The 54,117-nt window shown below is 64.3% G+C and carries 62 protein-coding genes (2 of these 62 running past the window's edge); 43 read left to right on the top strand and 19 right to left on the bottom strand.

Annotated elements, in window-relative coordinates; translation table 11 throughout:
* Positions 1-353, top strand: the 3' portion of a protein-coding gene (locus tag CS1GBM3_RS06565; RefSeq protein ID WP_072392974.1) for an NAD+ synthase. The gene continues 1,330 nt to the left of window position 1, outside the view; 353 of the gene's 1,683 nt are visible here — the last part of the coding sequence; the start codon falls outside the window, past its left edge; its stop codon occupies positions 351-353.
* A gap of 1 nt (position 354) precedes the next feature.
* Here CS1GBM3_RS06565 and CS1GBM3_RS06560 read toward each other — a convergent pair whose 3' ends face one another.
* From CS1GBM3_RS06560 to CS1GBM3_RS06550, 3 genes are all read right to left on the bottom strand, one after another.
* Positions 355-1,083, bottom strand: coding sequence for a methyltransferase (locus tag CS1GBM3_RS06560; protein ID WP_072392971.1), 729 nt, complete (start codon positions 1,081-1,083; stop codon positions 355-357).
* On the bottom strand, positions 1,067-1,723 hold the full coding sequence (locus tag CS1GBM3_RS19760; RefSeq protein ID WP_072392968.1) for an alpha/beta fold hydrolase: 657 nt from the start codon (positions 1,721-1,723) through the stop codon (positions 1,067-1,069). The genes CS1GBM3_RS06560 and CS1GBM3_RS19760 overlap by 17 nt, the downstream gene beginning before the upstream one ends.
* Before the next feature lie 116 nt (positions 1,724-1,839).
* Positions 1,840-3,300 (bottom strand): protein kinase domain-containing protein, encoded by a 1,461-nt coding sequence (locus tag CS1GBM3_RS06550; protein WP_072392965.1) that lies wholly within the window; start codon positions 3,298-3,300, stop codon positions 1,840-1,842.
* Between the two features lie 272 nt (positions 3,301-3,572).
* Between CS1GBM3_RS06550 and CS1GBM3_RS19250 the strand changes: the two genes are divergently transcribed.
* Genes CS1GBM3_RS19250 through CS1GBM3_RS06530 form a run of 3 tightly spaced genes read left to right on the top strand, consistent with a single transcriptional unit; the run spans position 3,573 to position 6,723 of the window.
* Entirely contained in the window at positions 3,573-5,132 is a 1,560-nt protein-coding gene (locus CS1GBM3_RS19250) for an FHA domain-containing protein (protein WP_083567165.1), read from the top strand.
* A gap of 59 nt (positions 5,133-5,191) precedes the next feature.
* A complete protein-coding gene (locus CS1GBM3_RS06535) occupies positions 5,192-5,767 on the top strand; it encodes an FHA domain-containing protein (protein WP_072392962.1) in 576 nt (191 codons plus the stop codon).
* The gene (locus CS1GBM3_RS06530) at positions 5,764-6,723 is read left to right on the top strand and encodes a PP2C family protein-serine/threonine phosphatase (RefSeq protein ID WP_072392960.1); all 960 of its coding nucleotides are present in this window, start codon (positions 5,764-5,766) and stop codon (positions 6,721-6,723) included. Before CS1GBM3_RS06535 ends, CS1GBM3_RS06530 begins: the two co-directional genes overlap by 4 nt.
* A 55-nt stretch (positions 6,724-6,778) precedes the next feature.
* Here CS1GBM3_RS06530 and CS1GBM3_RS06525 read toward each other — a convergent pair whose 3' ends face one another.
* The 3 genes from CS1GBM3_RS06525 to CS1GBM3_RS06515 all read right to left on the bottom strand — a co-directional run bounded on the left by CS1GBM3_RS06525 (position 6,779) and on the right by CS1GBM3_RS06515 (position 12,451).
* Positions 6,779-10,102, bottom strand: a complete 3,324-nt coding sequence (locus CS1GBM3_RS06525) for an autotransporter outer membrane beta-barrel domain-containing protein (RefSeq protein ID WP_072392957.1) — start codon at positions 10,100-10,102, stop codon at positions 6,779-6,781.
* 202 nt (positions 10,103-10,304) lie between these two features.
* Positions 10,305-11,333: a methylmalonyl Co-A mutase-associated GTPase MeaB gene (gene meaB / locus CS1GBM3_RS06520; protein ID WP_244534563.1), complete on the bottom strand. Its 1,029-nt coding sequence runs from the start codon at positions 11,331-11,333 to the stop codon at positions 10,305-10,307.
* 95 nt (positions 11,334-11,428) lie between these two features.
* Entirely contained in the window at positions 11,429-12,451 is a 1,023-nt protein-coding gene (locus tag CS1GBM3_RS06515; protein ID WP_072392954.1) for a zinc metalloprotease HtpX, read from the bottom strand.
* A gap of 518 nt (positions 12,452-12,969) precedes the next feature.
* Between CS1GBM3_RS06515 and rpsL the strand changes: the two genes are divergently transcribed.
* The 31 genes from rpsL to rplQ all read left to right on the top strand — a co-directional run bounded on the left by rpsL (position 12,970) and on the right by rplQ (position 32,433).
* Positions 12,970-13,341, top strand: a complete 372-nt coding sequence (rpsL, locus tag CS1GBM3_RS06510) for a 30S ribosomal protein S12 (RefSeq protein WP_072392951.1) — start codon at positions 12,970-12,972, stop codon at positions 13,339-13,341.
* Between the two features lie 119 nt (positions 13,342-13,460).
* Positions 13,461-13,931: a 30S ribosomal protein S7 gene (gene rpsG, locus CS1GBM3_RS06505; RefSeq protein ID WP_072392948.1), complete on the top strand. Its 471-nt coding sequence runs from the start codon at positions 13,461-13,463 to the stop codon at positions 13,929-13,931.
* Between the two features lie 69 nt (positions 13,932-14,000).
* Positions 14,001-16,091 carry an elongation factor G gene (fusA, locus tag CS1GBM3_RS06500; RefSeq protein ID WP_072392945.1) on the top strand — a complete coding sequence of 697 codons (2,091 nt, stop codon included), beginning with the start codon at positions 14,001-14,003 and terminating at the stop codon, positions 16,089-16,091.
* A 76-nt stretch (positions 16,092-16,167) separates the two neighbouring features.
* Entirely contained in the window at positions 16,168-17,376 is a 1,209-nt protein-coding gene (tuf, locus tag CS1GBM3_RS06495; protein WP_072392942.1) for an elongation factor Tu, read from the top strand.
* Positions 17,377-17,454: 78 nt separating this feature from the next.
* Positions 17,455-17,763, top strand: a complete 309-nt coding sequence (gene rpsJ / locus CS1GBM3_RS06490) for a 30S ribosomal protein S10 (protein WP_023788138.1) — start codon at positions 17,455-17,457, stop codon at positions 17,761-17,763.
* Between the two features lie 64 nt (positions 17,764-17,827).
* Positions 17,828-18,520: a 50S ribosomal protein L3 gene (rplC, locus tag CS1GBM3_RS06485; RefSeq protein WP_072393800.1), complete on the top strand. Its 693-nt coding sequence runs from the start codon at positions 17,828-17,830 to the stop codon at positions 18,518-18,520.
* On the top strand, positions 18,520-19,170 hold the full coding sequence (gene rplD, locus CS1GBM3_RS06480; RefSeq protein WP_072392939.1) for a 50S ribosomal protein L4: 651 nt from the start codon (positions 18,520-18,522) through the stop codon (positions 19,168-19,170). The genes rplC and rplD overlap by 1 nt, the downstream gene beginning before the upstream one ends.
* Positions 19,170-19,466, top strand: a complete 297-nt coding sequence (locus CS1GBM3_RS06475; RefSeq protein WP_072392936.1) for a 50S ribosomal protein L23 — start codon at positions 19,170-19,172, stop codon at positions 19,464-19,466. Before rplD ends, CS1GBM3_RS06475 begins: the two co-directional genes overlap by 1 nt.
* A gap of 15 nt (positions 19,467-19,481) precedes the next feature.
* Positions 19,482-20,303 carry a 50S ribosomal protein L2 gene (gene rplB, locus CS1GBM3_RS06470; RefSeq protein WP_072392933.1) on the top strand — a complete coding sequence of 274 codons (822 nt, stop codon included), beginning with the start codon at positions 19,482-19,484 and terminating at the stop codon, positions 20,301-20,303.
* A gap of 35 nt (positions 20,304-20,338) precedes the next feature.
* Positions 20,339-20,620: a 30S ribosomal protein S19 gene (gene rpsS / locus CS1GBM3_RS06465; RefSeq protein ID WP_072392930.1), complete on the top strand. Its 282-nt coding sequence runs from the start codon at positions 20,339-20,341 to the stop codon at positions 20,618-20,620.
* Positions 20,620-21,117, top strand: a complete 498-nt coding sequence (gene rplV / locus CS1GBM3_RS06460; RefSeq protein ID WP_072392927.1) for a 50S ribosomal protein L22 — start codon at positions 20,620-20,622, stop codon at positions 21,115-21,117. The genes rpsS and rplV overlap by 1 nt, the downstream gene beginning before the upstream one ends.
* Positions 21,117-21,911, top strand: coding sequence for a 30S ribosomal protein S3 (gene rpsC / locus CS1GBM3_RS06455; protein WP_072392924.1), 795 nt, complete (start codon positions 21,117-21,119; stop codon positions 21,909-21,911). Before rplV ends, rpsC begins: the two co-directional genes overlap by 1 nt.
* A 22-nt stretch (positions 21,912-21,933) precedes the next feature.
* Positions 21,934-22,344: a 50S ribosomal protein L16 gene (gene rplP / locus CS1GBM3_RS06450; protein WP_072392921.1), complete on the top strand. Its 411-nt coding sequence runs from the start codon at positions 21,934-21,936 to the stop codon at positions 22,342-22,344.
* Positions 22,345-22,377: 33 nt separating this feature from the next.
* A complete protein-coding gene (gene rpmC / locus CS1GBM3_RS06445; RefSeq protein WP_072392918.1) occupies positions 22,378-22,596 on the top strand; it encodes a 50S ribosomal protein L29 in 219 nt (72 codons plus the stop codon).
* A gap of 12 nt (positions 22,597-22,608) precedes the next feature.
* Complete coding sequence (rpsQ, locus tag CS1GBM3_RS06440) at positions 22,609-22,842, top strand: 30S ribosomal protein S17 (RefSeq protein WP_072392915.1); 234 nt, start codon at positions 22,609-22,611, stop codon at positions 22,840-22,842.
* A gap of 94 nt (positions 22,843-22,936) precedes the next feature.
* A complete protein-coding gene (gene rplN, locus CS1GBM3_RS06435) occupies positions 22,937-23,305 on the top strand; it encodes a 50S ribosomal protein L14 (protein ID WP_020087359.1) in 369 nt (122 codons plus the stop codon).
* Complete coding sequence (gene rplX, locus CS1GBM3_RS06430) at positions 23,305-23,631, top strand: 50S ribosomal protein L24 (protein ID WP_072392912.1); 327 nt, start codon at positions 23,305-23,307, stop codon at positions 23,629-23,631. Before rplN ends, rplX begins: the two co-directional genes overlap by 1 nt.
* A 3-nt stretch (positions 23,632-23,634) precedes the next feature.
* Complete coding sequence (gene rplE, locus CS1GBM3_RS06425) at positions 23,635-24,321, top strand: 50S ribosomal protein L5 (protein WP_072392909.1); 687 nt, start codon at positions 23,635-23,637, stop codon at positions 24,319-24,321.
* 51 nt (positions 24,322-24,372) lie between these two features.
* Positions 24,373-24,678: a 30S ribosomal protein S14 gene (rpsN, locus tag CS1GBM3_RS06420; RefSeq protein ID WP_072392906.1), complete on the top strand. Its 306-nt coding sequence runs from the start codon at positions 24,373-24,375 to the stop codon at positions 24,676-24,678.
* A 15-nt stretch (positions 24,679-24,693) separates the two neighbouring features.
* Positions 24,694-25,092, top strand: a complete 399-nt coding sequence (gene rpsH / locus CS1GBM3_RS06415; protein ID WP_072392903.1) for a 30S ribosomal protein S8 — start codon at positions 24,694-24,696, stop codon at positions 25,090-25,092.
* A 42-nt stretch (positions 25,093-25,134) separates the two neighbouring features.
* The gene (gene rplF / locus CS1GBM3_RS06410) at positions 25,135-25,677 is read left to right on the top strand and encodes a 50S ribosomal protein L6 (protein WP_072393797.1); all 543 of its coding nucleotides are present in this window, start codon (positions 25,135-25,137) and stop codon (positions 25,675-25,677) included.
* 10 nt (positions 25,678-25,687) lie between these two features.
* Entirely contained in the window at positions 25,688-26,050 is a 363-nt protein-coding gene (rplR, locus tag CS1GBM3_RS06405; protein ID WP_072392900.1) for a 50S ribosomal protein L18, read from the top strand.
* Positions 26,051-26,066: 16 nt separating this feature from the next.
* Positions 26,067-26,645, top strand: coding sequence for a 30S ribosomal protein S5 (rpsE, locus tag CS1GBM3_RS06400; protein ID WP_072392897.1), 579 nt, complete (start codon positions 26,067-26,069; stop codon positions 26,643-26,645).
* A 41-nt stretch (positions 26,646-26,686) separates the two neighbouring features.
* The gene (gene rpmD, locus CS1GBM3_RS06395; protein WP_072392894.1) at positions 26,687-26,887 is read left to right on the top strand and encodes a 50S ribosomal protein L30; all 201 of its coding nucleotides are present in this window, start codon (positions 26,687-26,689) and stop codon (positions 26,885-26,887) included.
* 77 nt (positions 26,888-26,964) lie between these two features.
* Positions 26,965-27,513 carry a 50S ribosomal protein L15 gene (rplO, locus tag CS1GBM3_RS06390; RefSeq protein ID WP_072392891.1) on the top strand — a complete coding sequence of 183 codons (549 nt, stop codon included), beginning with the start codon at positions 26,965-26,967 and terminating at the stop codon, positions 27,511-27,513.
* Between the two features lie 137 nt (positions 27,514-27,650).
* On the top strand, positions 27,651-29,015 hold the full coding sequence (gene secY / locus CS1GBM3_RS06385) for a preprotein translocase subunit SecY (RefSeq protein WP_072392888.1): 1,365 nt from the start codon (positions 27,651-27,653) through the stop codon (positions 29,013-29,015).
* Complete coding sequence (locus CS1GBM3_RS06380; RefSeq protein WP_072392883.1) at positions 29,012-29,593, top strand: adenylate kinase; 582 nt, start codon at positions 29,012-29,014, stop codon at positions 29,591-29,593. The genes secY and CS1GBM3_RS06380 overlap by 4 nt, the downstream gene beginning before the upstream one ends.
* 234 nt (positions 29,594-29,827) lie before the next feature.
* Positions 29,828-30,199 carry a 30S ribosomal protein S13 gene (gene rpsM / locus CS1GBM3_RS06375; protein ID WP_072392880.1) on the top strand — a complete coding sequence of 124 codons (372 nt, stop codon included), beginning with the start codon at positions 29,828-29,830 and terminating at the stop codon, positions 30,197-30,199.
* A 92-nt stretch (positions 30,200-30,291) separates the two neighbouring features.
* Complete coding sequence (gene rpsK / locus CS1GBM3_RS06370; RefSeq protein ID WP_072392877.1) at positions 30,292-30,687, top strand: 30S ribosomal protein S11; 396 nt, start codon at positions 30,292-30,294, stop codon at positions 30,685-30,687.
* Between the two features lie 135 nt (positions 30,688-30,822).
* Entirely contained in the window at positions 30,823-31,848 is a 1,026-nt protein-coding gene (locus CS1GBM3_RS06365; protein ID WP_072392874.1) for a DNA-directed RNA polymerase subunit alpha, read from the top strand.
* Positions 31,849-32,007: 159 nt separating this feature from the next.
* Positions 32,008-32,433 (top strand): 50S ribosomal protein L17, encoded by a 426-nt coding sequence (gene rplQ, locus CS1GBM3_RS06360; RefSeq protein ID WP_072392871.1) that lies wholly within the window; start codon positions 32,008-32,010, stop codon positions 32,431-32,433.
* Between the two features lie 77 nt (positions 32,434-32,510).
* Here the strand turns inward: rplQ and CS1GBM3_RS06355 are convergent, their stop codons facing one another.
* Positions 32,511-32,966, bottom strand: a complete 456-nt coding sequence (locus CS1GBM3_RS06355; protein WP_072392868.1) for a cupin domain-containing protein — start codon at positions 32,964-32,966, stop codon at positions 32,511-32,513.
* A gap of 151 nt (positions 32,967-33,117) precedes the next feature.
* Here CS1GBM3_RS06355 and CS1GBM3_RS06350 point away from each other — a divergent pair, with 151 nt between their 5' ends.
* On the top strand, positions 33,118-34,128 hold the full coding sequence (locus CS1GBM3_RS06350) for an AraC family transcriptional regulator (protein ID WP_072392865.1): 1,011 nt from the start codon (positions 33,118-33,120) through the stop codon (positions 34,126-34,128).
* A gap of 255 nt (positions 34,129-34,383) precedes the next feature.
* Here the strand turns inward: CS1GBM3_RS06350 and CS1GBM3_RS06345 are convergent, their stop codons facing one another.
* The 6 genes from CS1GBM3_RS06345 to CS1GBM3_RS06320 all read right to left on the bottom strand — a co-directional run bounded on the left by CS1GBM3_RS06345 (position 34,384) and on the right by CS1GBM3_RS06320 (position 39,761).
* Positions 34,384-34,983 (bottom strand): hypothetical protein, encoded by a 600-nt coding sequence (locus tag CS1GBM3_RS06345; RefSeq protein ID WP_072392862.1) that lies wholly within the window; start codon positions 34,981-34,983, stop codon positions 34,384-34,386.
* Positions 34,984-35,038: 55 nt separating this feature from the next.
* Positions 35,039-35,539, bottom strand: coding sequence for a hypothetical protein (locus tag CS1GBM3_RS06340; RefSeq protein WP_072392859.1), 501 nt, complete (start codon positions 35,537-35,539; stop codon positions 35,039-35,041).
* Between the two features lie 57 nt (positions 35,540-35,596).
* Positions 35,597-36,505 carry an MBL fold metallo-hydrolase gene (locus CS1GBM3_RS06335; RefSeq protein ID WP_072392856.1) on the bottom strand — a complete coding sequence of 303 codons (909 nt, stop codon included), beginning with the start codon at positions 36,503-36,505 and terminating at the stop codon, positions 35,597-35,599.
* Positions 36,506-36,594: 89 nt separating this feature from the next.
* On the bottom strand, positions 36,595-37,308 hold the full coding sequence (locus tag CS1GBM3_RS06330) for a vWA domain-containing protein (protein WP_171946434.1): 714 nt from the start codon (positions 37,306-37,308) through the stop codon (positions 36,595-36,597).
* Between the two features lie 172 nt (positions 37,309-37,480).
* Positions 37,481-38,404, bottom strand: a complete 924-nt coding sequence (locus CS1GBM3_RS06325; RefSeq protein WP_072392853.1) for a lysophospholipid acyltransferase family protein — start codon at positions 38,402-38,404, stop codon at positions 37,481-37,483.
* Positions 38,405-38,486: 82 nt separating this feature from the next.
* Positions 38,487-39,761 carry a UbiH/UbiF family hydroxylase gene (locus tag CS1GBM3_RS06320; RefSeq protein ID WP_072392850.1) on the bottom strand — a complete coding sequence of 425 codons (1,275 nt, stop codon included), beginning with the start codon at positions 39,759-39,761 and terminating at the stop codon, positions 38,487-38,489.
* A 392-nt stretch (positions 39,762-40,153) separates the two neighbouring features.
* Between CS1GBM3_RS06320 and CS1GBM3_RS06315 the strand changes: the two genes are divergently transcribed.
* From CS1GBM3_RS06315 to CS1GBM3_RS06300, 4 genes are all read left to right on the top strand, one after another.
* Positions 40,154-41,509 (top strand): porin, encoded by a 1,356-nt coding sequence (locus CS1GBM3_RS06315; RefSeq protein ID WP_083567282.1) that lies wholly within the window; start codon positions 40,154-40,156, stop codon positions 41,507-41,509.
* 322 nt (positions 41,510-41,831) lie between these two features.
* Positions 41,832-42,191, top strand: a complete 360-nt coding sequence (locus CS1GBM3_RS06310; RefSeq protein ID WP_072392844.1) for a hypothetical protein — start codon at positions 41,832-41,834, stop codon at positions 42,189-42,191.
* Between the two features lie 186 nt (positions 42,192-42,377).
* The gene (locus tag CS1GBM3_RS06305; RefSeq protein WP_072392841.1) at positions 42,378-43,721 is read left to right on the top strand and encodes a UDP-glucose dehydrogenase family protein; all 1,344 of its coding nucleotides are present in this window, start codon (positions 42,378-42,380) and stop codon (positions 43,719-43,721) included.
* Between the two features lie 192 nt (positions 43,722-43,913).
* Positions 43,914-46,460 carry a bifunctional diguanylate cyclase/phosphodiesterase gene (locus tag CS1GBM3_RS06300; protein ID WP_171946433.1) on the top strand — a complete coding sequence of 849 codons (2,547 nt, stop codon included), beginning with the start codon at positions 43,914-43,916 and terminating at the stop codon, positions 46,458-46,460.
* Between the two features lie 28 nt (positions 46,461-46,488).
* Here CS1GBM3_RS06300 and CS1GBM3_RS06295 read toward each other — a convergent pair whose 3' ends face one another.
* Both CS1GBM3_RS06295 and CS1GBM3_RS06290 read right to left on the bottom strand, forming a co-directional pair.
* The gene (locus tag CS1GBM3_RS06295; protein WP_072392836.1) at positions 46,489-46,863 is read right to left on the bottom strand and encodes a YbaN family protein; all 375 of its coding nucleotides are present in this window, start codon (positions 46,861-46,863) and stop codon (positions 46,489-46,491) included.
* Positions 46,864-46,994: 131 nt separating this feature from the next.
* Entirely contained in the window at positions 46,995-47,735 is a 741-nt protein-coding gene (locus CS1GBM3_RS06290) for an FCD domain-containing protein (RefSeq protein WP_244534562.1), read from the bottom strand.
* Between the two features lie 150 nt (positions 47,736-47,885).
* Between CS1GBM3_RS06290 and CS1GBM3_RS06285 the strand changes: the two genes are divergently transcribed.
* The 3 genes from CS1GBM3_RS06285 to CS1GBM3_RS06275 all read left to right on the top strand — a co-directional run bounded on the left by CS1GBM3_RS06285 (position 47,886) and on the right by CS1GBM3_RS06275 (position 52,450).
* Entirely contained in the window at positions 47,886-49,535 is a 1,650-nt protein-coding gene (locus CS1GBM3_RS06285; RefSeq protein ID WP_072392830.1) for an L-lactate permease, read from the top strand.
* 92 nt (positions 49,536-49,627) lie between these two features.
* Complete coding sequence (locus CS1GBM3_RS06280; RefSeq protein ID WP_072392827.1) at positions 49,628-50,080, top strand: (2Fe-2S)-binding protein; 453 nt, start codon at positions 49,628-49,630, stop codon at positions 50,078-50,080.
* Between the two features lie 3 nt (positions 50,081-50,083).
* Positions 50,084-52,450, top strand: a complete 2,367-nt coding sequence (locus CS1GBM3_RS06275) for a xanthine dehydrogenase family protein molybdopterin-binding subunit (RefSeq protein ID WP_072392824.1) — start codon at positions 50,084-50,086, stop codon at positions 52,448-52,450.
* A gap of 77 nt (positions 52,451-52,527) precedes the next feature.
* Here the strand turns inward: CS1GBM3_RS06275 and mnhG are convergent, their stop codons facing one another.
* The 4 genes in view from mnhG to CS1GBM3_RS06255 are tightly spaced (each overlapping or abutting the next) and all read right to left on the bottom strand, a layout consistent with a single transcriptional unit that may run on beyond the window.
* Entirely contained in the window at positions 52,528-52,920 is a 393-nt protein-coding gene (gene mnhG / locus CS1GBM3_RS06270; protein WP_072392821.1) for a monovalent cation/H(+) antiporter subunit G, read from the bottom strand.
* Positions 52,917-53,201 (bottom strand): K+/H+ antiporter subunit F, encoded by a 285-nt coding sequence (locus CS1GBM3_RS06265; RefSeq protein ID WP_072392818.1) that lies wholly within the window; start codon positions 53,199-53,201, stop codon positions 52,917-52,919. The genes mnhG and CS1GBM3_RS06265 overlap by 4 nt, the downstream gene beginning before the upstream one ends.
* The gene (locus CS1GBM3_RS06260; RefSeq protein WP_072392815.1) at positions 53,198-53,683 is read right to left on the bottom strand and encodes a Na+/H+ antiporter subunit E; all 486 of its coding nucleotides are present in this window, start codon (positions 53,681-53,683) and stop codon (positions 53,198-53,200) included. Before CS1GBM3_RS06260 ends, CS1GBM3_RS06265 begins: the two co-directional genes overlap by 4 nt.
* On the bottom strand, positions 53,680-54,117 hold the 3' portion of the coding sequence (locus tag CS1GBM3_RS06255; RefSeq protein WP_072392812.1) for a monovalent cation/H+ antiporter subunit D. It continues 1,197 nt past the right edge of the window; only the last 438 of its 1,635 coding nucleotides appear in the window; its start codon lies off the right edge, out of view — the gene reads right to left on this strand; the stop codon is at positions 53,680-53,682. The genes CS1GBM3_RS06260 and CS1GBM3_RS06255 overlap by 4 nt, the downstream gene beginning before the upstream one ends.

Genomic DNA, 54,117 nt, shown 5'->3' with positions numbered 1-54,117 from the left:
GCTGGCGCAACGCCAACGTGCCGAAAGGCGGCCTCGGTCCAGCAGGAGAGGTGATCCCCGAGAGCATCATCACACGCCCGCCGACGGCGGAGCTGCGCGAGAACCAGACCGACCAGGACAGCCTGCCGCCCTACGAGGTGCTCGACGATATTCTTGCCTGCCTTGTCGAGCGCGAGATGCCGGTGGCGGATGTGATCCAACGCGGCCACGATCCGGATGTCGTGCGCAAGGTCGAGCGTCTGCTCTATCTGGCTGAGTACAAGCGCCGCCAGGCTGCGCCGGGCGTGAAGATCTCGAGCCGCAACTTCGGCCGCGACCGCCGCTACCCCATCACCAACCGCTTCCGCGAGTAGCTCACTCCGCCTCGAGCAGCCCGTAGACAACGTGCCAGGTGGCCCGCCCGCCGAAACGCGCGTTGTAGACCCGGCAGACTTCCTTCAGCTCGCGCGGCGTAAGCGGCGCATATCCGCTGCGGGGCTGATCCGCGCCCGTCTCCTTGAGCATCCTGAGGAAGCCCTCGGCACTCCCGTAATCGATCGCGATGCGCTCCTCGAAGGCGATGCCGGGAATGCTCTCCAGCATCGTCAATCCGGATGCAACGCCGACCTCGCGCAGCGCGCTCTGCCATTCGGAGAAGTTTTCGGGCCCGATGGTGGAGAAGGCCACGCGCCCGCCCGGCACGAGGAAGGCGTGTTGGCGCGCGAGGCTCGCGGGTGCGTCATCGAGCCAGTGCAGCACCATGCTCGACGCAATGAGATCATAGCGCGCATTGAGATCGAGAGCGTCCGCATCCACGACGGAGAAGCGAACGGTCTCTCGTGCCCCTATCTCGGTCTCGCAGGCAGCGATCGCCTCGGGCACGACATCGGTAGCGAGCAGAGCAGCCTGCGGAAAGCGCTCGGTCAGCGCGCGCGTCAGAATGCCAGGCCCGCACCCAAGCTCCAGGATCGTTCTCACGTCGGACGTCGGCACGAGCCCGGCGAGCCGTGCAGCCGCGGCCCGATGCAGCGCCGCGTTGCGCACGTAGCACGGCACGCTGCGCGTGAAGCGCCTGCGGATGACCGATTTACGAGAGATGCTCACGAACGAACCGTTGAATTTCTGAAGCGCACCAATCTGTCTGCGTGAGGGGTAGGGCATGGCCGCCGCCCTCGCTCCATCGCGTGGCTGAGGTGGGCCACGAGCTACGCGTGACGTCCGGCGGAATGACCGGATCGTCTCGGCTCGCCAAGGCCAGCACGGGGCAGTCGAGGCCAGAGAGCACGCCCCGCGCATCGCCTTCGAGCATCGCGTCGAGCCCTTCGAGAAGCAAAGGCACGTTCAAGGCTTCGCTCGGCACGGGCTCGCGAATGCCCGCAAGCCGGCGGAATGCCTTCACCTGCGCCGGCGCATTTTTTTCGAGTCCCGCGCGCAACGCACGCATGGCGTCTACGTTCGCCGCCGCATCGAGGCGCGTAAAGCCCGAGATCGAGACCAGCGCCTTGATGCGCGCCGGCGCATTGAGCAGCAGCCAAAGCGCACCGAACGAGAAGCCGATGCAGATCGCGTCATCGGGCGGTGCGGCATGCGTCGGCGGCCCGAGATCGAGAAAGCGCGGGCCGCAATGGATGACGTCGCCATCGAAGCCGAGCCGCTCGATCAGCGGCTGCCAGACAGACGCATCGACCGCCCAGCCGTGCGCCAGCACGAGGCGGCGGCGATCGGTGCTCGGTCCTTGGCTCAAGAAGCAACTCCTGCGGCAGCGATGGGCGCCTTGCGTGCGACCATGTAAGGGAGGATCGGCGCCCTGTCATGCGCGACATGTCCGCCCGGTTACGGCAGCGATCGCGTGCTTTAACGCTATTGGGCCCTGGTTCCGTCGGCGCAGAACGTCAGCGCCACCTCGCACCGGCCGTAGGCGCCCTCACAGGCCCAGCGGGCATCGCGCCGGGCGAGATCGACCGATTTGCCGGCCGCGGCGCGCCAGCGCGTCGGATCACCGGGTGTTTCTGCGAGCGCCCAGCATTCGGTCTTCGCAAGCGTTGCGATCAGCTTGCAGCCCTGGTCGAAGCGCTCCGTGCAGCGGTGCATGGCCGCCGCTTCCGCCGCTGCGCGGCTTGGCTCCTCGACGCGCGCAAAGATGTTGCCGCTTCTGTCGACCACGGCGCCCCAGCAATCGGCGCCGGAGAATAGCCCGCCGCACTCCGCGAACGGGTTCTTGTTGCCCGCAACCAAAGTCGCGCCACCGCCCAAAAGCGCGACAAGCCCCACCGCGAGCGCACCGTAGGCGACTTTGCGGCGCAGGCCCTGCCCCAGCTTGGAGACGCGCGCCGTGATCAGCCGTGTGTAGGCGAGCGGCACGCGTACGGTGGCGCGACTCTTCTGCGTGGCGACGGTGCTCTGCGGCACGGGCGGCGGCTCGGCCTCGACGACGGAGCTGCCGGCGAGCAGGCCCGGCCGCCACGTGCGCACCGACTGGGGCCGGTCGACAGGACGCAGCTTGAGGCCCGCATCAATGGCCGACAGAAAGCCCTCGCGATACTGCCCCGTGGCTGCCGTGCTCGTCGGCTGAAGCTCGTCCGCAAGCTGCCGCGACGTCGCTTCGTCGGGACGCGCGCCCGTGACCGCCCGATAGAGCGTCGCCGAGAAGGCATAGATGTCGGTCCAGGCGCCATAGCGGTCTGCGTTCGAGGTGTACTGCTCGGGCGCCGAGTAGCCGCTCTTGAACACCAGCGCCGAGACGAGCTGCGAATGCTGCTTGATCTCGAAGCGTGAGGCACCGAAGTCGAGCAGGATGGGGGTCCCATCCTCCGACCGGATCATGATGTTCTCGGGCGAGATATCGAGATGCCAGGTGCGGTTCGCGTGCACGAGCTCGAGCGCCGAGAGCAGCGGCCCGGCGACGAGGTCGAGCTCATCCTGCGTCGGTGGGCTCTCGAGGCTCCTGAGCCACCGCTCGAACGTTACGCCGCGCACGAGGTCGAGCACCATGTAGGCGGTATCGTTCGCCTCGAACACGCGCCTCACGGCAATGATGTTGGGATGGTTGAACTGCGCCAGCAGCCGCGCTTCGTCGAAGAACTTCCTGAGACCCCAGCGATAGTCCTCTTCCGCGTTGGCCCGCGAGAGGAACTTGACGCTCTTGCCGTCGCGCCGGACGAGATCCTCGGGAAAGAACTCCTTGAGCGCGAACTCCTTGTTCAGCATCTCGTCCTTGACGAGATAGGTGATGCCGAAACCGCCGCGTCCGAGAAGGCCGGTGATCACGTACTGGTCGATCCGCGTACCTTGCGGCAGCACGGCTTCGTTCTGGCCGGACATTTGAGCGAGCGCCCTCCCAGGATCGCCAGTCACTTAAGCGGATCAAGTCACTTGGACGCGTCAAGTCGCTTGAACGCGTCCATGAGTGTGCCGCCGCGGACACGGGGCCCTGCGGCCAAGAATGCCTCATTATCGTTGCGCCGGAAAGGGTTGCCAGCCCGAATGCGGGCAGGGGATCTCCTGTGGGCGCGGGGCCGCGTTGTGTTGAACGGCCTATCCCGCCCGCGTAGGATGTCCCTTCAACCGACTTGGACCGCCCTGGAGACGCGAGCATGCGGCGCCCCGCAAGGCAGCGCAAAGCGATCGTTGCGATAAGCGTGCTTCTCTCCGCCTTGGGACCGACCGGTGCCGCCGCCGAGACGAGGCTCGTGGCGCAGTGTGAAGCCTCCGAGCCGGCCGCAGAGGGCGCACCCGCGGCCGTCGCGTGCGATCTGCGTGCCAGCGGCCTGGCCGCTTTCGAAAACGTCAAAGCCGCAATAAAGGGCGAAGAGGGCACGCTGGAAGCGATCTTCTCCCCTTACGACCCCGCGACCCAGGTCACGACCACGGCTTATTTGATCCAGCTCTTGCCTAACGCGCGCCGCGTCACGCTCGCCCAGATGGGCGATGCCGTCGTGACGTTTACGGACCAGCGCCAGGGCAAACGCCGTTTTGCGGCCTACACGTTCGGGACCGATCTTTCTCTGATCGCCGATTCCGGCACCTCGAACGCCGAGTTCGTGCGCCAGATGGTGGCCATCAAGCCGGCCACCGCGTCGATTGGCCTCTACAAGGCGGCGATTGAGGCGATCGAAAAGCTGGCGAAGGAGAGCGGCGACCGCAAGGCGCTGGTGATCCTCGGCGATGGTACGTCGGACGATAAAGATCACACGCACGAGCAGGTGGTGCAGGCGGCGCGGGACGCGAACGTCGCGATCCACGTGCTCGGCTATTACGACGATCGCGCCGCACGCACGAAATTCCAGGCGCTCTCGCGCCTCGCAGAGGAAACCGGCGGCTACGCGGCAGAGGTCAAGCAGGGGGCCGGCGCGGCGCGCGATCTGACGAAGGAGATCGTTACGACGCGCTTCGTCGGCGAGCTTCTGGAGAACGGCGGCACGCTCACGACCGGTGTCAAAGGAGCGCCCGGGTCTCGCCCCCTCGCGCTGACCGCCGAGCTAGCGGACGGCAAGAGCGTTGCATCCGAAACGGAGGTTGTCGTTCCGGCCGCGCCGCTGCCGAGTTTCGAGACAACGACGCTGCAAACCCCGGATCCTGATCCCGCGCCGGAGGCGACCGGCGCGCTGGGCTGGATCGCGGATCGCGCCGGCCTGCTCCTCGTGCTGGCTGGGCTGATCGGGCTTGGCGCCTATGGCTATCGCCGGTACGGGCACGCACTCATGTCCCGTTTCCACCGCGACGCGACAGATGAACAGGATCCATCGGAGGCGGAGTCCGTCGCCGAAAAGCAGGCCGGCCCGGCCGCCGCACCGCCCGTCGTCGTAGAAAAGGTCGCCTCGCCACCGCGGAAGGCCGAAACCCGCCCTGCCATCTACGGCTGGCTGGAGGCGCTCGACGGCGACACCGGCAGCCATCCACTGCGCACAGAGAACGTGCGAGTCGGCCGGCTCAGGGACAACGACATCTGCCTGCAGAACGATTCCATTTCGCGCCGTCATGCCGTGCTGCACTACGATGCCGACAAACGTCGCGTCGTAATCACGGATCTGGGCGGCAGCAATGGCGTCCTGGTTAATCGCACGAAATACAAGTCGCGCGAGCTCAAGGACGGCGACATGGTTGAACTCGGCGAGGTCCGGCTGCGTTTCCGCGCCGAGCCGGAATACACCTGACACGGTCGAGCGAGTGTGCTGCGTCTGTCATGGGATGGGTGGATCGAGGAGATCGGACGATGAGCAGTGATCCGCGCGCCCCGCCAGATGACGGCGATCCCGAGGAGGCGAGGAGGACACGCCTCGTCATGCATGCCGAGGCGGCCTCGGCCGCCGTTCCGGTGGGCGCCGCCGTCATTGGCAGAACGAGGCTGGTCGGCAGCTTCGACATCGCCCGCGCATTGTCGCCCGCGCCGCTGGCCAGAACCTCTCTTGTGCGTGACACCGGCATCGACGCCGAGCCCGTCGCGGGCTGGATCGTCGTCGTCAAAGGGCCGGGACGCGGCGCCTATCGGCCCGTCTACGTCGGCATGAATGCGCTGGGCCGCGCCCCGAACCAGCGCATCCCCGTCGATTTCGGCGACGAAAGTATCTCGCGCGAGGAGCACGCCGTCATCACCTACGACGAGGAGACGCGCACGTTCTATCTTCAGCACGGCGGCAAAGCAAACCTCGTGCGGCTCGGCGGCAAGCCCGTTCTCGTGCCGACGGAGCTCAAGGCGGGTAATCTCTTCCGCATCGGCAACACGACGTTCCGCTTCGTCGCCTTCTGCGGACGAGACTTCGACTGGACGAGCGAGGTCGAAGACGCATGACCTTTCGCGTGGCAGGCGCTGCCCGGGCCACGATTGGCGCGCGATCAGACCAGGAGGACGCCTTCGCGATCTGGCCGCCTTCGGCTGGAGCGTCAATCGGGGAGGGCGCGCGTCTCTTAGCGGTCGTCGCCGACGGCATGGGCGGCCATGCTGGCGGCGAGGTCGCCGCGCGCGTGGCCTGTGACGCTTTCGTTGCGGCGTTCGTGGAGTGCGGTGGCACAGTCGGCGAGCGTCTCGACGCGGCGCTCGACGCTGGCAACTGGGCGATCTCGGCCCGCGCGGCAGAGGATCCCAAGCTGCGCGGCATGGGTTCGACACTGGTGGCGGCTTCGATTGATGAAACGGGGCTGCGCTGGGCGAGCGTGGGAGACTCGGCCCTGCTGCTCTTTCGCGCGCCGGACGTGCTTCGCCTCAATGCCGATCATTCGCTGGGCGCGCTCCTCGATGCCGAGGCGCGTAACAAGCGGATCTCCGCGGACGAGGCCGCGCGCAATCCGCACCGCAACGCGTTGCTCTCGGCGCTGACCGGCAAGCGGATCGAGATCCGCGACCTGCGCTCCGAGCCTTACTCTCTGAGGTCGGCGGATTGGCTGATCGTCGCGAGCGATGGCATCGCGACCCTCTCTGGCGACGAGATTGGCGATATCGTCTACGCCAATCGCGCGTCCGAGCCGGATCAGATGGCGGAGCGTCTGATCGCGGCGGTGCTCGCGAAAAAAGACCCCGTGCAGGACAACACCACAGTCATCGCGCTGAAGATCGAGGGAGACACGATTCCCGTAGCCGAGGATGAGCGGCCGACGCGCATCCTGCGTGCTACGGACGGCCCGTCGGGGGACGGCGCGGGCGGCGGGGAGGCGGCCGCCATGCTCACGGGCCGCTACGGCGTGATGCTCGCCGTCGGCATGGGCCTGATGTTCCTGATCGGCTGGCTGCTCCGCGCAGTGCTGGAATAGGACTGCGCCGGCCGTCGAGCGGCCGACGCCCCCTGAGCGGAAAGAACCTCGGGCCTCAGAATGGCACCCGGATGCCCGCTTGACCGCTATGGCTGCTCGCGTCGTCCGCGAAGTCGCCCTGGTAGCCGATCCCGAGCGTTATGCCGGAAGCGAACCTTCCCTCGAGGCCGAGGCCGAGAGTCACGCTGTCCTCTGCGATCGGCAGGCCCTCGACGGAAAATTCCGAGCCTGTGGGCAATTGCATCGCGGTCCGGATCGGATCGCCGTCGAAGGCATGGCGCCAGCCGATGTTGGCCTTCGGGATGAGCGCCGCCCCATCGTAATGCACGACACTCGCGAACCGTAGGCCGAGCGTGGAGAAGGCCAGGGTTTCGTCGTTCCCCCCAACCCACAGGCCGGTGCTGGGCGCGCCTCGCTCGGTGAAGCTGTCGGAATCGACGTTGGTCACCATGAGGCCTGCGAACGGCTCGAGCTTGAAGGCCTGCATCGCGATCGGATAGCTGGCTTCCGCGAACGCCGACGTCGTGTGCCCGTCGTAGGAGCCACGCGCCGACTCCGAGATTCCGCCGACTTGCACCCACCGGTCCGAATCGTAGCTCGTCCAGCCGGCGCTTACGCCGCCTTTGAGCACCAGATCGGCAAGCTGCGTTGCGCCATAGGCCGCGATGCGAACGGTGTCCCCTTCGATTTCGTGGAAGCGCCCGTCGGTACGCGTGCGCCCCGACGAGAAGGACGCCGCGATGCCGAGCTGTGTTGCCTCCCAGCGGGCATCAAAGCCAGCGGCCACGCCACCGCTACGCGACGTGACACCGAAGGCATTGCCGTCGCCGTCCATGTCGATGCTCTGGCCGGTCACGGTGGCCCATGCGCCGGAGGCCATCGCCGGCCCGCCGTCAGACGGAGCAGGCATCAGGCGGTACGGCGGTGCATAAGGCGATGCCTTATTGGATGCGCCGGACTTGCCTGAGAAATCCTGCAGGCGGCCAAGCAGGAGACCCGCAAAGGTCACTTCCTCTTGCGCGGTGACTGCAACTTGGCTCGCGTAGGTGTCGCCCGAAAGCTGATTGAAGGCATGCCGAGCACCAGCCTCCGTCATCCCGACGGCCTCGTCGTAGAGGGGAGAGCCCGAGCCGCTGTCGTCGAGCGCCCGCCCGACGCTCCGCTGGTTGCGCGTCCGGCCCACGCTCTCGAAGCTCGCGCCGTTGCGTGCGAGCTCGAGGAATGCATCGTTCCCGATGTAGTCGACGTTGGCATCGAGAAACGCCAGCCGGTTGTCGACATCGAAGGTGCCGGTGATGCCGTAGACGGACGACAGGATGGTGCACGGAGCAGACGGTGCGCACCCGCCCGTGCCCTGCACGATCAACGAAGCGCCATCTTCGATCGCAATCGCGCCTTCCGAATTGATGCTGCTGGCAACGCCTCGGACGTTGATCGTTAGGCTGGAAGCAGCATCGAACGACACGTCACCCACAACGTCGAGAGATCCCGGTGTGCCATCGGCCGATCCAGGTGAGATATCGGCGCCGACCGCGGTGAGCGAGCCGAGAGTGCCGGTGCCCAAAAGCATGCCGTCCACGACGTGCACGTCGGACCCGGAAAGGCCTGCGTCGTCGAGAAGCGCGGCTGCATCCTCGATACGCGTCTCGCCCGAGAAGGCGGTGGTGCCACGAAGCGTCCAGACGCCGCTGATGCCGAAAGTTTCGAAGTTGCGGTAGGTTGCGGCGTCACCGATAGCCGCAAGGTCGAAAGCGCCGGTCTCAGTGCCGAGCCGGAGCGTGTCGCTGCCGTCGCCGCCATCGACATATCCTTCCACCGTCGCGCCAGCGTGGTGCACGAAGAGATCGTCGCCAACGCCGAATTCGACCGCGACGCCGTTGCTGCCCGAGATGGTGCCGAAGTTCTCGATCACGTTGGCTTCCGCGCTGATGATACGAATGCCGAAGCCATCGAGGCCCTCGATACGACCGTAGTTGGCGATCGCGATGGCTTCGAAAGCATTCCCCGTTTCGCTGTCGTCGACGAGAATGCCGTTGTCGACGCCGCTGATCAGGGCATCGCGGTACGCGGTCGAACCATTGACGATGATGCCGCCACCGATGGCGATCGCCTCGCTTGTCGCCGTGAGAAGGTCGCCTTCCTTCGTTCCGATCGAGCCCTCGCCGCGGATAATGCCGTAATTGTAGATGTGGCCGATGGCATCGATGTCGACGCCGTCACCGTCGCCGTAGTCTGCGTCGGGATTGGCGACACCCACGATCGCACCGTAGTTGATGACCGTCATGGGACCGTCGGCTGCGAGCGTATCGAAATTGAGGCCCGAACCGTTGTTGCCTTTGATCAGGCCTCCGGCTTCGTTGGTGACGGTCGTCGGCAGCTTGCCGGTGATGCCATGGCGGGCGCCTTCGATGACGCCGCCGGCGTGATTGATCACCTCGCCCGCGTTCGTATCCTGGAAATCGATGCCGTCGGAGGAATCATTCGGGTCTACCGCTCGGCCGATGATGGTGCCCCAGTTCTCGACTACACCGCCTTGGCCGGGACGGATAGCGTCGGCATCCTGCGTCTGGATGAGGCCATAGTTCTTGATCGAGATCCCCGTCGCGCGAACGGTATTCAGGTCCAGAGCTTGGCCCGCGTCATCGCCCGTGCCGATGCTTTCGATCGTGCCGTGGTTCTCGATCGTAATCTGGCCGACTGTCGGCACATCGCTGAACCGAACCGCATCGTCGATCGAGCGGATGACGCCATCCTCGCCGTTGTAGAGCGTGAACGAGGCGATGGCCGTCCCGTAGTTCATATTGATGGCGCGGCTGACGGAATCTGTCGCCAGAATGCTGCCCGTATTGCGGATCTCGATCGTGCCGCCACCGACACGCAGCGCGTCATGACCGAACGCCTGCATCGTTCCGGAATTGTCGATGCTGACGATGGCAGCCGACGACGACATGGAGGCGAAGTCGAGTATCTGGCCGGACGCCGACGTCATGCTACCGAAGTTGTTCACCGTGATCGTGCCGTTCGTGACATCCGTGTTCACGCGGAACGTATCGTCGGACGTTGAGATCTCACCGTGATTGTTGAGCGTGATCGTGCGCGTGGCGCTTCCGCCGCTGGTGTCGATGCCACGATTGCCGGATCTGAGCGTGCCGAAATTGTCAATGATGACGCCGGTCGACGCCCCACTCTGCGTGATCGAGGTTCCGCTGGTTTCGAGGGTCGCGCCGCTTTCGATCGTGCCCTGGTCCGTGCCGCCGACGGTTTTTGTGCCGGGATCTGTCGTGCCGGCGGGCACCGTGAAATCTGCCGCCGCTGCGGACGTTGTGGAAAGCGCCGCTAGAAGACCGACATAAGCTGCGCGGCGTAGAACGAGATACATTGTGCCCCCCTGAACTTGAAACTCAGGCGGCGATTCACGACCGCCCGAGTACGCATAGAGGGGCTCTGTTATTTTCCTTCTTTAACGTCTGCGTGACGCTTAGAGATTCAAATTCGATGTGTAGACAGACTGTATTCACATCTGCAGCAGGCGTGCGTGATGTGCGCATTAAGCAGCGATGTACGTTAAGCGGTTCGAATGCTCAGCGCGAAAGCAGCTTGCGCGCTGCCGCGTCCGGGCTGACACGACCGGACAGAACCTCGTCGGACAGCCCGTCGATCTCGCGATTGCTGTCTTCCTTGACGCGGCGCGCCACGATATCCGCCGCCGCGCGCGCGATGAGGTAGCGCGCCCGTCGCCGGCGTTTCGCCATCGGTCCCGCGACAGCCGCCCGCTCGCCGACGTCGCGCACGGTCTTGACCAGCTCCGGCACGCCTTCGCCCGTGGTCGCCGTGGTCTTGAGCACCGGCACAGGCGTCCGGAGCGAACGGATCGAGAGCGCGCCGAGCAGCTGCTGCAGGGTCAGCTCCGCACCCTCACGATCACCTTTGTTGACGACCAGGATGTCGGCGATCTCGAGCAGCCCTGACTTCATCGCCTGAATGTCGTCGCCGAGCCCCGGCGCCGAGATCACGACGCGCACGTCGGCGACCTCGGCCACGTCCATCTCGTTCTGACCGGTGCCGACGGTCTCGAGCAGGATGAGATCGAACCCGGCCGCGTCGAGCGCATCGATGACGCGGACGGCAGCCGGTGACAGGCCTCCAAGATAGCCGCGGCTCGCGAGCGAGCGCACGAACACGCCGTCGTCGTCGAGCGCCGCCGTCATGCGGATGCGGTCGCCGAGGATGGCGCCGCCAGAGACGGGGCTCGACGGATCAACCGCGATAACGCCGACGGTTCCGCCTTGCGAGCGCGCGTGCGCGATGACGGCGTTGACCAGCGTCGACTTGCCGGCGCCGGGCGGGCCGGTGAAGCCGACCACGAGCGCGTTGCCGAGATAGGGCTGGAGCGCTTCCAGGAGTGGCGGTGCGCTGACCGAGAGCTTCTCGAGCTCCGTCACCGCCGCAGCGATGGCGCGCCGCTCGCCTGCGCGCAGGCGCTTGACGAGGTCCGGAATGGCCTCGAGCTTGAGCGTCGAGCGCGGCATCTGAGGTGCAGTTTGGGTCGCGTCGTCCATGCCGGGCTGATACGCGCAGGCCGTCTCGGAGGCAACCCCTCGCGCCGTCACATCCGCCACTTCTCCTCCCCCTTGTGGGGGAGGCCGGGAGGGGGAACTCACAACGTCCGCCGCAGGGATTCCCCAGAAAGCGGGGAGGGGCAACGTCAGAACCACAGCCCCGGCCACCGGTAGCGGGGCCGCATGTCGCCAGGCCCGTAGCCGACGAGCGAGAACATGGGCTGCTCGGCGATGACGAGCGGCGCGTGCCGCACCGGTGCGTGATCACCCGCCGGGCCGCTGGCCTCGACTGCGAGCTGCCGGACGCGCTCGTCGGCTTCGGGATGCGAGCGCAGCAGCGACGGCTGCGGTACCCGGCGTGCCGGCACCGGTAGCATCAAATCCTCCCAGAAATGCCCAGTCTCCCAGAAATGCCCAGTGTAGGTCTCGAGCCGTCGCAGCGCGGACACGAGCGCCTCACGATCGCCCGTCAGCGCCTCGGCGGTCCTGTCTGCCTCGAATTCGCGCTCCCGGGAGAGGGAAAGCTGCAGTAGGTTCGAAAGTGCGGGCACGAGGTAGAGGAGGAGCACCGCCCACCAGGAAATCGGATCCCAGCCGGTCACGAACGTCGCGATATTGAACGCGGCCAAGCCGAGTGCGGCATAGCTCAGCGGCTGCAGCACCCGTGTCACGACGTCCGCCAGCCTCAGCACGGGAAGGTCGTTGTTGCGGATGTGGCCGATCTCGTGCGCCAGCACGCCGGCCGTTTCGGGGAGCGACAGGCGCCTCAGCAACCCTTCGGTAACCGCGATTGCAGGCCGTTCCCGCGAGCCGACGCTGAACGCGTTCAGCGTCGTGCTGGGAACGACGTAGAGGTCGGGCCGCCGAGGGAGATCTGCGCGGTAGGCCAAAACATCGATCAGGCTTGAAAGCTGGGTGTCGTCCTGTGGGATAGGGGTCGCCTGATAGAGCCGCATCACGACCTCCGCCGGCACGTACAGCGAGAGCGCGACGACGACGGCCGCAAGCAGCAGCGCGACAATTAAGCCGGTCCCACTCCAAAGCAACATCGCGGGCGCTGCGACCAGCACCACGAAGCCGAGCAGCAGAAGGCCCGCTTGGGCGCGATTCTGCCGCGACGTGCCGGTCAGACTCGCCGAAAGGACATGCGAATAAAGGAAAGCGGGCATCTCGCCCTCCTGCCGAGAGAACGCCGCAGAACGGGACCTCGGCCCCGCAGCCGAGAACATGCCCCATAACTGGAAATGAGGTGATTAAAAAACGTCTTTCCTATGATAAACAGCGGTCTGTTCAGCCTTTGCCGGGGTCTCCCGACGGCTTCTGGCGCGCGGTCTTTTGAGCAAGGCCATCGCCGACGCCGACTTTTGCGATTTCGTTAGCCGCAAGGTGTTGACCCGGAATCCGCAAATGGTTATAGGAACGCCACTCTCACGGTAGGTGGTAGGCCATCTCCGCGCATTTTTGCGCTTCAGCCTAAACGCTGCCGTCCTAAAGCAGAGGACATTTTCGGACCAAGATCGCCGGCAAGCCGAAGGGCAAGCCGGATGATCCTCTGGTTTTTTCCGTGCCAGGCTTCCGGGGCTCCGGGGCTCGGCAGGTTTCGTTTGGCGCATGCGCTCATATTTGGACGCGCGGCGCTCAAGCAGGCCGAAACACGGTCTGGAGCCGAACAGAAGCGGGGCGCTTGATGCCGACGATACAACAGCTGATCCGGAAACCCCGGAGCCCGAAGGTCTATCGCGAGAAGTCGCGCCACATGGAGGCGTGCCCTCAGAAGCGTGGCGTCTGCACGCGCGTCTATACGACGACGCCGAAGAAGCCGAACTCGGCGCTTCGTAAGGTCGCCAAGATCCGCCTGACCAACGGCTACGAGGTGATCGGCTACATTCCGGGCGAGGGCCACAACCTTCAGGAGCATTCCGTGGTCCTGATCCGTGGTGGCCGCGTCAAGGACTTGCCCGGCGTCCGTTACCACATCCTGCGCGGCGTGCTCGACACCCAGGGCGTCGCCAACCGCAAGCAGCGTCGTTCGAAATACGGTGCGAAGAGGCCGAAATAGCCTTCTCGCCAGAGGTATCCCGGACGAGCCGCTTAGGAGCGGAAGGATCCGGGATCTCGAAGTTCCAAGGCGGCTCGCCCGGGAGTGAGCCCTAAGATTGAAGCGAAGGACTAGGACACATGTCCCGTCGTCACAGTGCAGAAAAGCGCGAAGTCAATCCGGATCCGAAGTATTCTGATCTGGTGCTGACCAAGTTCATGAACGCCGTCATGTCCGACGGTAAGAAGTCGGTCGCCGAGCGCATCGTGTACGGCGCGCTGGAGCGTATGGAGAGCAAGGCGAAGTCCGATCCGGTCGCCATGTTCCATCAGGCGCTGGACAACGTCATGCCGGCGGTCGAGGTTCGCTCGCGTCGCGTCGGCGGCGCCACGTACCAGGTTCCGGTCGAAGTTCGCACTGAGCGCCGTCAGGCTCTCGCCATCCGCTGGATCATCACTGCAGCCCGTGCGCGCAACGAGAACACGATGGTTGAGCGCCTGTCGGGCGAGCTGCTGGACGCCGCCGCCAACCGTGGCACGGCCGTCAAGAAGCGCGAAGACACGCACAAGATGGCGGACGCCAACCGGGCGTTCTCGCATTACCGCTGGTAAATCGCGCGGCTGAGCAAAGGGAAAAGCGCGGTTGCGGAGTAGGCAACCGAAGCGCAAAGGGAAAGACAGATGGCCCGCCAATACCCCATCGAGGACTACCGCAACTTCGGCATCATGGCCCACATTGATGCCGGCAAGACGACCACGACTGAGCGGATCCTCTACTACACCGGCAAGTCCTACAAGATCGGCGAAGTCCACGACGGCGCCGCGACGATGGACTTCATGGAGCAGGAGGCTGAGCGCGGCATTACCATTACGTCTGCCGCGACGACCTGCTTCTGGGTGGACCGCAACGACAAGAAGCACCGCCTGAACATCATTGATACGCCGGGCCACGTCGACTTCACCATCGAGGTCGAGCGTTCGCTGCGCGTGCTCGACGGCGCCGTGTGCGTTCTCGACTCGAACCAGGGCGTCGAGCCGCAGACCGAGACCGTTTGGCGTCAAGGCGACAAGTACAGCGTTCCGCGCATCATCTTCTCCAACAAGATGGATAAGACCGGCGCGGACTTTTACATGTGCCTTGCCGACATCAAGGAAAAGCTCGGCGCGCGCGCTGTGCCGTTGCAGATTCCGATCGGCGCTGAGAGCGACTTCAAGGGCGTTGTTGACCTCATCAAGATGAAGGCCATCACCTGGGAAGGCGATGGCAAGGACGCCAAGATGGTCGAGTCCGAGATCCCGGCCGATCTCGCCGACAAGGCTGCCGAGTTCCGCGCCGCCATGATCGAGGCCGCCGTCGAAATGGACGACGCCGCGATGGAGGCTTACCTCGAGGGCAAGGAGCCCGACGAGGACACCATTCGTAAGCTTATCCGCAAGGCGACCATCACCCGCGCCTTCTATCCGATGATGTGTGGGTCGGCCTTCAAGAACAAGGGCGTGCAGCCCCTTCTCGACGCCGTCGTCGACTTCCTGCCGAGCCCGCTTGATCGTGAGGCCTACAAGGGTATCGATCCGAAAACCGGCAAAGACCTTCTGCGCAAGCCGTCCGACAGCGAGCCGCTGTCCATGATCGCCTTTAAGATCATGAGCTTCGAGCACGTCGGCTCGATTACGTTCTGTCGCATCTACTCGGGCAAGCTCGAGCAGGGCATGGCGCTCGCCAACACCTCACGCGACAAGAAAGAGCGCGCCGGCCGCATGTATCTCATGCACGCCGCCGACCGCGAGGAGATCAAGGAAGCCTTCGCTGGCGACATCGTCGCCCTGCAGGGCATGAAGGATATCCGCACCGGCGAAACGCTCTGCGATCCGAACAACCCGGTGATCCTTGAGAAGATGGAGTTCCCTGAGCCCGTCATCAATCTGAAGATCGAGCCCAAGACCAAGGCCGACCAGGAGAAGATGGCGATCGCGCTCAACACGATGTCGGTCGAGGATCCCTCGTTCCGCGTATCCATCGACCCCGAGAGCGGCGAGACCATCCTGAAGGGCATGGGCGAGCTTCATCTCGACATCAAGGTCGACATCCTGAAGCGCACCTACAACGTCGAGGCTAACGTCGGCCAGCCGCAGGTTGCCTACCGCGAGACGCTGGCTCGCCCGGCGGAGATCGACTACACGCACAAGAAGCAGACCGGCGGCACCGGCCAGTTCGCCCGCGTCAAGCTCAAGCTCGAGCCGAACGAGACCGGCAAGGGCAATGCTTTCGAGAGCACGATCGTCGGCGGCTCCGTCCCGCGCGAATACATCCCGGGCGTCGAAAAGGGCGTCAAGTCGGTGTGGGATTCGGGCGTGCTGATCGGCTTCCCGATCGTCGACATGAAGGTCACGTTGTTCGACGGTGCCTTCCACGAGGTTGACTCGTCTGCGATCGCATTCGAGATCGCCACCCGCGCGGCCATGAAGGAAGGCTGCGATAAGGGCGGCATCAAGATCCTCGAGCCGATCATGGACGTCGAGGTGGTGACGCCGGGCGATTTCGTCGGCTCCATCATCGGCGACATCAACTCGCGGCGCGGCCAGATCCGCACCCAGGAGATGCGCGGCAACGCGACTGTCATCCGGGCCTACGTGCCGCTCGCGAACATGTTCGGCTATGTGAGCCAGCTCCGGTCGATGTCGACGGGGCGCGCATCCTACACGATGCAGTTCGCGCACTATGCCGATGTGCCGCGCAACGTGGCGGACGAGGTCAAGGCGAAATATGCCTGAGCCGGCACCCCGGCTGAGGCGAGGAGATCCGGTAGCAACCGGCAGCAATTGAAAGACGAGTTAAGGAGAGCCACCCATGGCCAAGGCGAAATTCGAGCGCAACAAGCCGCACGTCAATGTCGGCACCATCGGTCACGTCGACCACGGCAAGACCACGCTCACCGCAGCACTGACGAAGGTTTCGTTCGATCGCGGCTGGACCACGACGGCGATCAGCTACGACAACGTTGCCAAGGCGTCTGAGAGCCAGGGCCGTCGCGACCCGACGAAGATTCTCACCATCGCCACCTCGCACGTCGAATATGCGACGCCGAACCGCCATTACGCACACGTCGACTGTCCCGGCCACGCCGACTACGTGAAGAACATGATCACCGGCGCTGCCCAGATGGATGGCGCGATCCTGGTCGTGTCGGCCGTTGACGGCCCGATGCCGCAGACCCGCGAGCACATCCTGCTCGCCCGCCAGGTCGGCGTGCCCTACATCGTCGTCTTCCTCAACAAGTGCGACATCGTCGATGACGCCGAGCTGCTCGACCTCGTCGAGATGGAAGTGCGCGAGCTGCTCTCCAAGTACCAGTTCCCGGGCGACGACACGCCGGTCATTCGCGGCGCCGCCGTGAAGGCACTCAATGGTGAGAAGGGCGAACTCGCCGACGAGGCGATCATCCGCCTCTACGAGGCCCTCGACACCTACATTCCGCTCCCTGAGCGTCCGAAGGATCAGCCCTTCCTGATGCCGATCGAAGACGTGTTCTCGATCTCCGGCCGCGGCACCGTCGTCACCGGCCGTATCGAGCGCGGCGTCATCAAGGTCGGCGAGGAAGTCGAGATCGTCGGCCTCACGGACACCAAGAAGTCGGTTGTCACCGGCGTCGAGATGTTCCGCAAGCTGCTCGATCAGGGCGAGGCCGGCGACAACGTCGGCTGCCTCCTGCGCGGTATCGACAAGGAAGCTGTCGAGCGCGGTCAGGTTCTGGCCAAGCCCGGCTCCGTGAAGCCGCACAGGAAGTTCAAGGCCGAGGCGTACATCCTCACCAAGGAAGAGGGTGGCCGTCACACGCCGTTCTTCACCAACTACCGTCCCCAGTTCTACTTCCGCACGACCGACGTCACCGGCGTCGTGACGCTGCCGGAAGGCACGGAGATGGTGATGCCGGGCGACAACATCGCCGTGGACGTCGAGCTCGTCTCGCCGATTGCCATGGAAGAGAAGGTGCGCTTCGCAATCCGCGAAGGCGGCCGCACCGTTGGCGCCGGCGTCGTCACGAAGATCGTTGAGTAGCAGAAAAAAAGAGGCGCTCGAGAGGGTGGCGGCAACGCCGACAACACGAGCGCTTCTCTCATTTAGCGGGTCAAGACAATGAACGGCCAGAATATCCGTATCCGGCTCAAGGCGTTCGACCATCGTATTCTCGATGCGTCGACGCGTGAGATCGTGAACACGGCGAAGCGCACCGGCGCGGAGGTTCGGGGTCCGATCCCTCTGCCGACCCGTATCGAGCGCTTTACCGTCAATCGCTCTCCGCACGTCGACAAGAAGAGCCGCGAGCAGTTCGAGATGCGCACTCACAAGCGCATGCTCGACATCGTGGATCCGACGCCGCAGACGGTCGACGCGCTGATGAAGCTCGACTTGGCCGCGGGCGTGGACGTGGAAATCAAGCTCTAGAGGATGCCGCGCCGGGCGGGGCTCTCCGCTTGGGCTGCGAATAATGAAGGAAGGAATGCGAGACATGCGTTCCGGAGTGATTGCACAGAAAGTCGGCATGACCCGCATCTTCACGGAAGCGGGTGAGCACGTGCCTGTGACGGTCCTGAAGCTCGAGAAGCTGCAGGTCCTTTCGCAGCGCACCGCCGACAAGAACGGCTACACGGTGATCCAGGTCGGCGCCGGCACGCGTAAGCCTTCGCGGCTGACGAAGTCGGAGCGCGGGACGTTCTCCGTTGCCACCGTCGAGCCGAAGCGCAAGCTCGCTGAGTTCCGGGTCAGCCCCGAGAACCTGATCGAGGTTGGCGCCGAGATCACCGCCGACCATTTCGTCCCCGGCCAGTTCGTGGACGTCACCGGCACCACCCAGGGCAAGGGCTTCCAGGGCGCCATGAAGCGCTGGAACTTCGGCGGTCTGCGCGCAACGCACGGCGTCTCGGTCGTGCACCGCTCGCACGGCTCCACCGGCCAGCGTCAGGACCCCGGCAAGGTGTTCAAGGGCAAGAAGATGGCGGGCCATCTCGGTGATGAGCGCGTCACCACGCAGAACCTCGTCGTCGTTAAGACCGACGTCGAGCGCGGCCTGCTGATGATCCGTGGCGCGGTTCCTGGCTCCAAGGGTGGCTGGGTCATCGTGCGCGATGCCGTCAAAAAGAAGGCCCACGCTGATGCGCCGTCGCCCGGCGCCTTCAAGCCGGCGAATAAGGAGAAGGCGTGATGAAAGCCACCGTCACGACGCTCGAGGCGAAAAAGGCCGGTGAGGTTGATCTCGCCGATGCCATCTACGGGCTCGAGCCTAGGCCGGATATTCTGCATCGCATGGTGCGCTGGCAGCAGCTGAAGCGCATGGCCGGCACGCACCACGCGCAGGACCGCTCGGAAGTCTCGGTCACGGGCAAGAAGGTCTACAAGCAGAAGGGCACCGGCGGTGCTCGCCACGGTGACAAGTCGGTCCCGCAGTGGCGCGGCGGCGGCAAGGCGTTCGGCCCCAAGCCGCGCAGCCATGCCATCGACCTGACCAAGAAGGTTCGTGCACTCGCGCTCCGTCACGCACTGTCCGCCAAGGCCAAGGCCGGCGAGATCGTCGTGCTCGACGCGGCACAGTCGAAGGACGGCAAGACGGGCGCGCTGAAGAAGCAGTTCGCCGAGCTCGGCTGGAAGAGCGCGCTGATCATCGACGGTGCGTCGCTGGATGACGCGTTCGCCCGCGCGGCGCGCAACATCCCGCACATCGACGTTCTGCCGATTGCCGGCATCAACGTCTACGACATCCTGCGCCGCGAGAAGCTCGTGCTGACCAAGGCCGCAGTCGAGGCGCTGGACGTGCGTTTCGCTGACGTGAAGGCCAAAGCCGCGGAGGCGAAGTGATGAGCAGCAACCTCAAGCATTACGACGTCATCCTGTCTCCGGTGATCACCGAGAAGGCGACGGCGGTTTCCGAGGCGAACCAGGTGATCTTCAAGGTCGCTTCGGGCGCCAACAAGTCCGATATCAAGGCCGCCGTCGAGAGCCTCTTCAAGGTCAAGGTGAAGGCCGTCAACACGCTCGTGCGCAAGGGCAAGCGGAAGGTTTTCCGCGGCATTCGCGCTCAGCAGAGCGACGTTAAGAAGGCCATCGTGACGCTCGAGGAAGGCCACTCGATCGACGTCACGACGGGTCTTTAAAGGAGAGCCGATCCCATGGCATTGAAGACATACCGTCCGACGTCCCCGGGTCTCCGCCACCTGGTTCAGGTCGACCGCTCGAACCTCTGGAAGGGCGCGCCGGTCAAGATGCTGACCGAGGGCAAGCGCAAGACCGGCGGCCGCAACAACGACGGACGCATCACCACGCGTCATATCGGCGGTGGCCACAAGCAGTCGTATCGCCTGATCGACTTCCGTCGTCGCAAGCACGACGTGGTCGCCACGGTCGAGCGTCTTGAGTACGACCCGAACCGCACGGCTTTCATCGCCCTCATCAAGTACGAGGACGGCAAGCTCTCCTACATTCTGGCGCCGCAGCGCCTGGCCGTTGGTGACCAGGTCGTCTCGGGTGCGAAGGTCGACGTGAAGCCCGGCAACGCCATGCCGCTGTCGGCCATGCCGATCGGCACCATCGTGCACAACGTCGAGCTGAAGCCGGGCGCGGGCGGCCAGATCGCGCGTTCGGCTGGTGCCTTCGTGCAGCTCGTCGGCCGCGACGCCGGCTGGGCGATCCTGAAGCTGAACTCCGGCGAGACCCGCAAGGTGCGCGCCGAGTGCTTGGCATCCGTTGGCGCCGTGTCGAACCCGGACCACACCAACGAGGTGACCGGCAAGGCTGGCCGCACGCGCTGGAAGGGCAACCGTCCGACGGTGCGCTCGATCGCCATGAACCCGATCGACCACCCGAACGGCGGCCGTACCAAGGGCGGTAAGCACTGGGCGACGCCGTGGGGCAAGCCGACCAAGGGCTTCAAGACCCGCAAGAATAAGCAGACCGATAAGTACATCGTCAGAAGCCGCGCGAAGAGCAAGTAAGCGCGCGCAGAGAAGACGACTGAGGAGATACGAGAGTGACACGCGCAGTTTGGAAAGGCCCGTTTATCGACGGCTACCTTCTCAAGAAGGCCGAGAAGGTGCGTTCGTCGGGCCGCAATGAGGTCATCAGGACCTGGAGCCGTCGCTCGACGATTTTGCCCCAGTTCGTAGGGCTGACGTTCGGCGTCTACAACGGTCAGAAGCACGTACCGGTGAACGTCACCGAGGACATGATCGGGCACAAGTTCGGCGAGTTCTCGCCGACGCGTTCGTTCCATGGTCACGGCGGCGACAAGAAAGCAGCGGTGAGGAAGTAATGGGCAAGCCGAGCCGGGAAAGGAGCCTCTCTGAAAAGGAGGCCCGCGCAGTCGCGAAGAACCTTCGCGTCTCGCCGCAGAAGCTGAACCTCGTCGCGGGTCTGATCCGCGGCAAGAAGGTCGACAAGGCGCTCGCTGACCTCGAGTTCTCGAGGAAGCGCATTGCCCAGGACGTTCGCAAGTGCGTGATGAGCGCCGTTGCCAACGCCGAGAACAACCATGATCTCGACGTCAACGCGCTTGTCGTGTCGGAAGCCTACGTCGGCAAGAACCTCGTCATGAAGCGCTTCGCGGCCCGCGGCCGCGGCCGCGGCTTCCAGATCAAGAAGCCGTTCTCGCAGATCACCGTCGTGGTTCGCGAGACCGAGGAAGAGGCCGAGACGCCCAAGGCAAAGGCTAAGGGCAAGGACGCTGGCAAGAAGGCCGCGCCGAAGAAGGCCGCCAAGAAGCCGGCCGCTAAGGCTGAGGCTGCTGTGGCTCAGAAGGAGGCCGAGTAATGGGTCACAAAGTCAATCCCGTCGGCCTGCGCGTCGGCATCAACCGCACCTGGGACAGCCGCTGGTTCGCCCGTCGCGGTGAGTACGGCAAGCTCCTTCATGAAGACCGCGCCATCCGCGCCCACATAATGAAGCAGCAGCGCACCGCCGGCATCTCGAAGGTCGTGATCGAGCGCCCGCACAAGAAGTGCCGCGTGACGGTTCACACGGCCCGTCCTGGTGTGCTGATCGGCAAGAAGGGCGCCGACATCGAGAAGCTGCGCAACGAGCTGTCGCGCTTCACGTCCTCCGAGGTTCACCTGAACCTGCTCGAGGTGCGTAAGCCCGACATCGACGCCACGCTGGTTGCTGAGAACATCGCCCAGCAGCTCGAGCGCCGCGTTGCGTTCCGCCGCGCCATGAAGCGCGCCGTGCAGACCGCGCTGCGTGCTGGCGCCGTCGGCATCCGTATCAACGTCGCGGGCCGCCTCGGCGGCGCCGAGATCGCGCGTACGGAGTGGTATCGCGAGGGTCGCGTGCCGCTGCACACGCTGCGCGCTGACATCGATTTCGGCTACGGCGTCGCCCAGACCGCCTACGGCGTCATCGGCATCAAGGTTTGGATCTTCAAGGGCGAGCTCATGGAGCACGACCCGATGGCATCCGAGCGCCGCGCCACCGAGGGTGCCGGCGACGGCACGGGCGGCCGCCCCCGTCGTGAGGACGGCGAGCGCCGCGAGCGTCGCGGTCCCCGCGGCGACCGTGGAGGCCCCCGTGGCGGCGGCGAGGCTGCGCAAGGACAGGAGACGGCCTGATCAAGGCTGAAGGACAAGAACCATGCTGCAACCGAAGAAAACCAAGTTCCGCAAGCAGTTCAAGGGCCGCATCCACGGCGCTGCGAAGGGCGGCACGACGCTGAACTTCGGCTCGCACGGACTCAAGGCCGTGGAGCCTGAGCGCGTCACCGCACGTCAGATCGAGGCCGCGCGCCGCGCCATCACGCGCCACATGAAGCGCGCCGGCCGCGTCTGGATCCGCATTTTCCCGGACGTGCCGGTGACCAAGAAGCCGGCCGAGGTCCGCATGGGCTCCGGCAAGGGCGGTATCGAGCTGTGGGTTTCGCGCGTGAAGCCGGGCCGCATCATGTTCGAGCTGGACGGCGTGCCGGACCAGATCGCGCGTGAGGCGCTGACGCTGGGCGCCGCCAAGCTCGGGATCAAAACGCGTATTGTGACGCGCATCGGCTAAGGCTGAGAAGCGCGAAGGACAAGGAACACGACGATGAAGGCGGGTGATTTGAGGAGCATGACGCTCGATCAGCTCGACGATCAGTTGGCGAAGCTGAAGAAGGAGCAGTTCAACCTGCGCTTTCAGAAGGCGTCCGGCCAGCTCGAGAACACGTCGCGTGTGCGCCAGGTTCGCCGCGACATCGCGCGCGTGCTGACGCTCGCGACGCAGAAGCGGGGCGGATCGGCCTCGAAGTCGAAGTCTGGCGCGTAAGGAGAGAGAACGATGCCGAAGCGCGTCCTGCAGGGTGTGGTTGTTTCGAACAAGAACGACAAGACCATCGTCGTCGAGGTGGAGCGCCGTTACACGCATCCGCTTCTGAAGAAGACGGTCCGTCGTACGAAGAAGTACCACGCTCACGACGAGTCCAACACCTTCAAGGAAGGCGATCGCGTCGAGATCCAGGAGTCCGCTCCAATCTCGAAGCTGAAACGCTGGGTGGCGGTCGAGAAGGCTTGATTTTTGAGTGGTGCTAGGCCGCACGGCGGAACCGGCACCGGGACGAAACACGATTTGAAGCCGCGGATTGCGCGGCAGGAAGAGAGACGGTGCGATGATCCAGATGGAGACGAATCTCGACGTCGCTGACAATTCGGGCGCGCGGCGCGTTCAGTGCATCAAGGTGCTGGGCGGCTCGAAGCGCAAGTACGCCACCATCGGCGATACCATTGTGGTGTCGGTGAAGGAGGCGATTCCGAAGGGCCGCGTGAAGAAGGGCCAGGTCATGAAGGCCGTGATCGTGCGCGTCGCCAAGGGCGTGCGCCGTCCCGACGGCTCGCTGATCCGCTTCGACCGCAACGCCGCCGTCCTGATCAACAACCAGGGCGAGCCGGTCGGCACGCGTATCTTCGGACCGGTCACGCGCGAGCTGCGTGCGAAGAACCACATGAAGATCGTCTCGCTTGCGCCGGAGGTGCTGTAATGGCGTCGCTTAAGATCAAGAAGGGCGACAGCGTCGTCGTTCTCACCGGCCGCGACAAGGGCAAGCGCGGCGAGGTGATCGAGGTGCGTCCGAAGGAGAACCGTGCGGTTGTCCGCGGCGTCAACGTCGTGCGGCGCCATCAGCGCCAGACCGCATCGCAGGAAGGCGGCATCATCTCGAAAGAGGCCGCGATCCAGATTTCGAACCTCGCTGTCGAGGATCCGAAGGACGGCAAGCCGACCCGCATCGGCTTCCGCATCCTGGACGACGGCAAGAAGGTCCGCTTCGCCAAGCGCTCGGGCGAGATCATTCCGGAGAAGAAGTAAGCCATGGCCGAGAAGGATAAATCTCAGAAGGCGAAGGCCGGCGGTCCGCCGGCCGGCAAGCCGGGCAAGGAAGTCAAGGCCGCCAAGGCCGCCAAGGCGTCGAAGGCTGATGCTGCTCCGCGTGAGTGGAAGCCGCGTCCGGCTGACTACAAGCCGCGCCTCAAGACGCATTACGAGAAGGTCGTCCGCGGCGCGCTGAAGGACAAGTTTGCCTACGCGAACCCGATGCAGATCCCGAAGATCGAGAAGATCGTAATCAACATGGGCGTGGGCGAAGCAACGGCCGATCGCAAGAAGGTCGACAGCGCCGCTGCCGATCTGGCGCTCATCGCTGGCCAGAAGCCGTTGATGACCAAGTCGACCAAGTCCATCGCTACCTTCAAGGTTCGCGAGGGCATGACGCTTGGCGCCAAGGTGACGCTGCGCGGCGACCGCATGTACGAGTTCCTGGATCGCTTCGTCACGATCGCGCTGCCGCGCGTGAAGGACTTCCGCGGCCTGAACCCGAAGAGCTTCGACGGCCGCGGCAACTTCGCCTGCGGTCTCAAGGAGCACATCGTGTTTCCGGAGATCAACTACGACAAAGTCGATCAGGTTTGGGGGCTCGACGTGATCGTCGTCACCTCGGCCCAGACCGACGACGAAGCCCGCGAGCTGCTTCGCGGCTTCAACTTCCCTTTCCGCAGCTAGAGGACCTCGGCCAACCCAGATCGGGACCCGAAAGGCCTTTGGAGGATATGAATGGCTAAGACGAGCTCAGTCGAAAAGAACAACCGTCGCCGGAAGCTTTCCGCGCAGCACGCTGCGAAGCGTAAGCGCCTGAAGGCGATCGCGGACGACCTCAATCGCCCCGCCGAGGAGCGCTTCGCGGCGCGCCTCAAGCTGGCCGAGATGCCGCGCAACGGCTCCGCCGTGCGCATTCGCAACCGCTGCGAGATCACGGGCCGCGCGCGCGGCTACTATCGCAAGCTTAAGATGTGCCGCAACCAGCTCCGTGAGCTGGCCTCCCAGGGTCTGATCCCCGGCATGGTCAAGTCGAGCTGGTAAGGAGGCGCGAAGCACATGGCAGTGAATGATCCCATCGGCGATATGCTGACACGCATCCGCAATGCGCAGCTCCGTCGCCGCCCCAAGGTTGTGACGCCCGCATCGAACATGCGCGCCCGCGTCCTCGACGTGCTCGCCGAGGAAGGCTACATCCGTGGCTACACGCGGGTTGAGCAGAAGGGTAGCCATCCCGAGTTCGAGATCGAGCTCAAGTATTTCAACGGTCAGCCGGCGATCAAGGAGATCAGCCGTGTGTCGACCCCCGGCCGGCGCGTCTACTCGCCCGTCCGCGATCTGAAGAGCGTCGCCAACGGTCTCGGCGTCGCCATCCTCTCCACGCCCAAGGGCGTGATGTCGGATGCGCGCGCCAAGGAAGAGAACGTCGGCGGCGAGATCATCTGCAACGTATTCTAACCAAGGATGTCGGCTTCGGCCGACATCTCGAGGACAACGGCCATGTCACGCATCGGAAAAAAGCCGGTTCCCGTTCCCGCCGCCGTCACGGCGACGGTTGACGGCCAGACGGTTAAAATGAAGGGCGCCAAGGGCGAGCTGTCCTTTACGCTGCCCGAGGAGATCAAAGTCGAGAAGGATGCCGACGGCATCACGCTCACGATGATCGAGGACACCAAGAAGGCGCGCTCCATGTGGGGCATGTCGCGCACCATGGTACAGAACCTGATCACGGGCGTCACCGAGGGCTACTCGCACACGCTCGAGATCCACGGCGTCGGCTTCAAGGCGGCGCTCAAGGGCAAGGACAAGCTCACGCTGTCGGTCGGCTTCAGCCACGACGTCGAGCACGAGATTCCGGCGGGCGTCGAGGTCAAGGTGGGCGGCGCCAAGCAGGATCAGGTGACGGTCTCCGGCATCGACAAGCAACTCGTCGGCCAGGTGGCTGCCGAGATCCGCGCCTCCCGCAAGCCGGAGCCCTATCAGGGCAAGGGCGTGCGCTACAAGGGCGAGTATATCTTCCGCAAGGAAGGCAAGAAGAAGTAGGACCGAGGCCATGGCCAACAAAGAGAACCAGTTCGAAAGGCGCCGTGCTCGCGTGCGCCGGACGCTGAAGGCCCGCGCCGCCGGCCGTCCGCGTCTGTCCATTCACCGCTCGTCGAAGCACATCTACGCGCAGATCATCGACGATACCGACGGCAAGACGCTGGTCGCAGCGTCGAGCCTCGAGAAGGATCTGCGCGGTTCGCTGAAGACCGGCGCCGACAAGGCGGCCGCGGCTGCCATCGGCAAGCTTGTTGCCGAGCGCGCGGTCAAGGCCGGCGTTACGACGGTTGTGTTCGATCGCGGCGGCTATCTCTATCACGGGCGGGTCAAGGCGCTCGCCGATGCCGCACGCGAGGGCGGCCTCAGCTTCTGATGAAAGGAATTTGACAGTGGCACGTCCAGCATCGAGAGACCGGGGCCGGGAGCGCGAGCGCGAGGAGCGCGACAGCGAGTTTTCGGACAAGCTGGTCCACATCAACCGCGTGGCCAAGGTCGTGAAGGGCGGCAAGCGCTTCGGCTTCGCCGCGCTCGTCGTCGTCGGTGACCTTAAAGGCCGCGTCGGCTTCGGCCACGGCAAGGCGCGCGAGGTGCCGGAGGCGATCCGCAAGGCAACCGAGCAGGCGCGTCGTAACCTGCTCCGCGTGCCGCTGCGCGACGCCCGCACGCTGCACCACGACAGCGAGGGCCGTCACGGCTCGGGCAAGGTCGTGCTGCGCTCGGCCCCTGCCGGTACCGGCATCATCGCCGGCGGCGCCATGCGCGCCGTGTTCGAGATGCTCGGCGTCCATGACGTGGTTGCGAAGTCGCTCGGCTCGACCAACCCCTACAACGTCATTCGCGCCACGTTCGACGCGCTGAAGGAGCAGGAGAACCCCCGCTCGGTCGCCGCGCGCCGCAACAAGAAGGTGTCTGAGATCGTCGCCCGCCGGCGCGACGGCTCCGCCGCCGAGATCGCCGCTGAAGCCTGATCGGCATTAGGCGACGAAGAGATTCGAGAAGGGACCGACCCATGGCAGCCAAGAAGACGATTACGGTCGAGCAGTACCGTAGCGCGATCCGCCGGCCCGAGATCCAGACCAAGACCTTGATCGGTCTCGGCCTGAACAAGCTGCATCGCCGTCGCGTCGTCGAGGACACGCCGGCCGTGCGCGGCATGATAAACAGCATTCCTCATCTCGTTCGCGTCGTCGACGAGAAGGGCAAAGCCTGAGAACGCGGCGCGCGGGAGCTCCAAAGCTTCACCGCGCATCGCGCTCAGCTGAAAGACGAACAAGGAGCTTGAGACCCATGCGGCTCAACGACATCAAGGACAATCCCGGCGCCCGCAAGGGCCGCCTGCGCATCGGCCGCGGCATCGGCTCCGGCGTCGGCAAGACGGGCGGCCGCGGCGGCAAAGGCCAGACGGCGCGTACCGGCGTTGCCATCGGCGGCTTCGAAGGCGGCCAGATGCCGTTGCATCGGCGTCTGCCGAAACGCGGCTTCAACAAGTGGAACCGCAAGGACTGGAACGAGATCAACGTCGGCGCGCTGCAGAAGGCCGTTGACGAGGGCAAGCTGAAGGCCGGTCAGTCTGTCGACGTGACGGCACTCGTCGACGCCGGCATTCTGCGCCGTCCGAAGGATGGTCTGCGCCTCCTTGGCTCGGGAGAGATCACGGCCAAGCTGTCGCTGACCGTGAACCACGCCACTGCGACGGCCAAGGCCGCGGTCGAGAAGGCCGGCGGCTCCGTCAGCGTCATCGAGAAGAAGATTCTCGAGGCCGACGAGGCGAAGCGCAAGAAGTCCGCGGCCAAGAAAGGCGGCACGACGAAGAAGCAGGCTGCAGCGGAGGAATGATAACGACCGCGCGCTGAGCGGCGCGCCGCCTGTGTCGCCCGCCGGTGTGCCGGTGGTGCCGCCAGGCCACGGGGGCTCGACGCGGCGGCGGCCGGACACCAAGTAAGAGGGCTCAGGACGAGCCGGGAGAGAATGCAATGGTTTCCGCTGCCGAGCAGCTTGCCGCAAACCTCAACCTTGGAGCCTTCTCCAAGGCGCAGGATCTGAAGAACCGTATCTGGTTCACGCTGGGCGCGCTGGTCATCTATCGCCTCGGCACCTTCATTCCGATTCCCGGCGTCGATGCGGCGGCCTTTGCTGAGGCCTTCCGCGCGCAGTCGTCGGGCATCCTCGGCATGTTCAACGTCTTCGCCGGCGGCGCCGTCGAGCGTATGGCGATCTTCGCCTTGAACATCATGCCCTACATCTCGGCATCGATCATCATGCAGCTCATGTCGTCGATGTCACCGAAGCTCGAGGCGCTGAAGAAGGAAGGCGAATCGGGCCGAAAGCAGATCAACCAGTACACGCGCTACCTGACGCTCGTGCTCGCCGCATTCCAGGCCTACGGCATCGCCATCGGCCTTGAAGGATCGCGTTCGCAGATGGGACCCGCCGTCGCCGATCCCGGCTGGTTCTTCCGCGCCACCACCGTCATCACGCTCGTTGGCGGCACCATGTTCCTGATGTGGCTCGGCGAGCAGATCACGCAGCGCGGCGTCGGCAACGGCATCTCGCTGATCATCTTCGCCGGTATCGTCGCAGGCCTCCCGTCCGCCATCGTCGGCCTGTTCGAGATGGCCCGCACCGGCGCCCTCTCGACGTTCCTGCTGCTCGCCTTGCTCGTTCTGATGCTGGCCGTCGTCGCCGCCATCGTCTTCATCGAGCGCGCGCAGCGGCGATTGTTGATCCAGTATCCGAAACGACAAGTCGGCAATCGCATGTTCCAGGGCGATGCCTCGCATCTGCCGCTGAAGCTGAACTCCGCGGGCGTCATTCCGCCGATCTTTGCCTCGTCCTTGCTGCTGCTGCCGATCACAGCGGCGCAATTCTCGTCTGCGCAGGGCGGCGGCCCCGAGTGGCTGCAGACGCTGGTTGCCTCGCTGGGCGCCGGCCAGCCGCTGCACATCGCGATCTATGTCTTTCTGATCGTCTTCTTTGCGTTCTTCTATACGGCCGTCGTCTTCAACCCGAAGGACACCGCCGACAATCTGAGGAAGCACGGTGGCTTCCTGCCCGGCATCCGCCCCGGTGAGAAGACAGCCGAGTATATCGATTATGTTCTGACCCGCATCACCGTCGTCGGTGCCATCTACCTCGCCGCCGTCTGCGTCATGCCGGAAATGCTGACTGCCTACGCAGGCGTGCCCTTCTATTTCGGCGGCACCTCGCTCCTGATCGCGGTCAGCGTCACGATGGACACCGTGGCCCAGATCCAGAGCCATCTCCTTGCGCACCAGTACGAAGGCCTGATCAAGAAGGCGAAGCTTCGCGGCGCCACGACGCGCGGGGGACGTAGATGAAACTGATCCTTCTGGGGCCTCCGGGCGCCGGTAAAGGCACACAGGCAGAGGCACTGGCCAAGCGCCGCGGTCTGATCCAGCTCTCCACCGGAGATATGCTGCGCGCCGCCGTCAAGGCCGGCACCGAGATCGGCCGCAAGGCCGAGTCGATCATGAAGAGCGGCGGCCTGGTGCCGGACGAGGTCGTGATCGGTATCATCGCAGAGCGCATCGGCCAGCCCGACTGCGCAAACGGGTTCATCCTGGACGGCTTCCCGCGCACGCTGAAGCAGGCGGCCGCCCTCGACGAGCTGTTGGACTCCAAGGGCACGATCCTCGACTTGGTGATCGAGCTCAAGGTGGACGACAACGCATTGCTGTCCCGCATCGAGAAGCGGGCGAGCGACACCATCGCAGCGGGTGGCACGCCGCGCGCCGACGATAACGCCGAAGCTCTGAAGACGCGCCTCCTGGCCTACTACCGGGAGACGTCTCCGCTCATCGGTTACTATTTTGCCCAGGGCAAGCTCCGCACCATCGACGGCATGGTGCCGGTCGAGGAGGTTGCCCGCGAGATCGACGCCCTGCTTGACGCCTAGAAGCTTGAGGAAAGCCTCCGGGCCACGGTTTGGGAAAAGATGTCACAAGAACAAGGCGCAGGTTGACGAAGGGTTATGACCAAGCTACAACACCGCGCTTTCGAGCACGATGGAACGGAAGGCCTGCTCCGTGCGGCGATCTTCGCCCGGATCAGGTTGATCCGTGTTTTTTCGTTGCAAAACAGATAGATGGCCGCCTCGCGGTCGATTTGAAGAAGCCTCCAGGAGACGGAAGTGGCCCGCATAGCTGGTGTGAATATCCCGACGCAGAAGCGCGTTCTGATCGCGCTTCAGTACATCCATGGCATCGGGCCCAAGTTTGCTGAAGACATTTGCAAGCGCGTCGGCATTCCCGCCGAGCGTCGCGTCAATCAGTTGACCGACGCCGAGGTGCTGCAAATTCGCGAGACCATCGACCGCGACTATGTCGTCGAGGGCGATCTGCGTCGCGAAGTTGGCATGAATATCAAGCGCTTGATGGACCTCGGCTGCTACCGTGGCCTGCGCCACCGCAAGGGCCTGCCGGTCCGCGGCCAGCGCACGCACACCAATGCGCGCACCCGCAAGGGCCCCGCGAAGCCGATCGCCGGCAAGAAGAAGGCTTAAGGACGCAACAGGCCGCTCGCGGTCGCAGAGGTTGGGCCGTCTGACGGCCATTGGATTTGGCCCGCTGGGCGGGCATGAGGAGTTTCGGTTTCATGGCGAAAGAGCAGGCACGAGGCAAAGTCCGCCGCCGGGAGAAGAAGAACATCACTTCCGGCGTGGCGCACGTGAACGCCTCGTTCAACAACACGATGATCACCATCACCGACGCCCAGGGCAACACGCTCGCTTGGTCGTCGTCGGGCACCATGGGTTTCAAGGGCTCGCGCAAGTCGACGCCCTTCGCCGCCCAGATGGCTGCCGAGGATGCCGGCAAGAAGGCCATGGAGCACGGCATGAAGGTGCTCGAGGTTGAAGTGTGCGGCCCCGGCTCCGGTCGCGAGTCGGCGCTTCGCGCGCTGCAGTCGGTCGGCTTCCAGATCACCTCGATCCGCGACGTGACGCCGATCCCGCACAACGGCTGCCGCCCCCGTAAGCGCCGCCGCGTTTAGTACCAGCGGGCCGAGGCTTCCCTGGACGGGTGATTAAGCGGCGCCACGCTCCCGTCTCCGGCCTTGAGCCCATCCTCTGTTGGAAGCGTGCTGCCTTGGGCGAGGCGGCATAGAGAACCGCTACGAGGACCCCCCGTGACGAACGTATTGCAAAAGAACTGGCAAGACCTGATCAAGCCGTCGAAGCTCGAGATTACGTCGGGCCGCGACCGCACCCGCACCGCCACCATCGTCGCCGAGCCGCTCGAGCGCGGCTTCGGCATGACGCTCGGCAACGCGCTGCGCCGCGTGCTGCTGTCCTCGCTCCAGGGCGCGGCCATTAAGACCGTGCAGATCGACGGCGTGCTGCACGAGTTCTCCTCGATCCCCGGCGTGCGCGAGGACGTGACGAACATCGTCCTCAACATCAAGGAGATCGCGCTGCGCATCCACTCGGATGGCGTCAAGCGCATGGTGCTGAAGAAGGAAGGCCCCGGCCCCGTCAAGGCTGGCGATATCGAGACCGGCTCCGACGTCGACGTTCTAAACCCCGAGCACATCATCTGCCACCTGGACCAGGGCGCGCAGATCCGCATGGAGTTCACCGCCGACATGGGCAAGGGCTACGTGCCCGCCGAGCGTAACCGCCCGGAGGATGCACCGATCGGCTTGATTCCGGTCGACAGCCTCTACACGCCCGTGACCAAGGTCTCCTACAAGGTCGAGAACACCCGCGAGGGCCAGATCCTCGATTATGACAAGCTGACCATGACCATCGAGACCGATGGTTCGGTGAAGGCGGAGGACGCCGTCGCGCTTGCCGCCCGCATCCTGCAGGATCAGCTTGCCGTCTTCATCAACTTCGAGGAGCCGAAGAAGGCCGTCGAGGAGAGTCGCCATCCGGAGCTCGCCTTCAACGCCGCGCTCTTGAAGAAGGTGGACGAGCTCGAGCTTTCGGTGCGTTCGGCCAACTGCCTGAAGAACGACAACATCGTCTACATCGGCGACCTGATCCAGAAGACGGAAGCCGAGATGCTGCGCACGCCGAACTTCGGGCGCAAGTCGCTGAACGAGATCAAGGAAGTCCTGGCCGGCATGGGGCTGCACCTCGGCATGGAAGTGCCGAACTGGCCGCCGGACAACATCGAGGAGCTGGCAAAGCGCTTCGAGGACCAGTATTAGGACCATGATCGCTTCAGGCCCTATCGGCCTGAAGCGTGAATCATCGGTCCAAATGTAAGTCTGGCGACGGGCGGCAGGTAATGATCCTGCTGCTCTTTGCCCACTAACGAGGTGAGGCCAAAGAACCTCCCCGTAACAACCTGAGAGAAAGAGAAAGCTATGCGCCATAAGAAGTTGGGCCGCCGTTTCGGCCGCCAGAGCGCGCACCGTCAGGCTATGTTCTCGAACATGGCGGCCGCGCTCATCAAGCACGAGCAGATCGTGACCACGCTGCCGAAGGCCAAGGACCTGAAGCGCGTGATCGACAAGTACATCACGCTCGCCAAGCGTGGTGACCTGAACTCGCGCCGTCTGGCCGCCGCGCGTCTGCGCGACGAGGACCAGGTCAAGAAGCTCTTCGACGTGCTCGCCCCGCGCTACAAGGATCGCGCCGGCGGTTATTCGCGCGTCTTGAAGGCCGGCTTCCGCTACGGCGACAGCGCCCCGCGCGCCGTGATCGAGCTCGTTGACCGCGACACCTCGGTCAAGGGCGCCGAGGACAAGGCCCGTCACGAGGCCGAGAAGGAAGCCGCAGAGAACGCCTGATCCGGCTCCGATCCAGAATTTGAAACGGCCCCAAGGCAATGCCTTCGGGGCCGTTTTGTTTTATCGAGGCGCTTACGCTAGGCAACCAGCGTCGAAGGTTGCGCCGTCTGCGCCTCGAAAAGCGCCTTGAACTCCGCGATGCCGAACGTCGCCACGGTATTGAGGTTCTCGTCCAGGATTTCATAGACGAGATTGCCGACGTTGCGGTTGCTGAAGAACGCGATCACGTCCTGGTCACCGCCGCCCTCCGTGTGCGGCTCGCCGTCCGCCTTGCCCGAAACATAGCTGCCGACCGGGCGAATCTCCTTCAGCGTTCCATCTGCGCGATAGATGCGCAGCTCCCCCTGCAGCACCAGCGTGATGTAGTCCGCCTTGTGTCGGTGGAGCGCAATTCTCGCGTTCGCGTCGAACTTGAACAGGATGTCGACGATCCGCTTGGCCTCATCCACCGCGCAGATGTGATACGCGATATGGTCGAAGCCTTCGATGGTGTTCCAGTGGACGTTGCGAACGTCGAACGGAAGTGTCGTCATGGGCTTTCCTTTCTCTTCCTCCCCGTGACGCCCCGCTGCCGCGGCTTCTGCCGCCCGCTTTCCCGAGGCGTCACGCCAACGTGACTTGTTCGTGCGGGGGCCGCTTGCCATTTTGCGCCATAGAACGCGCCGTCGATTTCGCAGATGAACCATGGCAACGCGGCTTTCCGGCGTCACCAGAGCAAGCTCGCTCGGCCCCATTTCCGAGTTTATGGATCGGCACGGCGGCTCCATTGCGCGCGTACTGCGCGATGTCGATCTGCCGTTCGCGCTTCTTGATCAACCCGAGATCATCGTCCCCTTGCGCGAGCAGTTCCGGCTGCTTGAGCGCGCGGCGCGCGAAACAGGCGACGCCTGTTTCGGTGCGCGTCTAGGGCAGGCGGTCAGCAGCCCGAACTTGAGCGCATACGGCGCCTGGGTGTGCTCCGCCGACACACTGCGCCAGGCCATGCGGCGGGCGCACGCGGGGCTTGGCACGATGCTGCAGACCTCGACCAATCTCTACGTCGCGCGTGAAGGCACCAGCGTGCGCTGGTCTATCGAGTTCGTCGAGCCCGAGACGGACGGGCGTCACCATAACGAGCTGCTCGGCGTGGGTTACATGATGGACCTGATCCGAGTCTATGCCGGGCCGAAATGGCGTCCCCACGTGGTGAGGACGGCGCTTCCCGTCGGCACGCCCCGCCGAGAGCTCGAGAGCATCTTCGCCACCAACGTCTCCAATGGGCACGCCATGGCATCGATTACGTTCGATGCCGCGTTGCTCAACGCCAGCCGGCACCGCGTGGCGCAATCCACCGCTGGAGAGCAGCCGCAGGCCGAGCCGCCCGTTCCGAAGAACGGCGATACGCTGGCAACGTTCGCGACCGTTGTGGAGCTTGCCTTGCATGAGGGCTATCCGCGCATCGACTGGGTGGCCGAGAAGCTCGGCACCACGCGCCGCTCGCTGCAACGGTTGTTGAGCACCCAAGGTACGAGCTTCAACGCGCTCGTCGAGGACGTTCTCTACCGTCAGGCCAAGAAGCTGCTGGCCGATGCAAGTCTGCCGGTCATAGATATCGCTTTGCGCCTCGGCTATACGGACCCCGCCCATTTTACGCGTGCATTCCGCCGCTGGGCCGGCGTGACACCTACAACCTATCGCGTGTCGCATTCTGCTTAGGCTGGGCTTCAGAGCGCCCTCTTCAGCGAGAACGCCCGGTGCTGATAGATGACGTCAGAGACCTTCCATGCACCAAGCCGTGACCGATCGAGGACCATGTTCTGCATTCCTTGCTGAACTGAAATCCATCAGGCCCAAAGGGCATCCGAGAGAATTTTCTGCAGCCGAGGATCCTCCACACGGAAGAAGGCGGCTTCGATCCGCTCAGTAACATCTGGACGCATCAGGAGCTCGCCGATCGCAACCGCCTCAATGTTATACGCGCGCTCGAGGTAAGCGGAATGCAGAGAGAACCGCTCTCCCGCCCATGAGACGCGCTCTCGCAAAGCGGCCATCCGCAGCATCCCATGCGGCAAGGGCGCGGCCGATGTCGCCGTGGGCTGTGACAATCAAGGTAAGCACGTCGACAAGATCGAACTTCAGCCGCCAACCCACCGGCCATTTTACAAGATCGAGTTTCCGCACGCTTGAAACGATCAGATCCTGGAAGAAACGATCGATGATCTCGGCCTCGGCTGCCGGCCACTCATCGCGCCACCTCGCATGTGCGAGCCGTCTGAGGCAGTCGTCGATGTGCATGTCGAAGGGCGAGGAATTGAGCGCGATGAGTTCAAAGTAGCGTGGCAGGAAATAGCGCATGTTGTCCGCTACGATCTCATCCCAGCCGTGGGCCGAGTCCGTGTATTCGGCGAGTAACTGATAAGGAATTTCGCGTAACGGCGTGCGAATGAGGCGCCGCTCGCTTTCCGCGGAGACACAACAATTGCAGTTGCAGACAATGAGAGCGCCATCGAGCCGGTAGCCGCCGAACACGCGGTAGGCATCCTCAATCGTTGTTCGCAGTTCAGGCGTCATGCCCGCAAGAAGAGGGCAGCCCGCGCCGCTTGACAAGTGCGCGCGGGCGTATGAACTAAAGCTCTAGCGAGCGGCGGACCTCGAACACTTCCATGATGCGCGCACCGCGATGCGGACCGTCGCAGACGAACGTCCACCGCCCCTCGGTGAACGTATCGCACATCTTGACGCCCTTGATCAGGATCCAGTGCCCTTCCTTGCCTTTGTGAATGGCCAGGATGTAGTGGGCCCAGGCGTTGCGCGGCTTCTGCATCCACGTCCACACCGTGGGCCGCTTCTTGCGCTCGAGGGGCATGAAGGTCTCTTTGAGCACCATCTCGAAGCCATAGACGGCGAGCGCGCCTTCAACCTCGTCGGCATAGGTGCCCTTGACGCGAAAGCGCAGGTCCGCCGGCAGGTTGCGATAGGCGTTGACGGCCGCTTCCACCTTGCTGATCGGGTAGCCTGTGATGGCGGACAACACATAAGGGCCGCAGAACGCCACACGCCCCGTGTCGTTACGGGCGTCATTCAGCGACGACGTGATCGGCGGTGGGAAGCTGTCGAAATCGGACATCTGCGGCACGGGAACGGAAGAGTTAACGAACTGTTGCCCCAAACGGTTACTGAAACGTTAATTTCGCCCCACCATGCTGTTGGCGCCCACCGAGCAGACCGTATCGACGTTCTCCCGATGCACACCCTCGTAGGGCTCGAAATAGGTGACCCAGCCGTTCGCAAGCGGTCCGCGGATCAGCTCCTTGAGAGGCGCCTCGCGCAGCTCCGCGTCCGTTTTACAGCGGATGAGGCTGCGGATGTACTGCTGCGTGGCCCGATTGAAACCGCGATTGTAGCCGCCCTGCTCAATGATATCCGGGGCACCATGGTTCGGTAGGATGCGGGCGGGCGCGAGCTTGTCGAGGCGCTCGAGGTCGACGAGATGCAGCGGCAGGCTGTCGGGCTCCATGACGTAAGTGACGGTGTCCTCCATCGTGTCGCCCGCGAGCAGAATGCGCTCGTCAGCCCACCAGATCACGGCCGCGTCGTCGCTATGGATGTTCGCCTCGATCAGCTCGAGACGAATGTCGCCAAGCTCGAAGGTGAGGGAACCCGTAAACCCCCGCGTCGGGAGAATGAGCGGAGAGATCGCGGGCGGGCCTTCGAGGGTGCCGGCCTCGATTGCCGACTGACGCCGCTTTAGGTGCTCGGCGGTCCGGTCGGTTGCGATGATCGGGCTGTCGTCGAACGCCACGGTGCCCGCAACGTGGTCGAGGTGCCAGTGGCTGAGCAACACGGTGAAGTCCGTAACACCCGCCTCCCGCGTGAGAATTTCGCGGATGGCCGTGGCGTGCGCGACCGAGACGTGCGTATCGCAGACGAGTGCCTTGTGGCCGGAGACGATGGCATAGCTCGCGATCCCGAGCGCCAGCGCGCCTTCGTCGATCCAGTTTTTCTGCTCGGCGAACCGGTAGCCGGGAACGCGGCCGTCGTAAAACGCGTAGATGGCCGGATGTGGCCTGAGAACGCGCAAGTGTCCGGTCATTCGCTCCCCTCTAGCTCCGATGCTGATCGCACCGCATTCGCCGCGGCTTCGCGCCGAAGCCCGCGTTACATCCGTATCTCTAGCATACGTTAGCGGAAATGGTGCGGCGCAAGATGCGTCACGGCGGGGCAGCCGAGGGTTTCCGAAAGAGCGTTGGCGAGATCCTCGGTGGTCTCCGCGGTGGCGAAGATGCCGCCCGTCTCGTCTGCCAGGCAGCGCTCGACGAACGCGCTCCGGACGCCGGACATGGACGTCAGCCGGTAGCCGATCACGTGCACGGTCACGCCTGGATGCTGCAGCTTGAGTTCGAGCGCGAGCTGACACGCGTCGCCCCCGCACGTGTCCCTTCCGTCGGTGAGGGCGACGATAACAGCCGGCTTCTCGCCGTGACGCAGGAGATCGACGGCCTGCCGCACGGAGCTGGTGAGCGCGGTGCGCCCCTGAGGACGCAGCCCGTCCACCATCGCCATGATGCGATCGCCTGCATTGGCTGAGGGCGGGAGCCGCAACGTCACGTTGCGGCACGTGTCGTAGTTTGGCCCAGGCCCGTAGACGATGAGACCGAGACGTCGCGCCCGCGTCGCGGCCGGCAGCACCTTGACGAGCGCTTGGCGCACGCGATCGAGCCGTGACGGCGCGCCGTCGGGAAAGTCCGTCGCCGCCATCGATCCCGAGGCATCGAAGACGAGCATGGCATCGTCGAGGCAGGACGGTTTCGTCTGCTGCGCGATGACGAGGCCGGACGAAACGAGGAGCAGCGCGAGCACGCCAACTACGTGGAGAGTGAAGCGGGAAATTTGCACCAGGCGGCCTGCCGAAGCTCTTGCGTTGCGAGCCCGCATTACAGGCCGGGCCCGCCGGAGCGGCAACGGCTTTGCGCCGATGACACGGCCTTGTGAAGAAGCGCGAGCCGGATGTTCGCGTGCCGCTTGCCAATCTTCCCGCGATGGTACGGGCAGCCGGCCGAGCGCGCAGCTAGCTCCAGCGGCGGTTGCTCCACATCCACTGTTCCGGCGCTTCCCGAACCCAGGCCTCGAACTGCTTCTGCATCTCGACCATGATCCAGCGCACGTCCTCGCCGATATTGCGGGTGCGCGGCACGCGCAGCTCCCGGATTTCGATCTCGAACCGGCTCGATGTGCCGACGCGCTTGCAGCGCGACATCCAGATCCGGCTGCCGACGCGCCGGGCGATCATGGCGCCAATGGCCTGCGTTTTCGCATCCTGCCCGAAGAACGACACCGCCAGGCCCGTGCGGTCATAGAGATCGCAGACGAGGCCGAGCCGTCCGCCGCGGCGCACGAAATCGGTGAGAATGCGCGCGGTCTTCTGGTCGTCGCCGTGCTCGCCCTCGACCTTGCCGCGCCCGAACAGGCCGCCGGGATAGAGGTTGCGCCGTTGCCAGCGCAGGTAGCGGTCGATGTACGGATTGTTGACCGAGCGATAGACGGCGGCCGGGTTGGCGCGCGCCTCGACGAAGGGCCAGATCGCGAGCTCCCAGTTCCCCATGTGCAGCGAGACGCCGATTGCGGGCCCGAGCTTGTCCTTATAGCGGCCGAACAGGCGCTCGGAGACGATGTGAATGCGCGACGGATCCTGAATCAGGCGGTCGATCTGCATCGTCTCGACCATGACGCGGCCAAGGTTCTCCCAGTGCGCCATGCAGATTTCGAGACGCTCTGCGTCCGATTTCTCCGGGAACGCGATGGCGAGATTGGCAAGTGCACGATTGTGGCGCTTGGGATTGATGCGCGGCGCCAGCACGCGCCACGCGCGGGCGGAAAGACCGGTCGCTGTCTCGAGCGGCAGCAAGCCGACGAGCCCCGCGATAAATCGCAAGAGCCCGTACTCGAGGCGGAATTGCAGGTCGCGTGCGAAGCTGATGTGGTCGGCGGACATTATGTTCCTGGAGGGCGCGGCTGAGCGCGTGCGCGTCGCGTCGGAAGGTCGTTATTCCCGATGCCAACTGTCGCGAAGGTCGTCAAGCGGCGGAATCGCGAGGCGCTGCCGGACGAGCGCGCTCGGCAAGCAGCCGCGCACCGTCCGGCATCAGCAACGCGGGCAACGTCCCGGAGGGTTGTAGCCCTTCCCGGATGGCAAGCCGGCGCAGCGGCGCGACGGCCTTGAGGGCCACGAGGCCAAGCCCCCGCACCAGGTGGATCGGCAGTACACCTGAGATCAGCGAGCGGTTGAGGACGTCGACCGTGGCGATTCGGGAGCCGACGTCTCCCCGCCGCCCGGCACTATAGGCCTCAAGCGTCTCCGCGCCGCCGGGATCGCGCCCCGCAGCCAGGGCGGACGCGACGCACTCGGCGAGCGTAGCCGCATCGCGTAGGCCGAGATTGAGCCCCTGCGCGCCGATCGGCGGAATGACGTGCCCCGCCTCGCCCAGAAGCGCGATCCGATTCTGGCCGAACGTGTTGGCGGTGAGCCCGGACAGGGGAAACATGGCGCGCGGAGTGACCTCGCCGATGCTTCCCAGCAGGCCTTGCAGCCGCCGCTCGAGGGCCTCGCGGAACGCCGTATCGTCAAGGGCGGCGAGGCGCTGGGCCTCGCCCGGCCGCTCGACCCAGACCAGACTGGATCGAAGTCCCGGCAGGGGCACGGTCGTGAAGGGCCCAGCCGGCCGGTGAAACTCCGTCGAGATGCCGCGGTGCGAGCGGGTATGGCGGAAGGTGGCGACGACAGCCGCTTGCTCGTAGCGCCAGGAGCGTGTGGCGATGCCGGCCGCAGCCCTGCACATCGAGTTGCGCCCGTCGGCGCCGGCAACGAGCCGAGCCTCGAACGTTTCACCCTCGCGGCTCAAGAGCCGCACGGCTTTGGCGCCCGGCTCAACCCGGTCGATTCCAGCCGTCTCGAGCACCGTGATCCGGCTGTCAGGAGCCGCGGCGGCGGCCAGCAGCGCCGAGACGAGGGCATGATTGGGCACGTTCCAGCCAAACGCGTCCAATCCCACCTCGTCCGCGGTGAACACGACCTCCGGCGCCCGCAGGAGCGCGCCGGTATCATCGATGATGCGGATCGCCCCGATCGGCGCGCTATGCGGTTCGACAGCCGTCCAGGTGCCGACGTTCTTCAGAAAGTCGATGGACCCTGCAAAAAGGGCGGCCGTCCGGGTGTCGGCCGCGTGCCCCAGGGGACGGTGCGGCGGGGCCGCCAGCAACACATCAGCGCCCGCCTTCGCGAGGCCGAGGGCCGTGGCCACGCCGGCCGCCCCCCCGCCGACCACGGCGGCTGTGTAACTCGCACGTGTCATGACGCCTCGTCCCCTTCTTGCGGATAAAGACTCGCACATCGTCAGTCTCTCGGCAAATGCGCGAGTCTGATGCCTGTCGGCGAGGAGCGCTGAAGCTGATCCAAGTCATAATGTCACAAATCTGTCATGAAATGTGTCCGTGCAGATATCGTTTGAATGCTTTCGTTGCGGAGCCATCACGCATGAGCTTATCAAAACTGTCATAATGCCTTTTGATATTTACGAATTACCCGTGCCTGCGCTTATCTGCGGCTGTCCACGGCGGTGGGGCAGGCCTGTTTACGTGTGCGTCTGTCCAGCTCTGCTGAGTGGTGAGGGTCAATGAAGTGCTCGTGCCGTTGCGTGGCGGAGCAGAATTGAAAAGGGAACTGGGCATGGTTGGGGGTTTCAAGATGACAGCGGGACGGCTGTCGCTGCTTGCAGCGGCTGGTCTTCTGCTGGTGGGGGGCACATCGGCCCAGGCTGCCGATCTTGGCGGTGATTGCTGCGCAGACCTCGAGGAGCGCATTGCGGAGCTCGAGGCCACGACAGCTCGCAAGGGCAACCGCAAGGTGAAGCTCGAAGTCTCCGGCCAGGTCAACGAGGCCGTGATCTTCTGGGACGACGGCTTCGAGGACAACGTCGGCGTGTACACGAACGACGCTTCGCGCACGCGTTTCCGCTTCAAAGGCGACGCCAAGATCAACGACGAGTGGAAGGCCGGTTACCTGCTCGAGGTCGGCGTCCGCGGCGCCAACTCGAAGCGCTTCAACCAGGACAACCCGACGGGTGGTCCGGACAATACCGGCCTCGATCTGCGTCACTCGACTTGGTACATTGACAGCAAGCGCCTCGGTCGTGTGTGGATCGGCCTGACGGGCGGCGCTGGTGAGAGCATCACCGAAATCAACGTCGCTGGCACCGGCGACGTCGCCAAGTACTCGGACGCCGAAGACTTGGGCGGCGATCTGGCACTCCGCCGATCCAACGGTGACTTCTCGAATGGCCCCACACTTGGCACCGGCGCGATTTCCATTCGTCGCTTGATCCGCGCTGGCACGGGCAACCAACCGGGCGAAGGTCGCCGCTACAACATGGTGCGTTACGACACGCCGGAGATCTTCGGCTTCGTCGGAACCGCCAACTGGGGCGCTGACGACACCTGGGAAGTCGGCCTCCGTTACAAGGGTGAGTTCGCAGGCTTCAAGATGGCCGCTGGCATTGCTTACGGTGAGGCCACCGAGCAAACGGGCACGGGCCACACGGTTGGCTTCGAGTGCGCAACCGGCAGCACGCTGCCCGGCGGGCGTCAGCCTGAGTGTCATCAGTTCGGCGGCTCGATCAGCGTCATGCACGAAGCGACTGGCCTCTACACGAACTTCGCGGCTGGCATCATGACCGACGACCGCATTCGCGAGATCATCGCCAACGCTGAGGAAGACCACAAGTTCTGGGCGATCGAGGTCGGTATCCAGCAGAAGTGGATCCCGCTCGGCAAGACCACCGTCTTCGGCCAGTACTACAACAACGATGGCGGCACCTTCAGCTCGTCGTCCGCCACATTCGGCGGAGCCAACCCGGCTGATCGCGTCCTTAACTCGGAACTCGACATCTACTCGCTCGGGATCATGCAGGGCATCGACGCGGCTGCGATGAACATCTACGCCATGTACCGTCACGTCGAAGCCGAGGCGAACAGCGTCGGCGGCGAGCACGTCCAGTTCGAAGATGTCGACCTGTTCATGACTGGCGCCATCATCAAGTTCTAATCGTCGGGTTCAGTCTGGCGATAAACGAGGAGCCGCCGCAAGGCGGCTCCTTTCGTTTTGGTCACACGACGGAGGTCCCGGTTAGGCGCGGCGGCACGTCGCGCCTAAGGGCGAAAGTGAGGCCACAAACCGGCCGTTGCCGGGAAAAGTGGGGGGCAGGGCGCGAAATCGAAAATATGTGGTGGAACGGCAACATGGCAGCGCAACAACACTCAAGGCAGGAAACGTTCATCCCGGCTTAAGGCTACCGGGAACATTCTTGTCAGAGAGAGGCCGAGGCCTCATCTTCGCGAGTCAGAAGAGTGGCACCGGCGGGGACGCAATGAAGGTGTGGGGTTACATTGGTATTGGGTTGGCGCTGGCCTTGGCCGGCTCGTCTGCCCTTGCCTTCCAGGAGCAGGGCGCAGCCGCGCCTGTCGCGCCGCCGGCACCCTCCGAGGTCAAGCCGGTTGCGCCGGCCGAGAAAGGGCTCGACCTTTCGACCCCGGGCGTTCAGGGCGCACAGGAAGACGCTGGAACCGAGGTGCGTATTCCCGGTCTCGGCAAGCTCGGCGTTTTGCCTAAGATGGATTTCGGCCTGGAGCTTCTCTACGGCGCCAACGAGAGCCGGCAGCCCGATCCCGTGGAGCAGCAGATGCCCGAGGATTTGACGGTCCGCGGCACACTCAAGCACAATTTCTAAAGCCTGTTCCGATAGGTAAGACCAAGGGCCCCGAAGGGGCCCTTTGCCGTTTTTGCCCTATGGACGTCGTCATGCTGCTTCCGTATTGCTCGGGTCTAAGCACGTGATCGCCGTCGGCGGCATCCGATCCGCCGCCTAATACGAGATAGACGCGCCCCCGCGCGTTCCGGCAGAAGGGCAGAAAGCATGCGCATTGCTGTAGTGGGCTCCGGATATGTTGGCCTCGTCTCCGGGGCGTGCCTCGCTGACTTCGGACACGAGGTCACGTGTATCGATAGCGACGAGAGCAAGATCGCAGCGCTGAAGCGTGGCGTGATCCCGATCTACGAGCCGGGCCTCGAGCAGATGGTCGAGCGCAACGTGGAAGCCAAGCGCCTGCTCTTCACCACCAGCCTCGAGGAAGGTGTGAACAAGGCCGAGGCGATTTTCATCGCCGTCGGCACGCCCTCGCGCCGCGGCGATGGCCATGCGGATCTCTCCTACGTCTATGGCGTCGCGCGCGATATCGCGCGCAGCATCCGCCGCTTCACGGTCGTGATCACCAAGTCCACGGTGCCCGTCGGTACGGGCGACGAGGTCGAGCGCATCATCCGCGAAGCAAATCCCGATGCCGACGTCGCTGTCGTGTCCAACCCGGAGTTCCTGCGCGAAGGCGCGGCCATCGAGGACTTCAAGCGTCCGGACCGCATTGTTATCGGCATCGAGGACGAGCGCGCTCGCGCGGTGATGACCGAAATCTATCGGCCGCTGTATCTCAACAAGGCTCCGCTCCTCTTCACAGCGCGCCGCACTTCCGAGCTGATCAAGTACGCGGCCAACGCCTTCCTGGCTTTAAAGATCACCTTCATCAACGAGATCGCCGACTTGTGCGAGGCGGTTGGCAGCAACGTGCAGGATGTCGCGCACGGCATCGGCCTCGATAACCGCATCGGCGGCAAGTTTCTGCACGCCGGGCCAGGTTACGGCGGCTCGTGCTTCCCGAAGGACACTCTGGCCCTCGTCAAGACCGCGCAGGACAACGGCAGCCCGCTGCGGCTGATCGAGACGACCGTCGCCGTCAACGATCAGCGCAAGCGCGCCATGGCGCGCAAAGTCGCCCGCGCCATCGGCCACGACATCCGCGGCAAGACGGTTGCGCTGCTCGGCCTGACCTTCAAACCCAACACCGACGATATGCGCGAGAGCCCGGCGATCGCCATCGTGCAGGGCCTGCAGGATGCCGGCGCGACCGTAAGGGCGTTCGATCCGGAAGGCATGGAAGCCGCCAAGAGCTGCATTTCCGACGTCACATACGGAACAGATCCCTACGACACAGCCGCAGGCGCTGACGCGCTCGTGCTGGTGACCGAATGGGACGCTTTCCGCGCGCTCGACTTCCCGCGTCTGCGCGAGTTGATGAAGGAGCCGCTGTTCGTCGACCTGCGCAACGTCTATCGGCGCGATCTGATAGCCCGCCACGGTTTCCGCTACATCAGCGTCGGGCGCCCGCGGGAGGATATACCCGTCGCATTGAGCACGGCGGCTGAGTGAGCCGCCAAGGTTGAGGCCCGGCGGCGAACTACGCCGCCGGGCAGTTGACCCGATATATTCACGGGATCGACCAACTAAAAGATTTTATTAGAATTTGCTGAGATATGGTCTGGCAGGGAATTTCTCTGGCCAGGTTCCATGGACAGCGCCGGTTTTTTTACCGTTGGCTTAGCAACGCTGCGCGCTCGCCGCGTGCGGTTCGTCTTGGGCACGGCTGCCGCTTACGCGCTCGCGATCTACATAGCCATTACGTTGACGCGCAACGCGGCGCACGTGGCCGCCATTTGGCCTGCCAACGCCATTCTTCTCGCCGGCCTGCTGCTGAGCCGGAACGATGGCATGCGATGGTCGGTGATCTGGGCCGCGCTGGCGAGTGGTGCAGTTGCATTTCGTATCTGCGGCGACCCGTGGGCGACAGCCGTCGCGTTCCCGGCCATCAACGCAGCGGAGGCGCTCATCGCGTTTCATCTCCTGCGGATCGCCTGTCGGGGGCGTGTCGACCTTACCAAGGCTTGGACAGTTGCCGCCTTTGTTACGGCGTGTCTGGTTGCAGCACTGCTGCCGGCCGCAGCCGGTGCCTTGCTCACGTCTGCAAACCACGGCTCAAGCTATGGCGCGGCCTTTAGCACTTGGTATCTGGCGGACACGCTTGGGTTACTGATCCTCACGCCCGCCATCCTGCTGATCTGGCAAACTCCGCGGAGGTTGGAGGTCGCTCCGCCGATGGCGAACGTCGTCCGGCATTTCCTTTTGCTGGCGGCCGTTCTGCTCGTGGTCTTTACCCAGTCGACGATGCCGATTCTGTTCCTGATCATGCCGATATCGGTGCTGATCGCCTTTCGCCTTGGCCCCCGCTACGCTGCCTTCGCAACATTGTGGATCTCCGCCGTGTCCCTGGGCGCCACGCATCAGGGCTGGGGGCCTGCCGCGATGATGGGCGACGCCGAGACGCGTGTTTGGATGGTTCAGCTCTTCTGCTTCGTCAATCTCCTGACGTCGCTCGCGGTAGCGGCCGAGGTGGCGGATCGGGAGCGCCTGAGGCAGGAGCTCTTGCGCGTCTCAGCCCTCGCCGCAGACCGGCGCCAGCAACTCGACACTGCGCTGGACGCCATGTCCCAGGGCGTGTGCCTGTTCGACAACCAGGGCCGCGTTGTCGTGCGCAACAGCCGCTTTCTCGAGGTGTACGGGCTGGAAGAGCGCGCGGTTCCAGTTGGCACCTCGCTCGCCTCGCTCATGGCGGTCTGCCAGGCCGCAGGGGCCGTGCCGGAGCGCGATGGTGCCACGGTCGAGCTCGACGTCGACAGCGATATAGAGCAACAACTCGTCGACGGGCGCCACATACGTATTAGCCAGCGCGTCATGTCCGACGGCGCCGTCATATGCACCTATACGGACTTCACAGCGGAGAAGCAGGCCGAAGGCGAGCTTCTGCACCGCACGCTGCACGATATCCTGACCGGCTTGCCGAACAGACTGCTGTTGGTGGAGCGGATCGAGCATGCGCTGGCCGCAGCCAAGCGCGGCAAGGACGCCGCGGTCATGCTGATCGACATCGACTACTTCAAATCGGTCAACGATAACCTCGGCCATGCCGCTGGCGATGAGTTGCTACGCGTCGTCGCTCAGCGCTTGAGCGCCTGCGTGCGCGAAACGGATACGGTGGCGCGCCTCGGCGGAGACGAGTTCGCATTGCTTCTCTGCGGCGGGGAGCATCCCACCGATGCCGCTGCGGTCGCGCGCCGCATCCTCGAAGAGATCAAAAAGCCGATTAATATCGAAGACAGGCCGATACGCGTCGGCATGAGCATCGGCATCGCCAAGCCTCCGATCGACGGCGCAACCACGGACGATATCCTGAAGGCTGCGGACGTTGCCCTCTACAAGGCCAAGCGCAATGGGCGAGGCAAATACGCTTTCTTCGACGCCGCCGAGGACGCAAGCGCCTGCTCCGCACGCCGGCTCGAAAGCGAGTTGCGGCGCGCCGTCGAGGACAAGGAATTCCGCATCGTCTATCAGCCGATCAAGACCGGCGGCTCGGGCGACATTGCAGCGCTTGAAGCGCTGATCCGCTGGCATCATCCCGAGATCGGCGTCATCTCTCCAGCCGAGTTCATTCCGCTCGCCGAGCGCAACGGTCTTATCGGCGAGATCGGCGACTGGGTGCTCGAGCAGGCAGGCCGCGACGCCGTACGGCTTCCGTCCGATGTCAAGATCTCCGTCAACCTGTCGCGGGTGCAGATTTCCGACCCTCACTTCGTGGATCGTGTCTCCGCGACGCTCGCCCGCACCGGCCTGGCGCCGGAACGGCTCGAGCTCGAGGTTACCGAAACCGCTATCCTGCACGATGAGGCGAATGCCTCCAAGGTGCTGCAACAGCTGCAGGCGCTGGGCGTATCGATTGCCATTGACGACTTCGGCGTTGGCCAGTCGGCACTGAGCTGCCTCAAGAGCCTGCCCATCGGCCGCATCAAGATCGACCGGTCCTTCATCAACGACCTGGCCACGGACTCGAAAGCCCGCTCGATCTTCGTCGCCGTCGTCGCGCTCGCGAAGTCGCTTGGCATCAAGACGACCGCAGAAGGCATTGAGACCGAACAGCAGCGCATCATCGCCGCGCTCGCCGGTTGCGATCACCTGCAAGGCTATCTCCTCGGGCGCCCGGAGGGTCTCGATCAGCTCGCGTTTGAAGTCGATGCGACACGCATCCTCGAGCTTCCGCTGGGTCAGGTCAGCGCCTGATAGGATCTGGGGCGCTTTGAGCGACGGCTTAGGTTTCCGTCGGATACCACCACATGGCGAAAGTGCCGCCAAGAGCCGCGGCAGCCACGATGCTGATCAGTACCGGGTTCCCGGTTGCAAGCGCCGTGAAGAGCACGGAGCCCCACGCCGTCGCAATGGCCGTGAGCTTGACGCCGAGGCGAATGGTGCGCCGCTCCTCGAAACGCTGCGCCTCGATGAGCGCGTGCCGGAGCAACGGCAGGCTCTCGAGCCACGCGAGCAGCCGCGCGCTCGAGCGCGCAAAGGCCCACAACGCCACCAAGAGGAATGGTGTCGTCGGCAAACCCGGCAGGATGGCGCCTGCAATGGCGAGCGCCGTCGCGATACCACCGATGGTGATGTAGGCCAGCTTGGACAGCCCCATGACGTCTCCGTCCCTGCGCTAGTCTGACCGGAGCAGCGCCTGCGAAATCTTGACGCCAAATATCCGCTTAAGGAACGAGATGTGCAAGCCCCGGTCGCGATGTCGCGCTCATGATTGCCGCCCCGCGGGGCCTAGCGCCCTGCGATGAACGCGCGGCGCCCCACGCGCGAAATCGAGCATTCGAGCCGCTTGTTGTCGCGTTGGATCTCCTCGACGGTCCCGAAGACGAACTGGATATGAGCCGCCGCCGCCGCCTCCGCTTCGTCCGCATTCCCCGCAATGACGGCCTCGCCGATGGCAATGTGCTGCGCGAGCAGCTTGTCGCGCACGCCGGGCTTCAAATAGAGATGCTCGCGATTGAAGAACACGTTGTTGCGCAGAAGCTCCGAGAGCGCCCGCATCACGTGCAGCACGATGAAGTTGTGGCTCGCCTCATAAACAAGAATGTGCAGGTTGACGTCAGCCTGCGCTTCCTTGTCGGAGTCCTTGCTCCGGTGCGCTTTGCGCATGTCGGCAAGACATTTGCGAATTGCCGCTTTGTCCACCTCGGTCGCCCGTTCCGCAGCCGCGCGCGCCGCCTGCGCTTCCACCCACTGGCGGAATTCGAGATAATCGGCGGCTGCGTTTTGATGCTGGCGATAGAGGTTGGCAAGCGGCGCCATCAGTGGCAGCAGGAATTGGGCAACGGACGTGCCGTTTCGCGTTGCCGTCAGAAGACCACGGTCCACGAGTTGGTCGATGGCATCGCGCAGCGACGGTCGCGAGACGTCAAGTCGTGCCGCAAGCTCCCGCTCGGACGCGAGCTTTTCCCCTGGACGCAGCGCGCCCTCGAGAATGAGTTTCTCGATGCGCGTGGCAATAGCGTCTGCCACCCTCGGTGTCCGGATCGTTTCCATCGCGTGTCCTGCCGGCGGACCGAACTTCACGGGCCGCAGTCAATGCTATAACACGTTTTGACCAAACAAACCCGGTGGTATATTCATTTTACCAATAAGAAGCGCGCGCAAACTAGGGCAGGGAGCATGTGGTCACAGGTTTATGACCCGTTCGGCGATATGACCCTGTCGACGGTCGTCGCCGCGATCCCGGTTGTCGTCTTGCTTGGCGCTATCGGCATCTGGGAGATCCGGGCCCACATTGCGGCGATGCTGGGCCTAATCGCGGCCCTCGTGGTCGCGATTTTTGCGTACGGCATGCCTGCGGAGATGGCCGGACTGGCCGCCGCGTACGGCGCCGCGTTTGGCCTCATGCCGATCGGCTGGATCATCCTGAACGTTATTTTCCTCTACCAGCTCACAAGCGAGAAAGGTGACTTCGCGGTGCTGCAGCGCTCGATCAGCGCCATCAGCGACGACCGCCGACTCCAATTGCTGTTCATCGCCTTTAGTCTCGGCGCATTCTTCGAGGGCGCGGCAGGTTTCGGCACACCCGTTGCGGTCACGTCGGCGATGCTGATCGGGCTCGGCTTCTCGCCGCTGGCGGCGTCCGGCCTCTCGTTGATCGCCAACACCGCGCCAGTGGCCTTCGGTGCGCTCGGCACGCCCGTGATTGCGCTTGCGGCTGTCACCGGTCTCGATCTGCACGAGCTCTCCGGCATGATTGGCCGCCAGCTGCCGTTTTTCTCGGTCATCGTACCGTTCTGGCTGGTCTGGGCGTTCGTCGGCTTCCGCAAGATGCTTGAGGTTTGGCCGCCGGTCCTGGTTGCTGGCATTTCATTTGCGGTGCCGCAGTATCTTGTCTCGAACTTCCACGGGCCTTGGCTCGTCGACATCGTGGCCGCCATCGTATCCATGGCCGCACTCGCCGGATTTCTGCGCATCTGGCGCCCAACCGAACCCATGACATTGATGCCGCGCGCTCCGTCGGAAAGCACGGCCTTCGCGCATCCGGAGGTGCGTCAGCCGACGTTCGATGCCGCGGTGCGCCGCGCATGGGCGCCGTGGATCGTGCTCAGCGTATTCGTATTTCTGTGGGGCGCGCCACAAGTGCGCGCCGGTCTCGACGGCATCTGGACAGCGAAGATTCCGGTCGCCGGCCTGAACGAGATGGTACAAAAAGTGCCGCCCGTCGTCGCCGAGCCGCATCTCGAGCACGCGGTCTACAATTTCAATATTCTCTCCGCGACAGGCACCGGCATCCTGCTGGCGGCCATCATATCCGGGCTCTTCCTTGGCTACGGAGTGTCAGGCCTCCTGCACATGTACCTGCGCACCATCTGGCTGGTGCGTTACTCGTTGCTAACCATCGCCTGCATGCTGGCGATTGGATTCGTCACACGCTATGCTGGAACGGACGCCACCTTGGGCCTCGCATTGGCCAACACGGGCTGGCTCTATCCGCTGTTCGGCACGCTGATCGGTTGGCTTGGCGTTGCTTTGACTGGATCGGATACCGCTTCGAACGTTCTGTTCGGCGGCCTGCAGCGGGTTACGGCAGAGCAACTCGGCATCAATCCGGTCCTGATGGCATCGGCCAACAGCTCCGGCGGCGTCATGGGCAAGATGATCGACGCACAGTCGATCGTGGTCGCTTCGACCGCCACGCGTTGGTACGGGCACGAAGGCTCGATCCTTCGTTTCGTGTTCTTCCATTCTGTGGCGCTTGCGGTCCTCGTCGGTCTCCTGGTCATGGGCCAGGCATACGTGTGGCCCTTGACACTTCTTGCACCCTGACACGAAGGCTTCGGAAAGGAGACGTATCACCCCAATTCGACATGACGCAGTTGGCGGCCTCGCGTCGCCGCAAAATCGGGAGAGTAAAAATCATGGCAACCTTCACCGTGAACGGCGAGAGCCGCACATTCGACGGCGATCCGGGCACGCCGCTGCTCTGGTATCTGCGCGACGAGATCGGCTTGACCGGCACCAAATACGGATGTGGGCAGGGCGTGTGCGGCGCCTGTACCATCCACGTCGACGGCGTAGCGGTCCGCTCGTGCATGACCACGATTGAGATGGCCGAGGGAAAGACCGTCACCACCATTGAGGGCCTGAGCCCCGATGGCGAGCATCCGGTGCAGAAGGCATGGCGCGAGCTCAGCGTGCCCCAGTGCGGTTTCTGTCAGGCCGGCCAGATCATGCAGGCAGCGTCGTTGCTCGCCAAGAACAACGCTCCCTCCGACGACGAGATCGTCGAGGATATGAGCGGAAACCTCTGCCGCTGCGGCTGCTACCAGCGCATCCACGCGGCAGTGCGCGTTGCGGCGGGAGGAGTGTAAGCCATGTTGCATTATCTCGAACAGGAAGCACGCAAGGCCGAGCGGCATTCCGTGGTGGCCATCATAGAGAACGTGAGCCGGCGCAAGTTCCTCGGCGGTGCGCTCGCGGCATCCGGATTCGTGCTCGCAGTCCGCATTCCCGAGGCTGACGCGCGCGAGCCGCTGAAGCCTTACAAGACTGGCGGCGAGAGCATGCCGCACGGCTACGGCCGCGCCAGCGATCCGCACGTCTATGTGTCCATCACCCAGGACGGCGCCGTTACCATCGTCGCCCACCGCGCAGAGATGGGGACCGGAGTCCGCACCAGCCTTCCGATGGTCGTCGCCGACGAGATGGAGGCAGACTGGTCGCGCGTAAGCATCGTACAAGCCCCCGGCGACGAGCCGCTTTACGGCAACCAGGATACGGATGGATCGCGCTCGATGCGCCACTTCATCCAGCCTATGCGCGAGTGCGGCGCCGCCATGCGCCAGATGCTCGAGCAAGCTGCGGCTGCAAAATGGGGTATCGACGCGTCGCTCGCGCGCGCCAAGGCGCACCACGTCGTCCAGCTCGACAAGGACAAGAAGGAGACCGGCACGAAGCTCGGCTTCGGCGAGCTGGCCGAAGCGGCGATGGCGCTTCCGGTGCCCGCGCGCGAGGCGCTGCTTTTCAAGACACCCGACGAGTTTACCCTGATGCGAAAGGGTGAAGCGAAGCTTTACGACTTGCGCAACATCACCACAGGCAAGGCCGTCTATGGTGCCGATGTCCGTCTGCCGGGCATGAAATACGCGGTGATCGCCCGCCCGCCGGTTCTCGGCGGCAAGCTGAAATCCCTTGATGCGGAGGAGACGAAGAAGACGGCGGGCGTCGAGGAGGTCTTCGAGATCGAAGGCGTGTACGACGTGCCGCGCAAGTTCGGCCAACTCGGCGGTGTGGCGGTCGTCGCCAACTCGACCTACGCTGCCATCCTCGGCCGTGACGCGCTTGCCATCGAGTGGGAGGACGGCCCAAACGCCAGCTACGACAGCGTCTCCTACTTCGAGGAGATGTCGAAAACAGCGTCGGAGCCGGGCAAGGTCATCCGCAACCAGGGCGATTTCGACGCCGCCTGGAAAGCAGCAAAAAGCACCTTCACCGGCGAGTACCACGCGCAGCATCTCGTGCAGGCGCCGATGGAGCCTTTGGTGTGCGTTGCCCGCATCGTGGATGGCAAGGCCGAGCTATGGGCGCCCGTCCAAAGCCCCTACGGCGCCCGCGAGGACGTTGCCAAGGCGCTCAAGCTGCCCATCGAGAACGTGACCGTGCACGTCACGCTGCTCGGCGGCGGCTTCGGTCGCAAGTCGAAGTGGGACTTCATGATCGAGGCGGCTCTGATCTCGCAGAAGCTCGGCGGCACGCCGGTGAAGCTGCAGTGGACGCGTGAGGATGACACGCGTCACGCGTTCTACCACACGGCGTCGGTCGAGCGCATCGACATGGCTTTCGACGACGCCGGCAAGGTGACTGGGTTCCGGCATCGCACGGTCGCGCCGTCGATCGTCTCGACGTTCGCGCCCGATAGCGGCTACCAGTTTCCGATCGAGTACGGCATGGGCTTCGTCAACACGCCGTTCGAGGTGCCGAACGTGCGCTGTGAGAACGGCAAGGCCATGGCGCATACCCGCATCGGTTGGTATCGCTCGGTGTCGAACATCCCGCGACTGTGGGCTGTGCAGTCCGCCGTTTGCGAGGCCGCGCACCATCTCGGCAAGGACCCGAAGGACTTCCTGCTCGAGTTGATCGGCTCGGATAGGACCCTCGATCCCAAAGCCCTGGGCTTTCCGGACGACTTCTGGAACTACGGCGATCCCTATGAGGAGTTCCCGATCAACACCGCGCGCCTGAAGAACGTGGTGCGGATCGCCGCCGAGAAGGCAGGCTGGGGTAAAGAGCTGCCGAAGGGCCAAGGGCTCGGGATCGCAGCGCACTCAGCCTGGGGCACTTGCGTGGCGACCGTCGTGCACGCCGAGATCAAAGACGACGGCACGATCACGGTGCCGCACGCGGTGACCGCCCTGGATTGCGGCTTTTACGTCAATCCGGAGCGCATCCGCTCGCAGATCGAGGGCGCGGCCGTCATGGGCATGTCGCACGCGCTCTTGAGCCAGATCACCTTCAAGGGTGGCGCGGTCGAGCAGTCCAACTATTCGGACTTCAACATCGCGACCATGAAAAACTTCCCGAAAAAGGTGGACGTGCACATCGTCGAGCCGGAGCCCGGTTGGCACGCAACGGGCATCGGCGAGCCGGGCCTGCCGCCGTTCGCGCCCGCGCTCGCCAACGCGGTCTTCGCCGCCACCGGCAAGCGCATCCGCAACATGCCCATGGGCGAGAAGGTCGCCTGATCGCCTGAAGGCGAACGAAGGAAGCGACGCCGGGCCACAAAAGGCCCGGCTTTTTTATGAGCAGCGCGGAGCGGGCTCTAATTTTCGCTGCTTGGCGAGTCCGGCGTGTCGTCGGCTACACCGATGCGTGGCTGCTGCGGCACGTGCTGGTTGCCTTCTTCCCAGTCCCGATGCAGGGCCGCGCTGGCGAGCAGCATGAGCGTGACCGGAGTGGTGATGGTGACGAAGATTGCGATCAGCACCTCGTGCACCACGGGCCGCGCCTCCAACGCCGTGAAATAGAGCATCGAGGCGAGCAGAACGCAGCCGACGCCGAGCGTCGACCCGAGCGTTGGCGGATGCACCCGCGCGTAGAAGTCCTTGAGACGCAGAAGGCCGATGGTGCCAATCAGCGTCAGCCCGGCTCCGGTCAGCACCAGGACGGATGTCAGAATGGCGACCCAGGCGGGCAGTTCAGCAGGCACCGTCATTCGATGGTCTCCCCGCGCATGAGGAATTTCGCGAGCGCCGCCGTGCCGACAAAGCCGAAGAGCGCGATAACAAGTGCCGCTTCGAAATAGACCGTGTCCCCGGTCTCGATACCGAAGGTCAGAATGAGAATCATGCCGGTGACGTAGAACGCATCGAGCGCCAGCACACGGTCCTGCGCCCGGGGGCCTCGCAAAAAGCGGTAAGTCGCGCAGGCCATCGCAAGCACGAGGGCGACCTCGGCAATGGAGACGGACCACTCAAGGATCGTATGAGCGCTCATTCGAAGATCTCCATCAGCAGCCGTTCGTATCGGTTCTTGATGAGGTCGATCCACGCATTCTCGTCGACGAAGTCAAGAAGGTGGAGGAGGAGAACGCCGTTGGCGTTATTGAAATTTACCCACACCGTGCCGGGCGTGGATGTCAGCGTGCATGCCAGGATCGCGATCGCATACTCGTTGCGGATGTCGAGCTTGATCGTCATGAAGCCGGACTGCGCCTTGCGGCCCGGCGTTAGAACGATGCGCGCCACCGCGATGTTCGAGCGGATGATGTCGACCAGAATTATGAACGCCAGCCGCACGATCGCCAGCGGCCGGCGAGCACGCCCTGTCGGGATTTGCAGCGTCGAGATTGCAAGTCCACCGGCAATACCGACAATGGAGCCGAGCACGATGTGCCCCGGCGACACCGATTGATTGAGCAACAACCACATGCCGAGCAAGAACACGGTGAGGATTGGATACGGCATCAGGCGCGTCATGAACCACCTCCCGTCTGCACCGGCTCGACGCGCGGAGTTCCAAGCACGCCGCGCACATAGCTCTGCGGCTCATGTAGGCTTTCCGCCGTCGTCTGCATAAAGCGCGAGATGGGGCCGGCCTGCACCGTCAGCGTCACGCACAGGAACAGCAGGACGACGATCGGCAGCATCTCGAGGAAGCGCACCGTCGGCACCGTGCTTTCGATCGGCACCCAGAACACGCGGATACCCGCCCGCATCATGGCGATCGTGGCCGCCAGGCCCGAGAGCAGGAGCACGGCGAGGAGCGTCCAGGTCGCGGCCGTCACGCCGCTGGCCTCAGGCCCGCCCGAAAGAAACATGGCGTGCAGCATGAGGAGCTTCGCGATGAAGCCTGCCAGCGGGGGCAGCCCCGCCAGCAGCAGCGCGCACGTGGCGAAGCCAACGCCGAGGAT

The organism is Hyphomicrobium sp. CS1GBMeth3, from assembly GCF_900117455.1.
GTDB lineage: Bacteria > Pseudomonadota > Alphaproteobacteria > Rhizobiales > Hyphomicrobiaceae > Hyphomicrobium_C.
This window is presented reverse-complemented; position numbering and strand designations above follow the sequence as displayed.

Bases quoted from the DNA above. Each gene is read 5' to 3' on its own strand.
- CS1GBM3_RS06305 (WP_072392841.1), top strand. From the start codon at position 42,378: ATGCGCATTGCTGTAGTGGGCTCCGGATATGTTGGCCTCGTCTCCGGG.
- CS1GBM3_RS06550 (WP_072392965.1), bottom strand. From the start codon at position 3,300: ATGTCCGGCCAGAACGAAGCCGTGCTGCCGCAAGGTACGCGGATCGAC.
- rplP (WP_072392921.1), top strand. From the start codon at position 21,934: ATGCTGCAACCGAAGAAAACCAAGTTCCGCAAGCAGTTCAAGGGCCGC.
- CS1GBM3_RS06530 (WP_072392960.1), top strand. From the start codon at position 5,764: ATGACCTTTCGCGTGGCAGGCGCTGCCCGGGCCACGATTGGCGCGCGA.
- rpsH (WP_072392903.1), top strand. From the start codon at position 24,694: ATGGCAGTGAATGATCCCATCGGCGATATGCTGACACGCATCCGCAAT.
- rpsL (WP_072392951.1), top strand. From the start codon at position 12,970: ATGCCGACGATACAACAGCTGATCCGGAAACCCCGGAGCCCGAAGGTC.
- rpmD (WP_072392894.1), top strand. From the start codon at position 26,687: ATGGCAGCCAAGAAGACGATTACGGTCGAGCAGTACCGTAGCGCGATC.
- rplC (WP_072393800.1), top strand. From the start codon at position 17,828: ATGCGTTCCGGAGTGATTGCACAGAAAGTCGGCATGACCCGCATCTTC.
- rplF (WP_072393797.1), top strand. From the start codon at position 25,135: ATGTCACGCATCGGAAAAAAGCCGGTTCCCGTTCCCGCCGCCGTCACG.
- rplQ (WP_072392871.1), top strand. From the start codon at position 32,008: ATGCGCCATAAGAAGTTGGGCCGCCGTTTCGGCCGCCAGAGCGCGCAC.
- fusA (WP_072392945.1), top strand. From the start codon at position 14,001: ATGGCCCGCCAATACCCCATCGAGGACTACCGCAACTTCGGCATCATG.
- rplO (WP_072392891.1), top strand. From the start codon at position 26,965: ATGCGGCTCAACGACATCAAGGACAATCCCGGCGCCCGCAAGGGCCGC.
- secY (WP_072392888.1), top strand. From the start codon at position 27,651: ATGGTTTCCGCTGCCGAGCAGCTTGCCGCAAACCTCAACCTTGGAGCC.
- CS1GBM3_RS06295 (WP_072392836.1), bottom strand. From the start codon at position 46,863: ATGGGGCTGTCCAAGCTGGCCTACATCACCATCGGTGGTATCGCGACG.
- CS1GBM3_RS06260 (WP_072392815.1), bottom strand. From the start codon at position 53,683: ATGACGCGCCTGATGCCGTATCCAATCCTCACCGTGTTCTTGCTCGGC.
- mnhG (WP_072392821.1), bottom strand. From the start codon at position 52,920: ATGACGGTGCCTGCTGAACTGCCCGCCTGGGTCGCCATTCTGACATCC.
- CS1GBM3_RS06475 (WP_072392936.1), top strand. From the start codon at position 19,170: ATGAGCAGCAACCTCAAGCATTACGACGTCATCCTGTCTCCGGTGATC.
- rpsG (WP_072392948.1), top strand. From the start codon at position 13,461: ATGTCCCGTCGTCACAGTGCAGAAAAGCGCGAAGTCAATCCGGATCCG.
- CS1GBM3_RS06310 (WP_072392844.1), top strand. From the start codon at position 41,832: ATGAAGGTGTGGGGTTACATTGGTATTGGGTTGGCGCTGGCCTTGGCC.
- CS1GBM3_RS06535 (WP_072392962.1), top strand. From the start codon at position 5,192: ATGAGCAGTGATCCGCGCGCCCCGCCAGATGACGGCGATCCCGAGGAG.
- CS1GBM3_RS06320 (WP_072392850.1), bottom strand. From the start codon at position 39,761: ATGACACGTGCGAGTTACACAGCCGCCGTGGTCGGCGGGGGGGCGGCC.
- rpsN (WP_072392906.1), top strand. From the start codon at position 24,373: ATGGCTAAGACGAGCTCAGTCGAAAAGAACAACCGTCGCCGGAAGCTT.
- CS1GBM3_RS06525 (WP_072392957.1), bottom strand. From the start codon at position 10,102: ATGTATCTCGTTCTACGCCGCGCAGCTTATGTCGGTCTTCTAGCGGCG.
- tuf (WP_072392942.1), top strand. From the start codon at position 16,168: ATGGCCAAGGCGAAATTCGAGCGCAACAAGCCGCACGTCAATGTCGGC.
- CS1GBM3_RS06340 (WP_072392859.1), bottom strand. From the start codon at position 35,539: ATGTCCGATTTCGACAGCTTCCCACCGCCGATCACGTCGTCGCTGAAT.
- rplB (WP_072392933.1), top strand. From the start codon at position 19,482: ATGGCATTGAAGACATACCGTCCGACGTCCCCGGGTCTCCGCCACCTG.
- CS1GBM3_RS19250 (WP_083567165.1), top strand. From the start codon at position 3,573: ATGCGGCGCCCCGCAAGGCAGCGCAAAGCGATCGTTGCGATAAGCGTG.
- rplR (WP_072392900.1), top strand. From the start codon at position 25,688: ATGGCCAACAAAGAGAACCAGTTCGAAAGGCGCCGTGCTCGCGTGCGC.
- rpsC (WP_072392924.1), top strand. From the start codon at position 21,117: ATGGGTCACAAAGTCAATCCCGTCGGCCTGCGCGTCGGCATCAACCGC.
- CS1GBM3_RS06345 (WP_072392862.1), bottom strand. From the start codon at position 34,983: ATGACGCCTGAACTGCGAACAACGATTGAGGATGCCTACCGCGTGTTC.
- CS1GBM3_RS06355 (WP_072392868.1), bottom strand. From the start codon at position 32,966: ATGACGACACTTCCGTTCGACGTTCGCAACGTCCACTGGAACACCATC.
- CS1GBM3_RS06350 (WP_072392865.1), top strand. From the start codon at position 33,118: ATGGCAACGCGGCTTTCCGGCGTCACCAGAGCAAGCTCGCTCGGCCCC.
- rpsQ (WP_072392915.1), top strand. From the start codon at position 22,609: ATGCCGAAGCGCGTCCTGCAGGGTGTGGTTGTTTCGAACAAGAACGAC.
- CS1GBM3_RS06335 (WP_072392856.1), bottom strand. From the start codon at position 36,505: ATGACCGGACACTTGCGCGTTCTCAGGCCACATCCGGCCATCTACGCG.
- rplV (WP_072392927.1), top strand. From the start codon at position 20,620: ATGGGCAAGCCGAGCCGGGAAAGGAGCCTCTCTGAAAAGGAGGCCCGC.
- rpsK (WP_072392877.1), top strand. From the start codon at position 30,292: ATGGCGAAAGAGCAGGCACGAGGCAAAGTCCGCCGCCGGGAGAAGAAG.
- CS1GBM3_RS06380 (WP_072392883.1), top strand. From the start codon at position 29,012: ATGAAACTGATCCTTCTGGGGCCTCCGGGCGCCGGTAAAGGCACACAG.
- rplD (WP_072392939.1), top strand. From the start codon at position 18,520: ATGAAAGCCACCGTCACGACGCTCGAGGCGAAAAAGGCCGGTGAGGTT.
- CS1GBM3_RS06515 (WP_072392954.1), bottom strand. From the start codon at position 12,451: ATGCCCGCTTTCCTTTATTCGCATGTCCTTTCGGCGAGTCTGACCGGC.
- rplN (WP_020087359.1), top strand. From the start codon at position 22,937: ATGATCCAGATGGAGACGAATCTCGACGTCGCTGACAATTCGGGCGCG.
- rpmC (WP_072392918.1), top strand. From the start codon at position 22,378: ATGAAGGCGGGTGATTTGAGGAGCATGACGCTCGATCAGCTCGACGAT.
- CS1GBM3_RS06265 (WP_072392818.1), bottom strand. From the start codon at position 53,201: ATGAGCGCTCATACGATCCTTGAGTGGTCCGTCTCCATTGCCGAGGTC.
- CS1GBM3_RS06285 (WP_072392830.1), top strand. From the start codon at position 47,886: ATGTGGTCACAGGTTTATGACCCGTTCGGCGATATGACCCTGTCGACG.
- rpsJ (WP_023788138.1), top strand. From the start codon at position 17,455: ATGAACGGCCAGAATATCCGTATCCGGCTCAAGGCGTTCGACCATCGT.
- CS1GBM3_RS06280 (WP_072392827.1), top strand. From the start codon at position 49,628: ATGGCAACCTTCACCGTGAACGGCGAGAGCCGCACATTCGACGGCGAT.
- CS1GBM3_RS06315 (WP_083567282.1), top strand. From the start codon at position 40,154: ATGACAGCGGGACGGCTGTCGCTGCTTGCAGCGGCTGGTCTTCTGCTG.
- rplE (WP_072392909.1), top strand. From the start codon at position 23,635: ATGGCCGAGAAGGATAAATCTCAGAAGGCGAAGGCCGGCGGTCCGCCG.
- CS1GBM3_RS06275 (WP_072392824.1), top strand. From the start codon at position 50,084: ATGTTGCATTATCTCGAACAGGAAGCACGCAAGGCCGAGCGGCATTCC.
- rplX (WP_072392912.1), top strand. From the start codon at position 23,305: ATGGCGTCGCTTAAGATCAAGAAGGGCGACAGCGTCGTCGTTCTCACC.
- CS1GBM3_RS06325 (WP_072392853.1), bottom strand. From the start codon at position 38,404: ATGTCCGCCGACCACATCAGCTTCGCACGCGACCTGCAATTCCGCCTC.